We start from the raw sequence: 57,021 nt of genomic DNA on the forward strand, positions 1-57,021 counted from the left end.
TCTATGCCCTATCCCTTATGCAGCAACCTTTATAGGTAGGTTGTCACCCTCTGAGGTAATTCTTACATTACTAATCAGTAACTTTATAAAAGCAAAGCAAATCAGAAATAATTAGTATTATTAATACATGATGGCGTTGAATAAACCACACTTGCTAGAAACTAAGGAAACTAAGACAAGCTTCCCTGTGGACTTAATCTCCGTCCTTAATTCGCTATAAATTTCCGAAGTTTTGTACTAAACCGCGTCAACTTTGAAAACTTTAGTTTTTTCTTGAGCGGGTTGTGCTCCCGAATCCTATACTCTTCCCCTTTCCTTGCTTCCTTTTGAAAAACTCCAGACCTCAACTTGGACGAGGTTTAGTATGATATTACATTGTAGAAAAACAAGCTAGGAGAAGAATTCTCACATACCCTCCATGTTGAAATATTCTTCCCCTAATGCTTTTCCTCTACAGCATATTTAACAATCAGCAAACAATTTCTACCATCCGAACCACGTTCATAGACAACACGATCAGTCAAGCGTCTGAGCAGAAACCATCCATATCCTCCTACTTGGAGAGTACCTGGTTCTGGCTCGACGATCGCATCAGGATTAAAAGGTTGTCCATAATCCCAAATTCTCATTTCTAACCTGTCAATCCACAAGCAAACTTCAATGTCTATAGTTGTGTCCGGCGGTAGAGCAGAGTGAGCATGACGAACTGCGTTGGTAAAGCCTTCTGCTAATGCTAAGTTGAGCCGATAAAGTTGGGTATCTGACCAGTTAAGTTGAGCTAAATTTTGCCGACAAAATTGCTCAAACCATTGTTGCACCTGGTTTAGGAGCTTTAATTCGCTCTTCACCGTCAGACGGTCGTGCTGCACTATGCTAAGCATTGACCTTGACTTGAATATTTAGTAAGTGATGAGTAACTGACAAATATGTGTATTTGTGGTGTGGGTGGGTTTTTAGATTTTGGAAGAGGTTGTGAATCCAAAACTAAATATCCAAAATGCAACCTGGATAATGAAAATTGACGCCTGTTGATTTTTTTCACAAGCACATATTACCAGAAGTATGAGCTATGGCTTCCACGTGAGCCACCAAGAGGGTGGCTTCGTCATACATCATAAATTCGGTACATGCGATTGAAAATCACAGGCGTCAAAGTGCTTTTTCGTGACTAATTTAGAAAAGTCCCAAAGTCAAAGATTTGTCTAATGGTAAGGCAGCACCAATACCTAGCCATAGGGTTACGAGTGTCCCAAACAGGAACACTGTGGTTGCAACGGGACGGCGGAAGGGGTTTTGGAACTTGTTGACGTTCTCGATAAAAGGAACGAGGATCAGTCCCAATGGTACTGAAGCCATTGCTAACACTCCTAAGAGTTTGTTAGGAAGCGATCGCAAAATCTGGAATACAGGGTACAAGTACCACTCAGGTAAAATTTCCAACGGCGTAGCAAAAGGATTGGCTGGTTCACCGTTCATTGCTGGATCTAGAACTGCTAGAGCCACAATGCAAGCGAACGATCCCATGATTACGATTGGAAATACGTAAAGTAGGTCATTGGGCCAAGCTGGTTCGCCATAGTAATTATGGCCCATACCTTTGGCCAGTTTGGCTCTGAGAATAGGATCGCTCAGATCGGGTTTTTTCTGTGTTGACATTTTTAAATATGCTCTCCTGCTTAAGTTGAGTTAAAGCATTTGTGAAAGCCATCAGCTATCAGGCAACCCTAGCTTGCGGCCATCCGCCAGTAGGGTTTTTACAGCTTGTCAGCTTTAGATATCAAGTTTTTGTTTTTCTTCTTGTTCATCAGTTTAAAACAAACAACTCTATCTTGAAACTGGCTGCGGTTGCCTGTTCGTGTTTCGGCTTAAATTACAAAGGTCCAGAAATGCCTTGCTTGCGAATCATCAAGAAGTGGAACAGCATGAAGACCGCAATCAACCACGGCAGAACAAATGTGTGGGCGCTGTAGTAGCGAGTTAGGGTCGCTTGTCCGACGCTAGAACCACCACGCAGCAAGTCAGAGATCAGAACACCAACCACAGGAATTGCTTCTGGAACGCCGCTAACGATTTTGACAGCCCAGTAGCCTACCTGGTCCCAAGGTAGTGAGTAACCTGTAACACCAAAGGAGACAGTGATTACAGCCAGGATGACACCACTTACCCAGGTCAATTCACGTGGCTTTTTAAAACCACCTGTGAGGTAAACCCGAAAGACGTGCAAAATCATCATCAGCACCATCATGCTGGCAGACCAGCGGTGAATGGAGCGAATCAGCCAGCCGAAGTTTACTTCCGTCATGATGTACTGCACTGAGGAGTAAGCTTCAGCAACAGTTGGCCTGTAGTAGAACGTCATGGCAAATCCAGTAGCAAACTGGATAAGAAAGCAAACCAGGGTAATGCCACCCAGGCAGTAGAAGATATTGACGTGGGGAGGAACGTACTTGCTAGTAACATCTTCAGCGAGTGCTTGAATTTCCAAGCGCTCCTCAAACCAGTCGTAAACGTTGGCCATACAATCTCAAGTTCCTAAAAATCAGTTGCGGTTGATCAATCTCCCAATGAGCAATTTTGGGATTTTAGCAAAGGGGTGTTTGTTCGTTTGCTTTTAAGGCTTCAGAGTGATAAGACTTTTAATAAACTTAACACTCTGTAAACATGTTATGTATTGCGTTCTCTGGAAACCAACACCAAGAATGGTGGTCACAAAGTAGATCTTATCGTTTGTTGAGTGGGATGCAACCCAATCAGCTGACTTAACAACTTGATTAAGACCAATGCACCACTTCTATAAAAAAAGTAACATAGTCGAGAGATAGATTTCATCAAAAACAAAGCAACTGGGCAGTTCTAGGCAATTTGGGTTGAGGTGGAATTCAAGATGAGCTTGTTCATGAACAAAAAGGTTTTTCGGCTAGGATTTTCATTGCTAATGGCAGTTTGCTTGGCGCTGGGCACACTTATCCCACCAGCAGCGGCTTTGACAGAAGAGCAAAAATTGATATCAGAAGTTTGGCGAATTGTCAATCGAACTTATCTAGATGAAACATTTAATCATCAAAACTGGTCGGCGGTGCGGCAAAAGGCTCTGGAGAAGCCAATAAAAAACCAGGAAGCCGCTTATGGAGCAATTCAGAACATGCTCAAAAGCTTGGATGACCCTTTTACCCGCTTTTTAGACCCGGAACAGTACCGCAGTTTACAGGTAAATACATCTGGGGAACTGACAGGGGTAGGTTTGCAAATTGCTCTAGACCCCGAAAATGGTAAGTTGCAAGTAGTAGCACCCATAGCAGGCTCACCAGCAGATAAAGCCGGAATTAGACCGCGCGATCGCATAATTAAAATTGAAGGTGTGTCCACAGAAAATCTCACCTTAGACGAAGCTGCGGCTAAAATGCGCGGACCAATTGGCAGCCTCGTGACGCTGTTAATTGAAAGAGATGGCGGGGAAGAAAAGGAACTGAGGGTGATGCGCGATCGCATCGCTTTGAACCCTGTAATCGCTGAACTACGCGTCACCCCACAAGGTACACCCATCGGTTATCTGCGCCTGAATCAGTTTAATGCCAATGCCTCAATGGAACTGGCACATGCTATTACTAGTTTAGAAAAAAAAGGTGCTGATGCCTACATTCTAGATTTGCGCAATAATCCTGGTGGGCTATTGCAAGCCGGAATTGAAATTGCCCGGTTGTGGTTAGACTCGGGCACGATAGTTTACACTGTCAATCGCCAGGGAATTCAAGGCACTTTTGAGGCATTTGGCCCAGCATTGACGCCAGATCCATTAGTTATTTTAGTAAATCAAGGAACTGCTAGTGCTAGTGAGATTCTCGCTGGAGCATTACAAGATAATGGTCGTGCCCAGCTAGTAGGCGAAACCACCTTTGGTAAAGGCTTAATTCAGTCTTTGTTTGAATTATCAGATGGTTCGGGTTTGGCAGTGACAATTGCTAAGTATGAAACACCTCAACATCGAGATATTAACAAACTAGGTATCAAACCAGACAAAGTGATTTCTCAAGAAGGAATTACCCGCGAACAGATTGCTACAGAAGCAGATCAACAATACCAAGCAGCTGTGGAACTGTTGACGAAAAACTCAGTAGTAGCGGGATTGGGGCACGGGGCATAGGGCATGGGGCATAGGGGCATTGATTAATAAATTATTCTCCTTGTCTTTGCGTCTTTGCATCCCTATGTCCTCCTTGCCTTCCTCATTCTTCATAAAAGCACTTGCATTTGACGCAAAGCTTGTAAATCTAGAGAGGCGAGATGCTGGTAAGCTTGAGCGATCGCACCTTTGCCTCTCAGAAAACCCGTGTTCGCACCAGGACAAATGTACTGAAGAGTTTCTGGTGTAAAACGTTCTAAAAGGTACTGGAGATTCTTAATTTGTCGCGGCCAGTGAAAGGTTTTGGCTGTTCGTAATGGAACTGGTTCACCCTGTTGGTTGGGAACTAAATGGCGTCCTGAAAACAGCACTCCTCCAAGGTGACTGTAGTATAAGCAAGACGAGCCAGGAGAATGACCTGGTGTCCAAATTATTTGTGTCGCTGAATCTAAAGTGAGTTCAACAGCAAATGTAGTTACAGTTAATCCTGGTAATAAATAAGCTTCTTGCTCTTGAATTACAACCTCGCAGTCCAAGGGTTGCTGAAGTTCTGCTGTCTTGCCAATGGCACCGCGATGAGTTAGAAATAGCCAGCGTACGCCGCCATGCGATCGCAAAAAATCGAGATTAGTCTGCTCTAGAGCCGGGCAGTCTATCAGGATATTGCCTTCATTTCTTACAATAAAATAAGAGGTTCCCCCTAATGTGTCCCGATTGGGTGGAAAAGCAAAAATGCTATTCAGCGCGAAGTCCGAGCTGAGGCTTCCTCCGAACGGAACTTCGTAAGAGAGCACAACCCGTGGTGGCTTAGCTGTATGACTTGGTTGTTGGGGTAAGGGGCACATGAGAAAAACACCGAAACTGAGGAGTTGTAAACAATTTGGTTACAGAGTTCAAACTTCTGAAGGCTGGAAGCTTGAAAATTAAAAACTGCTGTTAACCGTTGGGGAAAAATTGGGGTTTTATAGTCTGGCTGGTAGTGAAAGCTGTGGTGCTAACGCTACGGGTAGGACATTTTTTCAAATTACCGAAGAGCACATGACATTTTGGTTTCTCCTCCTACTGGGACTAGCTACTTATCTAATGGTGCAGCGTGTCGTCGCTCACAGCACCCAGACACCTGTTTGGTTGTTGTGGCTGGTTTTGATGACACCAGCATTCTTGTTGAGCGGATGGACGCTACTGTATGGGGCAAAACAACCGCCGCCACCATCACTGATCCTCTGGTCGTCAATCATTTGCATTCTGTTATACTGGCTGTTATTTCAATGGGGACGGCGAACACCTACAGATAAACAGACTGAACCCCAAGCCATTGAATCACAATCGGTTATTCATCCTACCGCAGAACCAGTAAAAGTGCGTCCCATTGAGCCAACGGAAGAAACCCAGCTGCGAAATTGTTTTCCCTGGTCTACATACTATATTCAAAACATTGAGTATCGACCCCAAGCCGTGATCTGTAGGGGTCAGTTACGAACTACACCAAGCCAGGCCTACCAGCAAATTAAGTCTAATATCGAAGCACAATTTGGCGATCGCTTTTTGCTGATATTTCAAGAAGGTGTCAACAGCAAACCTTTCTTTGTACTTGTTCCTAATCCTCAAGCTGCCAAACAGATCAATTCCAGCAACAACGAACAGTTAACACGCCCAGGATTAGCACTCTTGCTTTTAGTCGCTACGTTAGTAACTACTACCATAGTGGGAACCAAAATTGCTGGTGTCGACCTCAAATCACTACAATCTCAACCCAGTGTTTTACTCCAGGGATTGCCCTATGCTTTAGGACTCATGACTATTTTGGGCATCCACGAACTTGGTCACTATTTGACAGCTAAATACTACAAAATTCGCGCCACACTGCCCTATTTCATCCCCGTGCCTTTTTTCTTAGGAACATTTGGGGCATTTATTCAAATGCGTAGTCCGATTCCTAACCGCAAAGCTTTATTTGACGTTAGTATCGCTGGACCAATTGCAGGCTTTATTATCACCTTACCTTTATTAATCTGGGGTTTAGCTCATTCTCATGTGGTTCCTCTGACTGCAACCACCGGCCCCTTAAACCCTGATGCTCTCAATCCCAAATATTCAATCTTACTAGCGCTACTCTCGAAATTAGCACTGGGGAGTTTGTTAACCGCCAAATCAGCTATTGACTTACATCCAATTGCAGTAGCAGGTTTTTTGGGACTAATTGTGACTGCATTAAATTTGATGCCTGTGGGACAACTAGACGGGGGTCATATTGTCCACGCCATCTTTGGACAGAGAACCGCGATCGCAATTGGTCAAATGGCTCGCTTGTTGCTGCTATTACTTTCTTTTATCCAGGTAGAATATTTCGTTTGGGCGATCATCTTAATGCTCATACCGTTGATCGATGAACCTGCTCTCAACGATGTTACAGAACTGGATAATAAACGCGATATTTTGGGTTTATTATCAATGGCTTTGTTGGTAATAATTATACTGCCACTACCCCAGGCGATCGCTAACTTATTGCAGATTTAAATAGTTTAGTCAGTCGGAGGATGCCAACCGCTGATTACCCAACGCCTACGAGCAGCAACGGGATTTATCAATATCCGTAATTTGATTTCGTAAACTTTCGGGAATATATGTACACACGACAACTCAAGTGGCTGCTAAATTATATCCCCTTCTGTAAGCCTTATCCAGTAAAGATTTAATAGAATTAAGTAAAATGTGTTTTTTCTGCTATGTATAGGCGATCGCTACAGCGCAACTTTAAAATTCTATCTAAAAAACAAATTACCAACTACCGTTGGTGAGTGCGATCGATCGTTCAGGCTATGTTAGTGAAGCTTTCTCCCACCAATCTCTCTTGTAAACACAAGTTGATACAGCTGACAATCTCTCCCAGGATGTGTAAAGTAGTTGAGGATTATTTAATAACTGCAATTATTTAACGCATCCTGATATGGAAAAAAAAACCAAACGCCTCTTGCTGCTTGTTGTTTTCTGTAGTCTGACAGGTGTAATTTTAGGAGGAACTGCTAGCTGGGCAGAAAGCAATATGTGCTTGGAAGCCAAGACAGTCACAAGTGATTGCTTGACCCAAGACCCAATTCAAAAAACAATTCAAGGAATGAGTACCGGCTTGGTAGCCGGTGCTGGAGCAGCTTGCGGTGTAGCTTGGCAGTTACGACAGCATGATTAGAAGCGATAATTGCGATCGCGCACCCACAAACTAATGGGTACTGCGTTACCTTGGGGATCGACTTTAACTTTTACTACTATTGGTTGGCGTCGTCCCTCTCGGCTTTCTAAAGCACGGGAGATATCTCTACTAATTCGCTCCCGTTGCTCTTCTGGGATGTAATATCTTTCCACACCATAGTTAACAATTCCATCCCGATATACGCCTTTTAAGGCTACCTGATCGTTTGCAAGGTTTGAGGGGCGTTTACCACTTACCCGCACCAGTCTCCAAGCCCGAGGAACACCACGATCAAAGGATTCTCTCTCTTGCAAAGTGACATACAAGTTGGTTCCTTGAGCCAATTGCCTGTTTCTACCGCGATTTTGTCGCAGTAACTCCTCCCAGCCTGGCAGCCTTCTCAAAGTTGAGATGCGGGATATGTTATAGTCCAAATTGAGAGCGTAGTTTTGCCGCACATCATCAGGATCTACAGCCGCACTTTGCAAAATCACCGTCTTACCTGCAACATCTGTATACAAAGCTTGAGTAGGTACAGCCATGATCAACCCTGTTTGCAGCGCTAAGGGAACCAGTAGCCGCCAAAACGGTAGAGGCTTGTTTGCTTTCTGTTCAGTTGCAATTAGATAGTCTCTAAAAGTCAGCTTGCCAGAGAATTCGGCTTCGGGGGACCAGGATTTATTGGATTTACTTGATTCAGAGGTACTGGATTTTTTTGATTCAGAATTATTCGATTTATTCGATTCAGAGGAGTTACTTTTCATGGGCGTAGTCCTAAAAGAAGGGGCGACAAAAGTCTGGTTGAGAACCCAGGATTAGGACTGACGCAGAGAGACACTAAATACTAAATATAGGAATACGCAGAGATCATAAGCAATTAAACTGAATTGAGATCATCAGTAAAAAGTCAAGAGTTACTTTTTTTACTTTTCACTTCAGATAGGCGGCGTTCAAACCATAGTCCAGAGCTAATTAGCACAGAACCGCACATCACAAACACAAGGGACTTGAACAGCAAGTCTGTATTGTATTCCCACACCCGACTGAGAACTTGTAAAGTTAACAATAGCATACCGCCCCAGAAGGAACGTCGATCATTTAACTTTAATCCTTCTTGAATTAGCCCCCAAGCTAAGATTGCTAACAAGACATTGAATACAAAAATTCCCAATTCACTAATTCTGGTAATACCTTGATGCCAGAAAGGTACTACAGCTGTGATCGCAATAAATGTGCCAACTAAAACCAGAGTGAAAACCATTTCCCGGCGTGGAGCGTTGTTTCGTTGGCGCAGCAGAAACAACCATTGTAAAACTGCCAAACCACTGAGAATTCCCAAGTCAATTATGGGAAGAGTTCTAAGGATGTTGCTGTTAGTGGTTGGTGGAGAATAACCATAATCTGGAAATTGCCATTGCCAACGGAAGGACAAGATATAAAAGGCAAAGCCAAAACATACTAAAGCTAAGGTACGCGCCAAGGGTTGAAACAACCTATAATTAACTGTGGGAAATAGTAGGTCATCGTAACTCCACAATAAAGCTGGGGGAAGTGCAAAGGCAAACGATGCTACCCACGGTGCGATATCGGAATAAGTCAGGACTTGCAACGGATTGAGGTTGAATTGCAAGGAAGTCGTAAAGGCAAAGACTGCTAGTCCAAAAATCCAGCGCGATCGGCAAACATAAGCTAAGGGTACAAACAGCAACCATGATACCAACGGCATATGTCGCACTATTAACCGTGCCCAAGTCCATTCGTTGGGAGTGTACCACCAGTCTCCCAATCCACTCCAATAGCCAATCTGAATGAGGACAATAGCCAAAATACCCAAGGAATTTAAGGACAGGCTATAAGCCATCACTAAAACACCAAATCCCCAAGCGAGAAAAAGTTCCGAAGTGGAACCAGCAATATTGAAGGCTTGAGCCATTAAAAGTATATTTGCGCCTAAAATAAAAGCGCCTAATATGAGCAATGCTTCTCCTAATATGCGTTTGCTACGTTGTGGTTTTTTACCTTCAGCTTTACGAAGTGCAGGTTCTCGCCAGGTGTAAAAACCAGTGATAGTAACGGAGAAAAACAAACTCATCATCAAGATAAACTTGACATCTCGTGACCATTCCTGCCAGCTAGCGGCGATAAAAATGATCGTACCTAAGACTAACAGAATACCGCCGATTGCGATCGCAGTCATTCGAGAGCGATCGCGCGCAGCAGCTTCTATATTGTTAAATTGATAACGGTCTGCTAGCTGTTGGTACTGTGAGGAACTAATTATGCCTTCGTCTCTCCATAGTTGTGCTTCTTTGCGTATTTTTTGCTGAAAATCATCTAATATCATGACCCTCTCCAGTGAAGTGGTGTAGTTTAGCGCGCTTGAATGCGTCCTTAAAGGCAACAACTTCCAGTTCAACGCTGGAAGCTTATGCAGGTCGCACTTTGCGATGATTAGAATGGCGGTCATTATTTTTCAGTATGCAGCCAAACCCTGGCATGGCATTGTTCTTCCATAACAGTTTGATTTTCCAATGGAAAAACCTTCAAATCTATTACTTAAACTCTCGCGACGTTTGTTTGAAAACCCTGATATTCAAGAAAAATTTATTCAGGCGCTAATTAATCCTCAACCCTTTCAATCTTGTATTCTTTGGTGTCAAGAAAGGCCAGATATTTCACCTTTTACTGTAGAAATACCAACAAATTGGCAACCACAATTTGTAGACAGATTACACCTAGGACAAAAGCCTGGTAAACATCCTCTGCATGACCAGGGAGATTTTTATTGCCTGGATTTTTCTTCTGTATTTGCCGCTACTACCTTGTTAGCAATCCCACAATCGCTGCGTTTAATTTTTGATATGTGTGCCGCACCAGGAGGAAAGAGCATCTTTGCCTGGAAAGCTTTGCAACCTGAATTACTTATTAGTAATGAAGTAATTGGCAAACGTCTGGGAATGCTAATTTCTAATTTAAAACGTTGCCAAATCAAACCTATTTTTGTGGCTAATCGAGATTCTAGTATATTTGCCGAAGCTATACCTTTATCTAGTGATTTAGTTCTAGTAGATGCTCCCTGCACTGGGCAATCTTTACTAGCTAAAAATGAAACAGCACCAGGATGTTTCCACCCAACTAATATTAATAAATGTGCCAATCGCCAAAAACGGATTATAGCTAACTCCGCTCAAATTGTTGCACCTCAAGGCTATCTTGCTTATATGACTTGTACTTACTCTCCTGAAGAAAATGAGGAAGTTTGCGCATGGTTTTTACAACGCTTTCCCCAGTTTCAGGCAATCCAAGTTAGTCATTTACAAGACTATCAGTCACATTTAACAGAAATGCCTTGTTATCGACTCTTTCCTCAAGATAGATTAGGTGCTGGTGCGTTCACGATGCTATTCAAAAATACAGAAGAGGGTGAGACTAAAGAAGTAGATGAAGTTATTTATAATAATCTCGGTTTTAGACAAATTTTCTAAAACACAAAGTTCTTAAATCTTCTCTGCGCTACTCTTCGCATCCCTCCGCGTTCCTTTGCGTTTCAATCTCTAATTCTTGATATCCCGTCTGCTCATCAAAAGTTCTCTTGAAACTAAACTCTTCAGTTGCACCAATAACTATTTCGGCAGTTGTATAAATAATGCATCCATTATCAAGATGTCCTCCAATAGTTTTACCTTGCTTATCAGCAATGGCAATATGCAAATGTACACCTGTTATTGCTACCGTACCATTAAGAGCAAGTATTTCAAACTTGTCACTAAAGACTGTACTATTTTCTTGATTAGCAAATCGAATTTTTGCTTTTTTCAGACTACCGATTGCACTTAATATAAACCCTGCTTGGATATGTTGCTGAATGGCAAACTTTTTGAGGCTTTCTCTTAAATCTTCATTGGGTTTAAGTCTGATTGCAAATATTTTCATAAATTTTTTAGCAGTAGTTTGTATATTGCTCTAATAATCAAGGTTTAGGCAAGTTTATCAGTAATTACACTGATTTATTTTAGATACAAAATTTCATAGCATATACATAAAATATGCTCAGGATACTAAATATGTCAGACTTGTCGCTTCATTCTCAAAATTTAAAAGAACAAGTTGAGTATATATTACATCTTTTAGACCAAGAACCTAGATTACGCTCTTATGACATTACACCTGTGCAAACTTCTTTAAATAAAGCGATTTCTCCTAGATTTGAAATTGTCTTTGCAGGTGCATTTAGTGCGGGTAAATCAATGCTCATTAATGCTCTCTTAGAAAGAGAACTACTATACAGTGCAGAGGGACACGCTACAGGTACAGAGTGCAAAATCGAATATGCAGAAGTAGATCAAGAACGTGTTGTTTTAACTTTTTTAAGTGAAGCAGAAATTCGAGATCAAGCAATTTCTTTATGTAAACAGCTAGGATTTAAGACAGTTGCGAATATTAATCAAACTGATGTAATCAACTTACTCAATCAAGGTTGTGAAGCTATTCTTCAGCAAGAGGGTGGTGAGAGTAAATCGGAACGTGCAAAACAAGCAAAGGCGTTAATGTTATTGCTTGAGGGTTATGTAGTAAATCATCAACACATCCACACTGTTAATAATGCCACTTATTCGATGGCACAATTTAACTTTACCAATCTCAAGGAAGCTGCTAGTTATGCGCGTCGTGGTAGTAACAGCGCTGTTTTAAAACGAATTGAATATTACTGCAACCATTCTCTATTACAAGATGGCAATGTCATCATTGATACGCCAGGAATTGATGCGCCAGTAGAGAAGGATGCACTACTGACTTATCAAAAAATTCAACACCCTGATACTTCAGCGGTAGTATGTGTGCTGAAACCTGCTTCAGCCGGCGACATGACAAAAGAAGAAACGGAACTCTTGGAAACGACGCGGGGAAATGGCGGAATCCGCGATCGCGTTTTCTATGTCTTTAACCGCATCGATGAAACTTGGTATAATGCCCAGCTAAGGCAGCGATTAGAGGATTTAATTAACGGGCAGTTTCGGGATACGAAAAGGGTTTATAAAACCAGTGGTTTATTGGGATTTTATGGGAGTCAAATTAAACAGACAAGTGAGAAAGATAGATTTGGCTTAGATTCTATCTTTGCTGCAAGTGTCAAAGCTTTAGATGGTAGAGAAGAAACGCCACAATTTGTGAATGAGTTTAATCGCTATTGTGCTAACTCGGGTAAATTGTCAGGTAGTAAGTTTCGTGTTTCTGTCAATAGCTTTGAAACTCCCAATGAAAACTTTGTCAGAATCTTATCTGAACAGGGTATGCCACTAATTAACCAGCTAATTCAAGATAGCGGAATTGAAGAGTTTAGAACTGCTATTACTCGCTATCTTACCGAAGAGAAACGCCCCCAACTTTTCCATAGTCTGGCTGAGGATTTGCAAGATATTTGTATTAAATTGAAAAAACATTATGAAGCGGTATATCGGGATCTAGATAGTCAACCGCGAGAAATTGAAACAATGAAATTGCATGAATTGCAACGCCTCAATCAGCAATTACAGCAAGTTGCTAAAGACTTTACCCAGCATATTACAGAAGAAGTAAACCAAGTCATTAATAACACTTGTAATAATTTTGAGACGGATTTTCGGCAACTACAATCGCGAATGATTCGCCGTTTGGATGAATTACTAGATACCTTTTCTGTGGCTGAGGCGTATCGGCGTGCAACACTGAGTCATCCTCGCAATGCTACTGCACCTTTAATCGCTATTTTAGTGGAGGCATTTTATTATCTAGCTAATCAGTTAGAAGATATTTTGATCTTGTCTTCCCAAGAATTAGTCGCAAATCTTTTTCAGCAGCTAATGGAAAAGATTCGTAAATCAGACTATTATCGCCAATTATATCGTCTGTTAGGCCACGATGGTGGTATTGAACAAGAGATTAAGATTGTTGAAAAGCAGGTTTCTCAAGCATTAGTCAGTGCAGCTAGTGTAGAGTGCGATCGCTTTGTCAGAGAAAGCCCTAGATTTTACGATGAAGGCACTTTTTCTATATATCAGTTTCGTCAAACATTGCAGCAAACTTCTCAAGGTTACGATTGCGAAAGTATGCTAGAAGCAGAACCAGCAATTAGGCAGTTATTGAAATTAGACTTTGAACCAAAAGTCTCTCAAACTATTCGCAAGTCTTTCCGCCAAACTATCAATCAAATATTCAAAAATAAGTTGTTAGAAATCGCAGACAAGCAAGCAGAAAATATATTGCAACAGTATCCTCATGCACGTAACTATTTAGAAACAACGCTGGAACAAGAAGCTGAGGAAAAAATTCTGAATAATCAACGTTTACTGAGCCTAGTTACACAAAAAATAGCAGCTTACAATTTAGCAATTTCTAGTATCAATACTTATTTGCAATCGATGCACTTAAATGAAAGTTTATTGCCGTTAATTAATAATTATGGCGGGGAGCTAGAAATTGTTGATAGCAGGCTTACTAGTAATGGGTTTCTTGTTTCTGATGGATTAATAGATGTTGTTGCTGAGATTTAATTGTAACTTAGCTTATTTAATTGAAATAAAAGCTCAAAAATTTGTCAAAATTGATGAATAAAACTCCCCGCATTCGTATCCCTTCAGAAGTAAGAACATATGTTTTCCAACGCGACAAATACCAATGCCAAAGCTGCGGTAAAACGACATTAGAAACTGACCTCACTATTGACCATATTATTCCCCTATCCCTTAGTGGACGGAATGACCTCAGCAATCTCCAAACTCTCTGCGCTAGCTGCAATCAGCAAAAAACAAACCATATTGACCCCCGTTTCCGATGCCATTTTGATGTTTAATAGATAAAAAAACCATGTCTTATACAGGAAGACATGGTAAAACTAGTATGATTTACCTATTCTATTAGGTAATTTATAACTGCTAACTGGCTCTATCTATTGGTGTTTAGATTCGTCCCAAGCCTTGATTGCAGCCCTTAATTCCTTGAGAAATTTACCCGTTTCCAAAAATTGTGGATCTTTTGAGAGTTTCTGGAGAGTTTCTGGACTGCTTTCTAGCACAATTTTGTTGTAAGCATTGATAGCAGCATTCAGCTGAACTATATTCACATATGGTGTTTCACTGTTGTTCTGCTCTTTTGGTGTTTCGCTGTTCTGAGCAATAGCAGTACCTTTTATTAATTCTTTATTAGTTGCTACTGACTGCATTGGGCTTAAACTACCGACAGAAAGGCATGGTGTAGTTGATGAAGGCGAGACATAGAGAATAGATAGCGCATTAATGAGTGCTTTTACTGATGTTGAAGAAGCACCTAAATTTTCAAAAGCGGTTTGTAACTGAACTCCTGCTGCACAGGCATCTGTACCCCTAATTAGGAGTATGGCAAGAAGGCCAGTTGGGGTATTGGGGGATGCAGCGTTAGTATTTAGCTTTCTCGCAATGTTATTAAGATGTTCCTGAACTTCTTGTGGGGCAATAAGTTGGTTAATTGGACCATTAGGCGATCTATTATTTCGAGGAACGAAACTACCTCCAGATGAACTGGATGAATCAACGCTACTTCCTTGATTAACAAATTGACCTGCATTTGCTCTAATAGGTAAAACTACTAGAGAACTTAATAACATGAATACCAGACCAAGACTTAGAGAAAATTTTGACTTTTTCATGGCTTTTATCTCCAATTTAATTAGTGAGAAAATGCAGAACTTAGAACTCGAAAATATATCCCACATTTAAAGCAAAGCCAAGACCATTCGCAAAATTGCTAGTCACATCTGTAAAAATAGTGTTGACCACTATAGGTGTCTTTCTCAAAGGGGCAAAGGATGCACCCATATTCAAAGCATTCCCGGTCCAGCTACTTACTAGAGATACTTGAGGTGCAACTCGTAAACCTACACTACCGAAAACATTTACAGAATTATCCCCTCTTCTGAGTGCGCCTAAAGAACTGAAATCGCCACTCCCAATACCCACCGATAAAGTTAGAGGTAACTTATTACCTTGATTGTTTGGTTGTAGGTCAAATGCCTTACTAACTACTCCGTAAATTGTTTCTTTATCTTTGCCAGCATCTCCCCATTTAATCGGGTTGAACCAACCAACTGCTACGGCTGTACCATCAGCAAAGTACTTGTGTAGTTTCAGCCCAACAGCGCCACTGTCGCCAAAGTCACCACCTATGCTTTGTCCCCCAGTACTAATAATGTTGAAGTCAAATTCTAAACCTACAGATTTAACAGCATCACCAACACCAAAACCGAAAATTAGCGAACCATCAAGGTCACCTTTATCCAGCGGAAAATAGACTCCACCACCAACAAAGGCTTGACGCCAACTCGCACCATATCCTGTGGGAGTACCTGCACTAGAACCTGGTGCAACTGTTAGAGGTTCCTGTAGCGTGGCGATAGGTTCAATTAAAAGCTGTTGGCGTAATCTATTAGTTTCTCCTAAGGTGTCTCCTACCACGCCAGAAGAATCTGCCTGAGCAACTAATTTTGGTTGCTTAAGAGAGTTTTCGGCTTTTCGGGAAGTGATAATTTCTGGCTCTAAACTTACACCTTGATTTGCCACATTTAAGGTGTCTCCTACCACGCCAACGCCAGAAGAATCTGCCTGAGTGACTAATTTTGGTTGTGTGACAGTGGTTTCAGCCGTTTGAGAAATGACAACTGCTTGTCCTAAGTCTGCATTTTGGTTTGCTACTTTTGCAATAGGAGCAAAATTCTCTTGTGGTATTTGCAAAGAACTGAATTCCAGGTTGGGCTGATCATCTTCTATAGCTATCTTTCCCCAGCTTAAATCTTGTGCTGTCACTATTTCAGAAGCCAGCGAATCCTTTTGTGGGATTTCAGCAAAACTTACTTTACTGCTCAGATTGTCAGCTACTAATCTATCTTCAGCAGATGCAGAATGTGTAGAAATAGCCGTAGTCAGCAACAGACCAGTTACTAGGGTTCTTGCTAAATTGAAGAAAATATACTGTACTCTTTGGAGTACTAATATACTTAATTGATTTCCTTTTATCACAGTAAATTCCTCACACTTAACAAAATATAACGTTACACTAGGGTTGATTCATCCTATATCAAAGTATTTATAAATACAAGGTAAACGAACTAATAGTTTGATGTGTGGATACACGGAAACTGCTCACTCCTCCCTATAGATGAGTTTCTGAGATTTAACATTGATGATCGCTAGCCTTTGCTACTTAGAAAATTAATGTTATGAAATATTCACTACTGTCCATGTTTCATCGTACTATTCTTAATAAAAACTAGCGTTTTCATGTAAGTAAACAAGTAGTTCGTACTGGAGTACTTTGTGACACGCTCAGGTTGAATGTAACTTTCTAACGGGTGAAGAGTTTGACCAACCCGTAGCTTTGAGTAGATGATCTGTCCCTATTCATGAACGCAGCTTATGGACAGCGTAAATTCACTATTCAGTTATAATCGCAAAATTCTATAACGCCAAATGATATTCAAAATAGCTGAAATACCTACGCATACGTGGTAAATAGTGGCGTATATCAAGAGTTCATCAAGTGTGGGGCTTTGGCTTTTGCCCTGGTCATTCGCTAAAATGTTTCTGTAGACGGCCGCAAGACGACTTTTTTTAGAGTTTGGTAAAAATAGACAAACAGCATTATATAGGCGCAATGTTATTCGCGCCTGTCACAAAAAAATTTTAATTTTTAGTAACCTACTGATCTATCGCATTAATTTTGCGGGTTAAATGCTGTGTAGTCGGGATTTAAGGGACTTAAGTCCCAAATGCGCTGACTAAAAACCGAGCAAATGTCTTGTGTTTCAGATGGTAGCAGTTACTTCCAGAAGAATTGCTTGATTAGGGCAGAATAAAGCCAAATTTTTGAAGTACAGCCTTGGCTTGAGTACTAGTTAAATACTGAGCAAACTCTTTGGCAGCACCAGCGTTTTTACTACCTTTGAGCACTGCTAGCGGATAAACGATCGCAGAATGGTATTTTTCATCAGCCGCAACCACGACTTTTACTTTGTCAGAGATTTTGGCATCAGTAATGTAAACTAGTCCTGCATCGGCATTGCCACTTTCTACAGCAGCTAAAACTTGACGTACATTGTTAGCGTAGACTAATTTCGACTTGACTTGTGGCAAAATTTTCAACTTCTCAAGCACTTGTTCGCCATACTGTCCTGCGGGTACACTCCTAGGTTCGCCGATCGCAATTTTTTTAATTTTGGGGTCTTTGAGATTGTAGAAACTAGTTACACCTACACTATTCTTAGGTACAACCAAGACCAGGCGGTTCTTGGCCAGAATAGTACGGGTACCTGTAAGCAAAAGTCCTTTCGCTTCTAAAGCATCAACCTGCTTTTTGCCAGCAGAAACAAATATATCTGCGGGTGCACCTTGCTCAATTTGTTGCTGTAAAGCACCAGAAGCCCCAAAATTATAACTAATATTGACGTTTGGTTGACTTTGTTGGTACAGAAGCTTAATTTCTGCCAATGCATCTTTCAAGCTAGCAGCAGCAGACACTAGAAGGTTGGTATTAGACTGGGCTACTACAGGCGAGGGTGCAAACGCCGGCAAGCTAATTGCCAATACCAAGCTAGCAATTGCTGTACCAATCAAGGCTAGAATTCGTCTTCTGTTCATAGTCAAAGTGCGATCGCGGTTTTTTTCAAAAGTTAATGGTTGGTAAAATCCTACCAGGATCGCTGCAAAACTACCAAGTAAATTGGTAAAAGTTTGCTAACAAAAAACAATCTGCACTTTTTTTGTGAAGACCACACAAATGACTAATGCACGTCCCTAGAACTGAATGGGTAACAGTAGACCAACACCTATTGTCGTTTCATTGTCAGCTTTGACTCTCAAGCTATCAAAAGGGCTAGAACCAAGCCGATTAGTGAGATACGCTTCTAATTGCAGTCCTGAAAACAAACCAGGATGCCAACGCAAACCTACAGTCCAAGGAATAATTGTTTGGCGCTGATCGTTAATAAAGCCATTACCTTTACCTGCTAAGTCTAAACCCAACTCTGCGATCGCCTGCAAGTTGTTCAATAAAGGAAACGATCCGCCAATATTAAACCCCGCAATTTCTAATCCTCTGCGTTGTACAAATCCCAAAATCGGAGTTAGCCAAGTTGCACTTCCGCCTGGAAATTGGTAATGCATAGGAGTAGAAATAGTAACGACAAATAATTCGCCTTGTTCATCCTTTTCGTTACTCAAGGCAAATCCCGCCTTTTGCAATCCTAGTTGTTGGAATTTATTACGATTGTTTTCAGTAAAGTTCACAAAAGGGTTATTCGCCCTTGCTATTGTTCCTGTAATGCTTAAAGTGAATGGATCGCCGTCAGCTTGATGCAAATAGCGAATCTTTCCACTCAACCCTAATAAAGACTCATCTATAGTCCCTGGAACATAATCAAGAAAAGCACCAATTTCTAAATCATCTAGTAATCCGTAGCGAATTCCAGATAATATTCCCTGCCCTCCCCCTTGTAAAGTTAGTAATAATTGATTATGGGGAACTGTACCCCCATCTAAAAAGCTAAATCCAGCGTATGTAGTTGGCTGTGGTTGCTGGGTTGGTTCAAAATGTTCTGGGTAGCGGCGGTTGGCGCTGGTGATACCTGGTAACACAGTCACACCAAACCCTATGGCAGTGTACTCTCTATCTGCCACTATAGACAAAGGTCCTGTATTACCTAAAGTATTAGAAACAAATAAATCTGTAGATAATCGAGGATTAACTATGTACCTTAAACCTGCATTGTAAGCAACTGTGCGACTAGGTAAGCCTGTATCACGGTTAATTGTGTTATTGCCTGTAAATGGTACAAAGGCATCACCCCATAATATTAAACGTGAATTGAGCTTATAACTTACACCTCCTGCCAGCCCAAATGTAGTACCAAAAGACCCAGAGTTTGGCAAAGGAAGTTTAGTTAAATATAAGGCATTATCTTCAGGTAAAAAGGCTATCTTAGGCGATAAAGTAAATTGCCAATTTTCATCAGGTGTAATGGTATATGGCAGTTCAAGAGAAAAAACTGTTTGTTGATTTTTTCCTGTTGCTACAATATTAGCATCATTAAAAAATTGGAAAGGACGACCACCATTTCCTACAGAAACAGCAATTACACCTCCTAGAGCCTGCGTTGCATTTTCACTTTGCCAAAGTCTTTGTTTTGCTTGTAAAGTGAACTCTTGAAAAAAGTTAGTACCGTTATTTCTATTAGTGTCTCTATTGCGATTAACGCGTTGAGCATTAAAACCACCTTGTTTGATGGGACCAGAATTATCAATTGTCTGTGCGTCTAAGGTAAGTTCTAGGTTATTGGTAACACCCCAGCTAAACCCAACAGTAGGTTGATCGGTAAGTCCGCTACGACGTTCTCCTCCAGGTACTAAAAAGCGGCGTTGTCGGATAGTTGTTAAAATTTCTCCTTGTCGCAACTGCTCTGCTGTTGTTAGTACAAGACGACGGCTAGGAATAACTAAACTACTCTTTGGTAATTCTTCAATTTCTGCTTGTGCTTTACTAGGTAATGCGCTGGCTTCACCTAAGCCATTAGCGCTAAGAATCGGTGTAGCCTCAACCATTGAATTTACTATTGCTAACAGCTTTTGCTGAGACTTTGTTCTAAAACTAACTTGATAAAACTGGTTATCTTGCTGCCATATCAAATGAGATAAATCTGTCGGATTATTTTGTTTTTGTGCTTCTAAAAAATATCCTTTTAAATTTTGATTTAGAATAACAGATTTAGCTATATTTTGATATTGCTTGAATTCGGTTTCAATATCTTTATTTATCTGAGATGCACTAATAATGCCAACTAAGCAAAAAACTTCTTGTCGTTTGCAAGAAAAAATATTAACTGTAAGGCTAGGTTTAGAGCTTGAGGTAGCAACTTTAATACTATATTTGCTAGCTTCCCCTGCTAAGTTTTCATCGAGTAATATATGAGATGGTAAGCGCATTACCCAGCTGGGTGATAAACTAGCTGCAATCTCCTTGAGATAAGGTGTAAAAATATCAGCAGTAGGCGTAGAATCTGTAACTTCACTATTGATAACCTGACCAGGCTGGTTGGCAGCTTGTCGCAAATTTTGAAAACTACTTGCTGTGGTTGTATTGGCTTGCCAATCTAGATTTTCAATTAATTGAGAAGACTGTTTGATCAACCCTGTCTGTTTAGGAGATGCTTGAGCTTCATAGCTAACTTCCTGTAAAGTAAAAGCCGCAACAGTAAAAATCGCAGTAATTAATATACGCATGTGATTAAAACAAGTTAATTATTTCATAACTTGGTCTTAAAAATTACCCAAGAATGATATTTATAATTAAAGATATCTGTGCTACACCCTTACTCAGGGTGTTTCAGTATTCAAATAAGTTTACGTTCTTTTGTGCAAGAAGTAAACTATCGTATGGTAATTTACACACTTTTATTTTGCTGGCTCATTTTTGCTCATAACTACATGCTCAAGCTTTAAGGCTTGAGCACAAAGGAGTGGGTAAAAGATGAATATTACAGTAAAATTGCCATTGAAATTCACTAATATTGTATATTTATACAGCCCTAATAAAAGCCGAGAAGGCTGGTTTCTTTAAAAGTCGATATTATTGAAAGCAATAATTTTAACTATATTTAATTACTTATATAGGACTCATATTTGATTTTTGAAATATACTTAGTGGCTTGACCAGGCTAAAATAGTGCATTAGAAAGCGTTCGTAGTTGCGCTTTAGCGCTAAATAAACTTCAAAATCTATTACAACATTTTAGTCTTGACACGCTAGTAGTGGACTGACACGACTAATTTTGTGCAATAGATTTTTAAATGGTTTATCGCATTAATCTTGCTGGGCTGCAAGATCCCCGACTTCTCTAAGAAGTCGGGGATCTTATCCCTCACAACTCGTCATAACTTTTGCGATGAACCACTGTTTAAAAGGCGAAGACAGCGCAAATACGAACATTTCTATTACATCATTTTAGCTGTGTCAGTCCACTACAGATACTTAAATTTTTTCATCAAACAAATCGGATTCATATAGCAATCCTAAATAAGTTGCGAAATTACTCGTTGAGTCAGGGAACAGGGAAAAGGAAAGAAGGATCTACAAATGTACCTTGTTTTTTTCACCAATGAAATAAGACTACTATAATTCTCCGAATTAAGATTATTAGCAACTCAAAGATGATTTTTAATTAATAATAAAATACACGACTTAGGTCTTATTTATTCTGTCTTACTAGCATCAGCGGTGCTTTATATGTAAATTCCTGACCTCGGTATCCAAACCTAGAGCGCTACTAACTAATGATGAAAATAAACACAAATTAAAATAACATCCCTAACGCGAACTGTACGAAAAATTTCGACAAAAGTCTAATTAACTCAGATGGTGAGTACAGATAGTCTAGATACATCTGGATTAGCTACCAGCACAACACCTTCATGCTTATCTTCGTTCTTCAAACCTTAGCAGAAATTCTAGCTGGAGGAACCTCACTCACCAGTACAGAGCAAATTGACTTTAGTCATCCTAGTAATCGTCGCGAAGAGGGTGCAGGGCCAACTCTCAATTTGTATGTTTATGACATTCGTGAGAGTAAGCAGTTTCAACAATCCGGTAGGCAAGTTGAACGTAAACCGTCACGGGGTCTGCAACCGACATCTGTGAGTTGGTCACCTAATTGGTTTGATGTCTCAATGCTAATAACAGCCTGGGATCGAACAGCTTTAGGTGAACATCACCTTCTCAGCGAAGCATTAACTGTACTGCTGCGCCATCGGTCTTTGCAAGAAGACTATTTGGTTCCGGAGTTGCGAGGTTATGGCAATTTATCTTTAACAGTTGCCTTAGATCCGGCGATTGAGATTGGTTCATTATGGAGCGCGCTAAATGTACCTTTGCGTTCCGCTTTGTATGTGACTGCAATGATACCCGTTGAGCCGCAATCTACTCTCGTACCTTTAGTTTGGGAACGAATTTTCAATTTGCAAAATCAATTGAGTGAGAATGGCAACAGCACAGTTGTCACCAGGCGGGTAGCGATCGCAGGTATGGTCAAAAGTGCAGTCACCAATCTGCCACTGCTGTCGGCAGAAGTAACTGTGCAAAGAACTAAAAAATCAGCGGTAAGCAATAAAGAAGGACTGTTCTTTTTTGAAGACATTCGTATAGGTAATTATGTTTTGACAGTTAATTGTCCTGGCTATTTACCCCAGAATGTCAATGTCTTGGTGGATAGCCAAAGTTATAGCTTCAAAGAAATCTTACTAACTCCTGAATAATTACTTTTTAACTGACTTGGAGAGAATTTCATGGCTAGACTTGATTACTTTGCACCTGGTGTCTATGTCGAAGAAATTGACCGAGGTAGCCGACCGATAGAAGGTGTCAGCACTGCGGTTGGTGGTTTTGTCGGCTTTACAGAAGATATTCGCGATGGGGCTGAACTATTAAAGCCCATGCTGGTGACCAATTGGACGCAATATCTCAACTACTTTGCCCGTCCCAACTCCGACGGTTTCACCGATTTCAACGCCTATTTACCCTTTGCCGTCTATGGCTACTTTATGAATGGTGGCGGTCGCTGCTGGGTAACCAGTATTGGTACGCAGTTACCAGGCGCACCCAAGCCCCCAAGCCAAGAACCTGCCACTCTCCGAATTAGCGGTCGTGGTAATCGTCCAACGCTGCGCTTTAGTTTGCGCCCAGAACAAGCAGCAGGCGGAGCCATCGATATTTTGATCACTGATAGTGGCCCTCGTGCCCTACCTGAAGGAACTGAAGGAGAAGCACCTCCCAATACAGGCGAATACTTTACAGTGCAAATTCGTCGGGGAGATGAAGTTCTAGAGCAATATGAGAACTTAACCATGAACCGCGAAGTTCCGGCTCAGGTAGCAACTTACGCGTTAACAGCTTTGAGAAATTCTATGTATATTAACGTAGAAGATATTTCTCAAACTGGACAGCCTTTATCTCGTCGTCCGACCAATGGTCAATATGAACTAGCGCCGCCAATTGTTGCCCAGACAGTTGATAGATTTTCACGGGATTTTGAAGGGGTACGTGATGACCGAACAGGGGTAAGAGGGATTTTTGAAATTGATGAAATCACCATGCTAGCTTGTCCCGATTTAATGCGGGCTTATCAAGCGCAAGTGATGAACTTGGATCAAATCCACGGCATCATGGAACTGATGATTAGCATGTGTGAGGGTTCTGCTAGTGGTGATATTCCCAACCCACCCAACCGCATGGTTTTAATCGACCCACCACCAGAACAGACTAAACCCCAACAGGTAGTGGAGTGGTTGAACAGATTTAACCGCCGTTCTATGTTTGCGGCCCTCTATTATCCCTGGATCAAAGTTCCTAATCCCCGCGATCGCGGTAATCCCATTCTCATACCTCCTTGCGGTCACGTCATGGGTGTTTGGGCACGCACCGACGAAACCAGAGGCGTTTATAAAGCACCAGCCAACGAAGTCCCCAGAGGTGTAATTGGTTTGGGTTATGAAACTAATTTCCGCGAACAAGAACTTTTGAACCCCTTGGGAATTAACTGCATTCGCAGCTTCCCCAATCGCGGTATCCGCATATGGGGCGCAAGAACTCTCGTTGAGCCAGATAAAACTGAGTGGCGTTATATCAGTGTGCGGCGGTTAATTAGTTATATAGAAAAATCAATTGAACTAGGTACGCAGTGGGTCGTTTTTGAACCCAACGATGAAGATTTGTGGGCTAGGGTAAAACGCACTGTCAGTAACTTTTTAGAGCGAATTTGGCGTGAAGGAGCTTTATTTGGTGCTTCACCAGAACAAGCATTTTATGTCAAGTGCGATGAGGAATTAAACCCACCAGAAACGAGAATTTTGGGGCGTTTATATATCGAAGTTGGTGTTTGTCCAGTCAGACCAGCCGAGTTTGTCATCTTCCGAATTAGCCAATGGAATGGCATCGAAGACGAAGAATAAATAGCATTTCTTTGTTTACTGTTTACTAATTATTAATTCATAAGGAGTTTAGTCATGCCGGGTCAACCTGAGTTATTATCTGCTTGTCTGTTTTATTTTGAAGCCGACGGAATTACAGAGAAGTCTATTAAAGAAATCAGCGGTTTAGGTGTAGAAAATACCCCTGCTCAAGAAGTACACGGATCTACTAAAGGCGGTAAAATTTGGCGGCAAGCAACTCCTACCGTTACCAAGTTCACGAATATCACACTTAAGGTAATTGCCACTGCTGATGTAGACCTTTACCAATGGTACAAAAAGTGTAACGAGGATATGGGAAAACCTCGCCAGTGGGATCAAAATCGTAAATCAGCTTCGGTAGTTGCTTACAATCAACAACTCAAAGAAGTAGCTCGTTGGAATATTATTAATTGCTACCCTGTTAAATATACAGGCCCAACATTAACAGCTTCTAGTGGTGATATGGCAAACGAAACAGTCGAATTAGTTCATGAGGGTGTTGAACGCGTTAACTAAAATTAAACCTGTAAACAAAAATGGTTCAACCAACTGAAAAGCTACCAGAAATTTTAGCAGCCCATCGTTTTTATTTAGGGCTGACACTAGACGGTCAAAAAGATAATAGCGATTGCTACTTTTTAGAGTGTCAAGGTTTTAAAAGAACACAAGATGCAATTGAAATCTGTGAAGTTACTCCTAATAAGTGGGGTGCGGCGGTTAAAGGTCAGGTGGTTAGAACCAAGCTTCCAGGAAATGTTAAAAGTGGCAACATAACTTTACGTAGAGGTACGATCGCTAACTCTATGGTTTTTTGGAAATGGTTTGAAGAAGTTCAAAATGGTAAATGGGCGAAGCAACGAAAACTCATGGCTTTGTCTATTTACAGTCAAGCAAATCAAGAAGAAGCTAGATTTGAATTAGCAGGTGCTTGGCCTGCTAGTTATAAAATGGCTGATTTCAACGCCCGTAGTACCGACTTACATATAGAAGAACTGGAGATTGCTTTCGAGGAATTTAAACGCGTGAAGTAATCAGGAGGATTATGTTTCCGACAGAGTTTGAATTTACACTGCCAAAGGGGTATCTAGACTCGGAAGGCAACCTCCACCGCAAGGGTGTAATGCGGCTATCAACAGCAATAGACGAAATTGCACCTTTGCGTGACCCACGAGTTAAAGCTAATGAAGCTTATGCCACGATTATTATTTTGTCACGCGTAATTACTCGCTTGGGTGCTCTATCGGAAGTAACTCCTGCGATCGTGGAAAACTTTTTCTCCCAAGATTTAAATTATCTCCAAGATTTTTACCGTCAAATCAACGGCTTGGAGAGTACAATTTCTCAATTAGAAGATACAGTCAACGTCTTGCAAAATTCAGCTTCTTAAAAAGAGAACCACAGATGAACACAGATAAACACAGACTTTTGTCTGTATTCATCTGTGGTTCTATATATATATTCAAAAATTTAGACAAATTATGGGTCGCAAGCAAGATACTCTCAGCACTGAATTTGCCTTCATTCTTCCCCGAGGGTTGATTGATAGCCAAAACCGAGTCCATCGTCATGGCGTGATGCGTTTAGCTACCGCCAAAGATGAAATTTTGGTACAACAAGAACGCAAAGTTCAGGAAAACCCTGCTTATGGTGTCTTGGTAATGCTGGCACGGGTTATTACCCGCTTAGGTAGTTTAAATTCTGTTAGCCCCGATTTATTAGAAGGACTGCTCCTTCATGATATTGCCTATCTCAGAGAATTTTATAATCGTATTAATCAGCAAGGAAATGTACAAATACCCACACAATGTCCCCATTGCAATACTCAATATTCAGTGGAGTTAAAACTAGCGGGGGAGTCGTAAGCTACCCCTCTAACAAGCTATATGAGGAGGTAGCTTTTATTGCTTACCATTTCCACTGGTCACAAAATGATATTTTAAATTTAGAGCATAAAACCCGTCAGCGCTGGGTTACAGAAATTAATAAAATTAACGAAAAATTATTATGAAAATAAAAGTTAACTACTCACCAACCCTAAATGAAGTTAACGAACTTGATTTAGCATTAGCAACTACACCAAAAGGAGAGTGTATTATTGGTCGTGCTCCGGAATCCGATTTAGTGTTGGACAGTCCTGATGTTAGTAGGGTACACGGCAAATTCTTTCTTCAAAATGGGAATTATTACTTCTGCGATCTTGGTAGTAGAAATGGCTCAATAATTAATGGCAAACTGGCTGAAAAAAATAAATCAGTTTTGTTGAAAGATAAAGACGTTATCCGTATTGGTGATTACGTTATGACAGTGGAAGACATGGTTCCTTTGTCTGAACAATTGCCAGAGACAGTATTTAGAACTATAGATCCGGCACTGTTTTCCGGGTGGCGAGGAAATGAAAATTTAAACAATATTAATGTTGTCAATCACCCCTTAGAAGTAATTAGCGAAGTACCACAACAGGTTAATTCAGTATCTAATAATGAACTTATTCAACCTCAAAGTGAAGTACAAATCTCAGAACTAGAAGAGGCAATAAACGCACTCGACAACATTATCGAAACTCCTGAGGAAGTCAGTGAAGTTCCCGCAGATCTTGATGATGCAGATGTGAATGTAGGTAGATCGGTTCCAGAAGAACCTACCTTCATACAACCCCAGGATTTAATTAGCCATGTACCGGAGGCGGTGAATGAAGTGCCCGCAGATCTCGATGATGCAGGTGTGAATCTGGGTACACCAGTTGCACAAGAAGCCACCTTCATACAACCCCAGGATTTAATTAGCCATGTACCGGAGGCGGTGAATGAAGTGCCCGCAGATCTCGATGATGCAGGTGTGAATCTGGGTACACCAGTTGCAGAAGAAGCCACCTTTATACAACCCCAGGATTTAATTAGTCCTGAGACGGAAGGGGTAAGTGAAGTTCCAGTAGATATCAACGATCAGGATATTGATTGGGATGCAGAAATTCCGCAAGAATTCACCATTGTACAACCACGTACTATAGTTATCCAACCATCTCAGGCGGTGAGTGAGGTTCGCGCAGATATCAACGATCAAGATATTGATTGGGATGCAGAAATTCTCCAAGAATTTACTAATGTGCAACCACGTGATATTCTCAGCCAACAACCAGAGGCACTGAGCGAAGTTCCCGCAGATGTCGTGGAAATTCTCCAAGAATTCACCAATGTGCAACCACGCGATATTGCGAGCCAACCACCAGAGGCGGGCACTGAAATAAGTGAAGTTACCACTAATGAAGATGTTGTAGATGAGTTTAGAGTAGATGTTGCAGCAGTAGAAGCTCCAGAATTTGTCAATAGCTTTACTCCAGAGTTTAGCCATGAAGATATTACACTCACAGAAGATATAGTTATTGAGGCAGATGATGGAGTTAAGGAACCATCAGAAATAGTGCATGAAGTGCCGGAAGCTGTTAGTAATCAAGTTGCTGACATTAGTACTGATGATGCAGCAATAGTTGAATCAGTTTCAGAGACTGTTATTGAACTGTCGCCAGTTGAAACACCTGTAGAACTCAGCGAAGTTAGCGAATTAGAGGTATTAAATAACCAAAACGTTAATCTGAGTGCGACAGATACCAAAGAAGCGATCGCAGAAGCTAGGAATTTAGAAACTCCAGAAGCTTTTGGCTTTGTACCTTCAACATTTAATGAAATATCAGACTCAACTAATATTGACTTTTTGGAGAAAACAGAAGAACTAAATGTTATATCTACCCCAGCGAATGAAGAACTAGAAGATGAAACTATGCCCGAATTAACTAGTTCAACATCTGAGTCAATTAGTCAAACTCTTGAAGAAATTTTTGGAGCAGAAAAAGCACAATCTGATGAAATTGCTAAAGAAATACCCGTCAGTAAGCCTCAACAAATGATCGCTCAAAAAAACATAGTTCTTATCGCTCACGAAAGCAAAAAATTAGAACTTGCTGATTTTGTGAATCAGCATCAAGAATTTTTCTCACAGAGTCTTACTGTTGCTTGGCCATCCATTAGTGAAGTCTTACATCAACAAGCAGGTATAGCTATCAGTCAACAAATCCCAGCAGCCACATCTGGAGGTTATCAAACAATTAATTCATTAGTGAACTCAGGAAACATTTTAGCAGTAATTTTCCTCAGAGATTTTCTTATACCTCAGCCTGGTCAAGCAAATGAAGAAGCACTGTTGAGAAGCTGCAATATTAACCAAGTTCTACTTGCAACTAATCTACCAACAGCAGAGGCGATCGTGCATTATATTAAACATTTATTGGAGCATCAATAAAAGCATATACTCTACTGCCATTGTTCTTTGAAGCAAGTGGTTGATGAATTTGACCGAACACTAATGAAGCTGCACCGCACTTATATAACGGGATAATCCCTCTTTTATTCCTCTGGATAAATAAAAGAGGGCAATCATTACCATTGGGAAAAAGGATGCTTGACTAAATTGCTGTTGAAATATTTGGGGTTGTCTGAAACTTCCTCGCCAATCCAGATTGGCAGTTCAATTTTTTGTTGTTCGTGACTAAGTTCAACTTCTGCTAATATCAGCCCTTTATTGACACCATCAAACTCATCTATTTCCCAAATCAAATTACCGTACTCTATCCTATATCGAATTTTTTCTATTAAAGGGCGATCGCACAAAGTATCGAGCATTTCCTGAGCATCTGCAAGCGGAATCGGATACTCAAATTCTGACCTGCTATATTTGACGCTAATTCCTTTAATTGTTAAGTAACCTTGGTTTCCTACTATACGGACACGTACAGTAGCTTGTTTTGCCGTAGAAATATATCCCTGAACAAACAGGGTACCCTCAGCTAGCTTTCTCCAGCTATCTCCGTTGACTAAAAATTTTCGCTCTATTTCTTTCGCCATTGTACTTTATATTGACTATAATTTGTATTTAAATTTATCACTTAACCTAAATTAAACCTTAATTTAATTATAATTAAACCAATATGGTAGTAAAAAATTAGCTTTGTTTATTCGCAATACAAAAATCAAAGATAGCTGATTTAAAAGAACTAGCCCATGTTATCTTAAGGGAAAAATAATTCTGATTAAATCATTTTAATTTGCTAAAAAGAACTATGGGTAAAGCGAAAAAGGCTAGCAAAGATATTAATCTGAATGCTCCTCAGCATTATTTTAATCGCGAACTAAGCTGGTTAGAATTTAATCGGCGAGTGTTACATGAGGCACTAGACCGCCGCACTCCATTACTAGAAAGATTGAAATTTACTGCTATCTTCAGTTCTAACCTAGATGAATTTTTCATGGTTCGTGTTGCACTTCTTAAAGAACAAGTTCAAGCACAACTTAGCCAGCAAAGTATCGATGGACTAACCCCACAACAACAATTAGAAGCAATCTATCAATGCCTACATCCAATGGTGATTGAACAGCATCGTTACTTTGAGGAGGTGCTTCGTCCAGAAATGGCATCGTATGGTATTCATCTTCTTAATTACATTGATATTAATCCAGAACAACGTAGTTACTTACAACAACTATTTCAAAAAAAGATTTTTCCAGTTCTTACACCTCTAGCAGTAGATCCCAGTCATCCTTTCCCCTTGATGGCGAATCTTAGCCTCAATTTAGCAGTGGTAGTCAAAGCTCCAAATACAGGAGAAGAAAAGTTTGCTAGAGTTAAAGTTCCAAATATTCTACCTCGGTTTATTTCCTTACCTCAGGAATTACAAATACAGAATGGAAAGTTAAATTACTGGACAAGTATTCCCATAGAGCAGGTTATTGCTCACAACTTAGAAGCTTTATTTCCAGGGATGATTATTAAAGAATATCATCTGTTTCGCTTAACTCGTGATGCCGATTTAGAAGTAGCAGAAGAAGAAGCTGATGACTTATTATTAGCAATTCAACAGGAATTACGTAAGCGTCACTTTGGTGGCTCTGTAGTGCGATTAGAAATACAACCATCAATGCCTCATTCAGTACGACAGATGCTGACAGCAGAAATGGAATTGGCTGAGAGTGATATTTATGAGATAGACGGCTTACTAAATTTGAACGATTTGATGTCGTTGATGAAATTGCCTTTGCCCGATTTAAAAGATCCAACTTGGAAACCAGTTACTCCACCTCGGCTGCGCCATTTCCATCAAGCTAGGAAAATTACCAACATAGATGGCCACGAAAGCAGCATTTTTTCGGTGATTCAACACAAGGATTTGCTAGTGCATCATCCCTATGAATCGTTTAGTTGCTCTGTAGAGACATTTATCGCGCAAGCTGCCCGCGATCCTAATGTATTAGCAATTAAGATGACGCTTTATCGCACTTCCGGAGATTCTGATATCATCAGTTCTTTGATTACTGCTGCTGAAAGTGGTAAACAAGTAGCTGTTATTGTAGAACTCAAAGCTCGATTTGATGAAGAAAATAATATTACTTGGGCTACTAAGTTAGAAAAATCTGGTGTTCATGTAATTTATGGATTGGTAGGACTAAAAACTCACACTAAGATTGTACTGGTAGTGCGTCAGGAGGGAGAAGATATACGTCGATATGTGCATATTGGTACTGGAAATTATAATGCTAAAACAGCGAATTTATATACTGATGTCGGGCTAATAAGTTGTCGAGAAGATTTAGGAGCAGATTTAACCGATTTATTTAATTATTTGACAGGCTATTCCTGCCAAGAATCTTACCGCAAATTGCTAGTATCTCCCGTTAATATGCGCGATCGCATTATTGCCTTAATTCACAGAGAAATCGAACAGTGTAAAAACGGCAACAGAGGTCATATTATCGCCAAAATGAATTCTTTGGTTGATGCTCAGATTATTGCTACTTTATACGAAGCTTCGCAAGCTGGGGTAAAAATTGACTTGATTATCCGAGGTATTTGTTGTTTGCGTCCTGGAATTCCCGAAGTCAGTGAAAATATTCGCGTTATTAGTATTATCGGTCGTTTTTTAGAACATTCACGGATATTTTACTTCTGTAATAATGAACAAAATGAAGTATACATTGGTAGTGCTGATTGGATGCCTCGTAACTTAGATCGCCGCGTGGAAGCAGTTACACCAGTTGAAGATATTGATATTGTACAAAACTTACAAAATATCTTAGCAATCATGCTGGCAGATAATCGCCAAGCGTGGGAACTCCAGTCTGATGGTTTTTATATTCAACGTCGTCCTGAGCAGGATGAGCCAGAACGTAGTGCCCAAAATATTCTGATGGAAAAGACGCAACAATTATCAAATAATAAATTGTTTGTCACATTATGAATGCTATAACCAACGTTGTTTTTTAACATACAAAATACTGCTAATCACAATTAACACCATGATGGTGATAACTGTAGGATAAGCCCAAGGTTGATCTAATTCTGGCATATATTTAAAGTTCATCCCATAAAAACCAGAAATGAAAGTGATTGGTAAGAATACAGTCGAGAGGATAGTCAAACGATTAATTCGTTCACTGGTTTTGCTAGCAATATTGTCGCGTTGAATTTCCATTAATTCTGACATCCAGACTCTTAGTGATTGATATTCTTGCGAGAGTTTATCGATGTGATGAACCAATTCTTGATTGAATAGTTCCTTTACTGGCTGACTGAGCCATTGGAAATCTTCGTAATTCATCATCGCTAGAAGTGACTTGATATTTTGAAAATTCCGGCGTCCGAAGCGAGTAGATTGCCTCATGGCGGCAATTTTTTGGTACGTTGATTCATCACCAGAATTTTCTAAAACTTCATCTTCTAAATCATCAAGTTGTATAGAAATATAGTCAAATACAGTATAGTAATTATTCAAAATATCTTTAAAAATTAGATAAAAAAGATAGTCTGTTCCTAAATGTTGAATATCTATTGTTCGTTTTTGAATATTGCTACTTAGCGTGCTTAAGATTTTGACTTCAGGAATTTCAAATGTGATGATAAACTTGCTGCCAACTACAATACTGCCACGTGCGACCTCGAACTCGCGATTTTGTTTTTGATGAGTCAGAATTTCATAATTGTCAAATAGGCAATCTTCGATGTCTTCATCAATTCCCATATGACAATGATTAAAAATCATGTCAACACGAGATGGCTTGAGTCCAAAATGCTGGATAATTTTGGCAATTGCAGTGCGATCGCGGAATTGAATACAGCGCAACCAGATATTATCAGAACTACTAATCCTTTCCAGTACCGCATTGACATCCCAACTGGTAAATACTTCCAGATGGTTCTGAGAAAAGGTGAGAAGAATTAGCATATAGCAATCCCAGTTGACTTATGAGAAAACACGGTAACTCAAAGTAGTTATTAGACATCTTGCAAAAATATATTTTTGCAAGAGGGGGGAAAGGGAAAAGGTAAAAGGGAAAGGGTTTTGAGTTCCTTTCCCCTTTTCCCCTTTCCCTTTAACCGACTTCTGCAAGAAGTCTATTGATTAGCATATAGTTATCCTAGTTTGATTTGTAAACTTATACTCGATAAAGGCAGGGAGCAGGGAAAGAAGGGAGATAAATGTACTCGCTAGTTAAAGGTTACTTATATTTTCAACCAGTAAAATGATAAGTGGGTAAGCCAGAGATGGTGCTTGGTAAACTAAATAAGTCGCCAGAGTAGAAGCTGTTTTGAATTTCTGCCTCACTTAACCCTACTGATGCTGTAGTAATGAAAAGCGTCATCAAATCTGCATTACCAAAAGTGCAGGAAGTCGGGCGCTGAACTGGTATTTTCACTCGCATCATCTCTTGGCCAGAGGAGTCAAACCGGATAATACACCAGCCGTCCCACATAGCTGACCAGATACAACCTTCGCTATCCACTGTCAAACCATCGGGATAGAAGGATTCAGCAGTTAAATCAATGAATACTTGCCGATTACTGATACTGCCACTTTCAAAATCGAAATTAAAGGCATAGATAGTTTTGAGGGGCGAATCAGTGAGATAAAAGGTTTTATTGTCTGGACTCCACCCCAACCCATTGGATATTGTTAGTCCAGTTTCTAGTACGTGTAAAGAACCATTGGGATCGTAACGGTACAGACAACCCTTTGGCCCGTTTGTACTCATTGAGCCAAACCAAAAACGCCCGGCTGCGTCACACTTACCATCGTTGCAGCGGGTGTCTGCCTGGTTATCTTCTATGGTTAAAATTGGCGTGACTTTACCGTTACTAGTGTCCAAGAAAGCTAGTCGGTTGCGTTGAGCCATAATCAGTCGATTAGTTCCCGCTGGGGCAATACAACCTACAACTTCACCGACATCAAAAAATTGATGGGCAGCAGTAGCCGGATTGAACTGGTGGACTCGATGATTGTAAATATCAAGCCAGTACAGCAGTTGCTCATCTTGGTGCCAACAAGGCCCTTCTCCTAGACGTGCCCTTGTTTGTTGAATATTTTTCGGTGAGTACTGTGTAGCGTTCATTAGTTTTGTTGAATAGATCTATCTATTTTGAAGATAAAGAGTTGTGTAAAAATAAGTTGAACAATTTAATATTTGTAGTGTCGGCATCTTGCCCGCGCGAGCAAGATGCTCGCATTACTGACTTTTGCTTGATGCCTAAGGCAGGAGGCATTTACAAGAGTTTTTAAACGCACAGGGGCGCAGAGTATTTACTAAGAGAATTCACTACTTAATAATGAGTGTACTAAGCTAGAGAGTTGTGCATTTTGAAAGTTTAGGCTGACCAGGCTTCTCGAAAGTCGGCATACAGTGTTAGTCCGCCATCGATAAATAGAGTTTGTCCTGTGATGTAAGCGGCTTCGTCAGAGGCGAGAAATGCGACGGCTGCTGCCATTTCTTCTGCTGTTCCAGCGCGACCCATTGGGATATGGCTTTCGACGATCGCTTTTTTTTCTGGGTCGTCTGTCCAAGCTTTATTGATTGGTGTAATCGTTGCTCCTGGCGCGATCGCATTGACGCGAATTCCTTGTTCTGCATATTCTAGGGCCAGTGTTTTCGTCAGATTTTCCATTCCCCCTTTGCTAATCGAATAGCTAACGTACAAAGGTCGAGGAATGATTTCGTGAACGCTAGAGATATTGATAATAATCCCAGAGCGCTTTTCAGAGAGAAAATGCTTAATTGCCTCTCGCGCACAGAGAAAAGCACCGCGCAGATTTACAGATAAGATGTTATCAAAATCTTTGGTAGCAATTTCATGGGATGGACATTCTTTCTGAATTCCGGCATTGTTGATGAGAATATCTAAGCTGCCAAATTTCTCAACAACTGTATTCACCATATCAATGATGTCTGCTTCTTGGGAAACGTCACCTTTAACAAGTAGAGATTTCACACCGCATTCTTCAACTTGCCCACAAGCTTTTTCCATTACCAGGTCTTCTGTCTCCTCGGCATCCTCCGGACTTCTGCGGTAGTTGATGGCAATATTGCAACCTTCCTCAGCCAGTCGAATGGCGATCGCTTGTCCAATACCCGAAGTAGCTCCAGTAATCAGCGCATTTTTTCCCTTTAATCCCTTCATTGCAAGTTTTCCTCGCTTTTAGGTAGGACTGTGTCAAATTAATCCTATTCATTTCACGCAAACCTATTAATCTACCTTGAGTAGTAGCTGTGAATCTCGTTCTTCAGCTACGCTCAATAAGAAAGTTATGCCATCTAATTAGCATGTCCACTTGAACACTTATCCTAGCTGTTGCGATCGCAGTGGCAATATCAAGCGAATATCTATACTTGATATTATAATTCGGATACTTTAACCCTTTTAATATTAGTAAATACGGCTTCGATAGCAATCCGAAATCATTCGTGAGACAATGCTGAGATAAAAAGCCTTTATTCATTACTTACGTATCATTTCGGATTGCTACATCATTGATTTTGACACTGCAACCTTTGGGTGCACCTGGTTATTAAGGAGTTTTTTTTGGAGTATTTAAACGCCACATCTTTTCTAGATGAGCAATGCGTTTGCGAAGAATTTTAACTTTAAACTTGCGATAGCCAATAATTGTTAGCACCAAAATTATTGGTACTGAAATTATAGTACATGCTATAAGGGTGTCTGTTGCAACATCATTTTGCTTGCTTGGATGAACTTGCGCTTGAACAGCCAATGGTACATACATCATCTTAAAAATCTTAAATTGTTTCAATCCATACTGTATATACAGCAATTTCATGCTGCATTATGCAGAGAAATTGTAAAAATTTAAGATTTACCTTTATAAATTCTTTATTAAGCAAATAAAACAGCGTTTTAAGCAAAAAATCACACATTTTGCTGATGCGAACACAAACGACGCTGTTTTTCAAAAAAAAATTGTTAAGCAATATTTTGCCCACAGTGTCCACTGCTACGCTGTCGTAACGCTGCGCGTAGCTACGGGTATCTAGAACTTGGAGAACTAGATTTTCAACGGTTATTCGTTCCGGGTAAAAATACAGGCGGAACTGGGCTAGCTTGTGGAACTGGAGTAATTACAGTTGGTGTGGGAGTAGGTACAACTTTTTTGATAACTGCGATCGCAAATCCTCTTTGCTGCGGTTGCTGCTTACCAGATTTGTCAATTACTTGCAATGCAATTTGCGGTGGAAATTCTGAAATCACCGGCAGTTGTAGCGAACCTACTGGTTTAAGATCGTTGCCGTATGGTAGCAGCTTTATCTGAATATCTTCTCCCTCTACCCTCCAAGTTAAAGTAGCGGTTTCTCCTTCTTTGAGTGACTGATTTGGTTGCTCGTTACCATTAATTGTGAAAGAAACAATCTTAATTGGTTTGGGTAAAACTTCTATTTTGCCTTCGGTCTTTTTAGCACTAATTTTATCGCTACCATTATTTGATAAAGCTTTTAATTCAAAGGCATATTTTCCAGCTTTCAATGGTGGTATGGGTATATTTGTACATTGCAGTTGGCGATTTACTTCTTTACAGGAATTCTTTAGTTTAGAGTTGCCGATAATACCTTGATTGAATTTATAAATTATGGGATTGCTTGTTGATGTTCCTTCCTCTGTACTGCCAGTAAGCTGAGTTTCTGCCAGCAGTAAGGGATTGGTAATTGTCCAATTGACGAGAATATTTTCTCCTGTTTTGTACTGTGGTTTATTGACTTTAAAATCAACAATTTCTGCTATTGGTTTCTCTGTGATGACTACTTGGGTTGTTTGGGTATCTGTTTTAGCGGGTTCCGAAAATAATGCATTACCTTGGCGATACAAGCCTTGTAACTCAAAAGTGTAATTACCTTTGCTGTTAATCCCAGTTTTAATATTGTTACAAATCAAATCTATTTGTTTTTGGACGATACAAGGTGATATTTCATTAGCATTTTGCTTACCTAGCGACTCAGGAATACCATTCCGAAAATCGTAGGTAATTGGCTTAATGGGTTGTGGCCCTTTAACGATTAGAATTAAATTTTCTAACTGTTTATAGTTATGAATGTCCCATCTCAAAGCTACCTCATCTTCGCCTTCAGTAAGTTGAGGGCTATTGGCGCTAAAATTTTCTATTTTCAACTGCGGGGGATTTAAAATTTTCCAGATAATAAATCCTATCCCACCCAAGAAACCTAAAATCAGTAATATTAATAATATAAACTGCCATAAGGGGCGGGGTTTCCAAAGTAAAGTTCCCTGCGGTAATGAGTCAGGTAGAAGGAAATTTTGTTTATCATAGATGTTGACTTGAAAGTTGATAATTTGCCCTGCACCAAACCAAGGTTTTCGCCACCAAGGCCGAGGTTTTAATGTCAGATTAGTTTCAGAAGTTTTGCTGGGCAATAATCTTAACTCAGCCGGATCAAATTTGTAGGTAAAGAGTCTTTCTTCATCACGACTTTCAACACCAAATATCAGTTCTCGGACAATGTTACCCTGGTTAACCAAGGATAATTCATACTTGCCAGGACTACGGCTAACTTGCCCCAGAATGGTATTTAGTTGTACATCTAAGTCATAACTTATAGGAATTTGGATATACACCAAATCCAGCAATACTAAATCGGGAAATTTTTCCGAATATAAACGCAGGGTGGGTGAATAGTTCCCCGCTAAAGTATCGGCTGGCGGATGAAATTTTAACAATATTTTACCGGAATCACCAGGGTTGAGCGCTAGGGCATTAATATCAGACAATAACCCCGGCCCTTCTACTCCCGTTGTAGGATAACTGATTGTAAACCAATCATCGTCTAAATCGAGGCAAGTTAGGCGGAATCGGTCTACATACTGAGAACGATTTTCTACTGTTACCTCTAATAGCAAAGGTTCATGAAGTTTGCAAATTAGCGGCTTATTAGTATTACTGCTGGGTTTAATGGAAAAAGTTGAATCATTTGCGCGAATTACGGTGTGTTCTTTGGGTACAATTTTCAGCTGGCGTGGGAAGTTAATCGGAGTGTCTTGAGGATAATGTTGAGGCGCGTCTACAACTAAGGTATAGTCGTAAGTTCCAGGATTAGCATCAATGGGAATTTCAAATGTAAATGTTATTTCGTCACTACTTTGTTGAGTTGCGATCGCGCAACTTTCTCTAGGAACGCTAGATAATCCAGTGATATTTTTAAATTGTTCATCAAAATTTAAATATAAATCAATAATCGCATTCTGTTCTCCTATGTTGGTGACAACAGCATGGAGTGCGATCGTATCTCCTGGCATAGCATCTTGAATACCAGGTGGACTAATAAATACTTCCAGGGGACTAGGTTTAGCTTGCATGTTACCAACTCCCTTATTTAATAGGATGTGAATGTAGTTGTACCTGAAAATCTTCGCTACCACTCACGATCGCATTTGTTTGATTAATTGTTTTCAGATCAATAGTGTTGATTCTCTTGGTACTTTGATAAATTATTTCACCTGTGGCTGCTTTAAGTTTATCAAGCTTGTGTTCGGGGGTTAAATACCACATCATTATTCGTCCATCATCGCCAGCACTTACTAACAGGCGACCATCTTCATTAAATACCAAACTCCGCACTGAAGTTTTCGCTGCTGACCAGCGGTCTAAGATTGGACAATTTAATTCAGCGATTGGATTTTGGGGATTTGGAATTTGACATTGATTTAAATTCCAAATTGTAATGTATCCCGCCGAGTCAGAAGTTGCGAGGATTTTTTCTGAAGAGTTAGGCACAAAAGCTAATCCCCAAACATAGTCTTCGCGTCCTGTTCTTGGATCTAGCTTTTCGAGTTTTTGTACTGCTAAAGTTTTAATTTGATTTTTTGTTTGAGGTAGATGCCATTGCCACAATAAGAAACGTTTAAAGTTGCCTGCCATCACTAGAGTTTGATCATCTGGACTCAGAGTTAAAGCCCGAATTTGGAAACCTGATAACTTCTGTTGAGTTTGCAGGTCAATTGCTTTTGGTTCTGGCTGGAAATCATCGTTGGTCGATGTTCTCGACCATAGTCTTACCTTACCACTACCATAACCGCTGAATAAATCCAAAGAATTTTTAGTAAATACTAAGTCAAATACTCTGTCACCTTTAGCTTTGGGATCTTTTTGGTCTTGCAGTTCGTTTCTTTTTCTACCTGTGGGGACATCCCTAAGTTCAATTACACCATTATCTAAACCAACCGCAACGCGATCGTTTTCTACAGGCATAAAACGCGCGACTTCTACAGCATCATCGGTAATTGCCAACAAACCTTTGGGTTTGTGCTGTCTACCACACGCAACAGGCTGACCATCATAGGTAATGCTTGCAGGTTCTAAGTGCTTGTTATTAATATTCCAAAGTCTCAATGTGCAATCATCTGAACCACTGACAACAGACAAACCAATGCCACTAAAACCGATTGAGTTCACAGAACGAGTATGCATAATTGGCTCTGGTCTTAACAAGAATGCTAGCAATGCAAGTATGAATGCCAGAATAACCAACTGTAACCATAAAGGTAAAATCGGTAAAACTTTTAATTCTAAATTTTGGGTAGCGGGGTCTGTACTACCTAAACGTTGATCTGATAATTCCGATTTAGCTTCTAAAAGTAAAGTTTTGCCTATTCCTAACCAAGGACGTTTTATTTTGATATCTAAAATTAGTTTGCTAGTTTCTCCTAAATTAAGATTGGCCGTTGTTGGTAACGTCTTGTAAGTACATTTGCGCCAATCGCGTCCCTGAAGCTGTACATTAATTTCTTGAAACAGATTGCTAGCATTTCTAAATAGCAATTCAAAAAAAGCTGTATCAGATTTCCAGTTAGGTAACCAACTAAGTTTTTGCGGAATTCTTTGGGACTTTTGGGTAGTAGTAAACTCGATAAAACCTACAGGTAAAACTTCCAGATTACCTTCAGTGCTAGCCGGATAACCATTATTGCTGATGGCTTCAATAGTAAAAGGGTAAATGTCACTAGGCGCTTGGATTACAGATAAAGGTTGGCATTGAAATATGACTTCTATTTGACCGCCTGGATCTAGGGAAAAGCGCCGTTCTGCACTGCTGACAAGCCAAGAAAAATCCACACCTATAAACCGCAGCGTTACATTCACAATTTGCTGACCCAAATTGCGGACTCGTACTGGTATATCTACAGTGTTACGCGGATATACTTGGAACTCTCGTACAGGCAATTCCACACTCAAAAGTGCTGGTTGATTATCTGCCTCGATTTTTAACCGCAGTAAAAGTCTACGTTCTTGTCCTAACTGCGGAGAGAAAATTTTCACAGTCAAGTTGACTGTACCCACAAATCCAGGAATGGGTGTATTAAAAACGAAGGCCTGAAAAGTGGTAGTACTACCGGGAGGCTTGGCCGCTGCTACTTCTGGTTCCAGCTTATACCAGCGATATTCAGGATTGCGATTTTCTCCCGCAGCGGTAATTTCTATTTGAAAATTGGCAAATCGATCGCTGTCATTATTGACAGTCACCTCAAATAAAACTGGAGTTCCACCAGGACGGAAGGTTAAATTTTGAGTAGAAAGACTGGCATTTATAACATTATTTTGCATGAAATTTTATAATCTTAATTCTGCGAAGTCAGCAGTATTAGAAAATTAGTAGTAACACAAATTTTGGTAATAGCACCTTGAGTTAACTTTATAAATATATTGTGCAAATAAATCTGTCAATCTAGATAAAATCTATAAATAAAATTAATATATTAAACAAATTTATCTTTTACTGAAAAATCATAGGTATAGCTAGCAATGCCTATCATATTTGGGTTTTGATAAGCATTGCCCAGTCTAAAATATTTAAATTTTTATGCACTATTTTAGCCGTGTCATTCCACTACATTATCTGGAAACCCTTCATTTTAATTGGCAATGAATTATAAAATGATGCTGTTGATGAACCCTAATTTCTCAACCGGAAGCGTACTGGCATTTTATCAGAGGGATAAATTAATAGGTTTTGCTGTAAATCTTCCAGAGAAGAACGACCGTTGACTAACTCCCAATCGAAATAGCGGAGTAATAATGCCAGCATCACAGTTGCTTCCAGCATTGAAAGATGCTCTCCCAAGCAACGATGCAGCCCTGAGCCAAAGCCTATTATTGGCAGTGAACTTGTTTCCTTACTCTTGTCTAACCAACGCTCTGGCAGAAATTCTTCGGGATTAGCATAAACTTCTGGATCTCTTCCAGCCGCAAGTATTGACCAGAATACTCTCGTACCACGAGGAATTACTTGACCCTCAATTACAGTGTCGCGTTGAGTTTCCAATGAAGTCGAGCCTGTGGCAACTGGATAAAGGCGCAAAATTTCTTTGAAAATTGCGCGAATATAAGCTAATTCTTTGAGGCTTTCTATATTAAAACCGCTTTGACTTTGCCAAGCTTGGTCAACGATGACCCTTGCTTGCTGAAAAACCCTTTGATTTAAGGCCAATGCTCCTACTGCAAAGGATAAACTATGGGCAGTTGTGTCAGTACCAGCTATTAAGAGTTCTACAGATTCTGCTATTAAAGTTTCCCGATTGTATTTTGGTTCTTTGGCAGCGATTTTAACTAACATTGATTCCCGGAACAAAGGACTTACCTGTGGTAAATCGGTGTGATTTTGTTCTCGCATCTGTAAAGCTAAGTCTACACGGGGAGTGAGAAATTCCTCTAAATATCGTCTTGCTGCCCAATAATCTCGTGAGTTTTTAGTTGGCAGATATTTCATCCATCGTTTCTCGCCAGTTGCTTGGCGTAGGAACCGATAGCCGACAATAGACATTGCTTCGTATACTTTGGCAACTTCTAGGGGTGGCCCTTCCTGACTAACACTTTTTCTATTTACAGGAATGCCTAGTACTAGAGAAGAAATCACCCTCATTGTCAGTTCTACAAACAGAGGATCTACCTCAACTTCTTTTGGTGGTGCAGCTTTCTTCAGTGTCTCAATTACTTGTTCGCAGGCTTGGTTAATAATTTCCACATATTTGGAGAGACTGCTAGAACTGAATTCCGGGTTCCAAGCCTTGCGTCGCCATTGCCATTCAGCCCCGGTTTCACCCAAAAGAATGGGGCCGCTGATATCGTTCCAAGCTTTGCGCGATCGCTCAGATCTAATTAAGCTACCATCTCTCATACCATTGATAATGGTGTCTTCGATAACTTTTGGCTTACTCAAAACCACAACTGGATAGCTATTAGTCCAGACAACATACATCGGCCCTAACTGCTGGCTCCAATCAAATATTAATTTGAAGTATTTTTTCTGTTTTACGGCTGCTAATACTTGTGGAAGATTTCCTAACAGCCAATGTTTGGGCGGAGAAGGAAGCGATTGTAGCGATTTGTATGTGTTTTTTTGCTTCCACCAACGCCACCCAAGTGTTCCCGCTATGCTAGTAACGCCGATAGCTAAATATGGAAATGAAGAGGAATAAGCAATCTGAGCAGTAATCTCTTGGAACATGATTCCGCCTTGTCAACCAAAAACTTCAGATTACCCAGATACTATCGTATTGTTTCCAGATTCGCAGAGCTTGTTTTCATCGAGCGATCGCTCTCACTTTTAACGGTAGTGTTGTTGTGCTGCGCAATGCTTCTAAGGTTGATTAAACACTTAATCTTTCTATGCCTGCAACTACCTTCCCATGTCTAAGCTACACCACAGCAAAACCTGTATGTTGCCGTATTTTAGGATGACGAAAACCAAGAACTATATCTTCTTTAGGAACTCCAACTTCTAGCAAATCACTTGCTACACCTTCTTCAGTGTCATCCCATTGAATCCAAATCTTTTCAGCAATTAAACTTAAATGGATGGGTGTGGCATGAAGATATTTGTCACCACTCCAACCTATATCTAAAACTAAGTATTGCCCACGTTCATCATCAAATAAAACTTGAGAAGCATAACCATCACCTAGCGCAGTTCGATAATCGGCATGATTTCGGAGTACGCTTTTAATAATGTGTTGGTATTTTAATCGGGTATCCATTGCACGATTGCCTCATTTTCATCATCAAAGACAATATTTGTTCAAACAATCACTCCGCAAATATAAATGTTTGCTTGACCTGTCGCTCATTCCAATTCAAGAAAATCATGAGACATATATATTGTTAGTAGGGGTTTAGCAATGCTAAACCCTTACCCACGTATCTGTTTTATTATTAAAAAGCAATGGTATCATCTACTTTTATACCCTGTTCTTTTAGCAATATTTTCCAACTCCTTACCAAGGCTTTTGTGATCGAGCGCATCCAAATATCTCTTTCCTCTTTCGGTAATAACGAAATGAGATCTAACGTTTATTGGTCTGTTACTTTTATCATTAAAAATTGAATTGCCACCTATTTCATCAATTAACCCTCTATTTCTTAATCTTTCCAATAAATCTTGACCTTTCGGATAATTAAATTGATAGCTATCATTTTTTTCGTCACCTGTAATTTTTCTAAGAGTGATATACTCATACGCATCTAAAACCGTTGAAATTAAGAGTTCATTAATATCTTCTCCTAGCTGACTGACTTTATCCTTAACTTCTTCTTTGATGCTATTCAGCTTTGCTTCTAATCCATCTTTACTAAGAGATACTCCACTTAAATCTTCAATACGAAGAGTTAGGATTAGTAGAATCGCAACTACTCCGATGGCAAGAAGTAGCTCTATTGTTGCTTGGCTGGTTAATACTTTTATAAGTAAAATTACTTCAACAGTAACAACTGCTAAAAAAACTGCCCACCATCTAGATGATGCCATATTTGTTTTGATTCCTCATTTTTGTATTGACTAAGCTTGCCATTCAGTGTTTTTCAAGTAAATAACCTACACAAATAAGAAACATTGTTCCCTACGCTTAACTATCATTTTTACCTCACTCCTTTGCAATTTGTTTTATCAGTCTAAATAACTGCGATCGCACTTCTGTAAGCGATCGGAATAATCTTGCCTTAATTTACTAAAGAATTTAAATGTAGGGTGTGTTGTCGCGCAGCGCAACGCACCGACCCACCATCAACAATTTAAGGTGTGTTAGCCTACGGCATAACACACCCTACTGGCGTGTGTAGGCTAAAGCAGTGCATTATATTTCTAATTTATAGGGCGCTAAAGCGCAACTACAAACATTTTTTATTGCAACATTTTAGTCTTGTCACGCCACTACAGACTGTTAAAATACTTGCTATTTTAGAGGCTTACTCAAGGCTACAACAAGATCATCTTTTTTCATCTTACTGATGCCAGAGATTCCTCGTTTCTTTGCCATCACTTTTAGTTCAGCCGTTGACATTGTTTTGAGAATATCAGCGTCGGTAATTGTATCTGGCATTGGTTGAGGAGTAAGATAAAAAACTTGATTTAAAGCATCAAGTTTTTTGCCTTTGGTAATTCCACATTTCAGATTAAGGATTGGCTCTAATGTTTTCCAATATTGACGGGGAGCTTCATCAATACGGTTTGTAGCTATAGCAGATTTAACTGCTTTGAGAGCACCATCTGGTTGCTTGACTAAATACTCTAATGCTGCTTTAATTTCCTCCCTAGATGCCTTAGAGAGATTGATTTTTGGAATTTTTTCGCCTGCAAGTATTTTTGTTACTTCAACTGTCTCATCACTACCATCGGTGATAATGCACCAAACCCGATCCAAGCCAGCTTCTTCTGCAATCGCATAAATGAAAGAGTTAGCAATTACTTGATACTTATCTTTGCCAGTTTCTTTGACAATCACTGGAATCCAATTGCGTCCGCCTTTTTGGTTAAGCAAATGGGCTGAAGCTTTGATTAAAAATTCAGGCGCATCAGTTCCTTCACCTGGGTCAATTTCATCCAGATATAAATGCATTAAATTTCCAATATCGCTGAGACTATTCATTGTAAAAAATACTCCTGTGCTAAATCTTTGTAATATTCATGAGCAGAGCGATCTCGATAAACCGCAGGAATACGCGAGAAAGCTGCACCAGCTATGTTAGCGTAGCTTGGAACCTCATGAATATGAAGGTCTTTTTTAGCATTGCTATACTTGGGATAGAAGTAAGACAGTAAATCAAAGCCTTCCTTTTTAGCAGTTTTAATAATATTACTAATTTCTTGTTGAGCAACTGCTAATTGAGGTGGTGTCATCTTTTCACCATTGAAAAAAATTGGCAATGGAATAGGGCTACCATCAGCTTTTTGAGATTGTACTTCTGGAATAAACTTCTTCATTGCCATTGCTGCATTTTCTAAAGAGAAAAGATTATTATGCTTTGTGGGAATAAGAATGACATCAGCCGCATAAACAGCCAGTTGACTAAATACTCGCCAGTTAGGTGGCGCGTCTATCAAAATATAGTCATATTCTTGCCTTGACAATTCTAGCTTGCGATAAAGAGTGTGAAGCTTTAGAAGATTACGTAAGCGATTTTCAGGTTCATCTATCAATTTTTGATCGGCGGGTATAACATCAAACCTGAGTTCGCTACTAAGCTTTTTTAGAGGAATTTTATAAGGATGTAAAGTACTTTGAAGTTCTACATCTCTTTCTGTAAGAGCTTCAAATACACTTCCTTTACTTAATGGAAGACCTAAAGAACTCGTTAAATCTTGTTGGTTAGGATCAAAATCAATTGCTAAAACTTTTTTACCCAAAAAAGTTAATATTGCGGCTAAATTAACGGTAGTTGTAGTTTTTCCAACTCCTCCCTTATTGTTATAAACTGCAATGGTTAATGCTTTAGCCGGATTTTCAATTTTTTGCCGAATTGAAGCAATTACACTATCAATATTATTTGCATCAATTGGAAGACATTTTGTCGCAGGATGGATCACTTTTCCATGCTTACGAAACAGTTGAATATGGCAAGAATTAGTAATTATCCCCCACTGTACTGTTTTGCAATTAGGTGCAAGTAGATAACGCTTTATTTGCTTAACAGTTGTTTGATATTGTGCAGCATCTTCAGATAGATTAATATCTCTACCCTTTAATTCAAGTAGAAGGTATGGATTAGATTTTGTGTGTAAAAAGGCATCATCATCAATAGTTTTCCTCGCTGCTTTATCAACAGCGCCGTCGCCAGTATTATATTCGGGATAAATTTCTTCAGATTGAAACCCTAATGCCCTCAACAAGTGAGAAGCGAAAAAGTCGTTTACAACAGGTTCTTGTGCATTTTCGGGAAGGCTTTGCAGGGCTTCTCGAAGGCTAATAATTGTGACGCTCATAGTATGAGTTGACTTCCAGCAAGGTCTTGGTCTAGTGTTCCCATTTGAGGACAATTATTAATTAAATAAGGTGATTATGTAGAGAAAATATATTTCAATAAGTAAAAGACTAGATTGTGCATTTAAGTAGGTCAACTTTGAAAAACGTAAAATAGATTTCTTGCGATTACTTCGCTACACTGCGTTTCGCTCGTAATGACATTTGACGTTTAATTATGTTGAGCTACTTATTTTGATATTTTATGCAAACAAAAAGGCAAATTATTTTCTCAATTTACCTCTTTGCTGGCTAATTCCACTAACTAATGTCAAATTTTAAATAATTATTCCGCAGATATGACTGTTTGGTTTACCGCCGGACGTGCTTTCCTTCGGGTTGACCTGCGTGTTCCACCAGCCATCCCATACTCGTCACTAGTTTTGCCATAGCGAGATGCAATACTCAGCAGCATTTTCTCAGAAAGAGTATTCAACTCACTTTCTGCTTGTGATAATGCATTCTGTGTCTTTTCCACCATTGCTCGCGCTTGATTGTAAGCGGTTAGCTTATCTCGGATCTCCAGAATTTTATTGTTGTAACTAGCGATTGATAACCCATCACCAAAGTCTAACTGAGGATTAATCATCTGCATTCCTTCAATCCGTCGTTCAGCTTTGGTGAGTGCGGTCGAATTGCGTTTGCGTGGCGACATAAAATTTTTCTGTTTGAATTTTGATATGGAAAACCCCGATAGTTTTTTCTACGGTGTTTTTTATATACAATCACAATACGCAATGGGCGGAGGCACTAGCCACAGTGAAGCTACAGAAGTTTGCAAGCATTAGGATTAGCAAACTAGATCGCTAAGGGTATATTTGCTGAAATTAGTCACAAAAGCTAGTTTGAAAGTTGCAAACGCTAGTTTAAAAGTTACAAACGCTAGTCTAAAAGTTACAAACGCTAGTCTAAAAGTTGCAAACGCTAGTCTAAAAGTTACAAACGCTAGTTTAAAAGTTGCAAACGCTAGTCTAAAAGTTACAAACGTTAGTCTAAAAGTTACAAACGCTAGTCTAAAAGTTACAAACGCTAGTCTAAGAGTTGCAAACGCTAGTCTAAGAGTTACAAAAGTTGATTCACGGAGCGATCGCACTGTTAAAATACCACCATTCTAAAGTGCGATCGCTCATTCTACTGAACCACTAACTCTCACTACTCGGTTATCAATTTTGAGAGAATTTCCTGGTACATAATTGTCTGGATCGTTTTGCCAAAATCATGAGACCAGGATACTGCTAACTCTGCCATCACTTGATTTGTGGAAGTGAGTGTGACACCGTGATTTTCCATTCTCCGCAAAGCAGTTTCATCAGCTAGCGTTGTTGGCGAGCCGCCTGCGTCAACTACAACTTGCACTTCATACCCATCTTCCACAGCACTGATTGCTGGATATACAATGCAAACATCATTGGTTAATCCTGCCATAATCAGCTTCTTTTTACCCGTCGCCTCAACGGCTTGTTTGTATTCTTCATATTCCCAACAATCCACAACGCCGGGACGTTTGACTCTCTGCGCGTATTCTTCTGGCGCAATGTTTTGTAAATCTTCCAGCAATAAGCCTTGAAACTCGGTTTCCATACTGCTAGTTAAAACAAGTGGCATACCTGTTTCTTTAGCAGTGCGAGCCAGAGCGCGGGTGTTTTGCACGATCTCTTCTCGTGGCAAATTTCGAGCTAGTTTAATTGTGCCTTGCTGATGGTCAATCAACAGCATTGCTGAATCATGAACCGTAAATTTACTTTTCATTTTCAGTTCCATGAAGTTACGGGTAGATTATGGTGTATGTTTCTTTCAATCAGCAAGTAGGAACAAAATAGTGCTATACGCACAAAAATGTATGCATAAACCTGAAACACCTAGTTCTAACGTGCTTGATTCCCACCCATATCTGCGGCAAACTCTCGATCTCGTTGCTGATAAATGGGTTGTAGCAGCTTTATATGTTCTCTCACGTGGAACAAAACGTTATGGTGAATTGCAGCGAGAAATTGGCGATATTTCTCAACGAATGCTCACTCGTACTCTGCGCGACTTGGAACGGAATGGACTGATTGAGCGCAAAGTCTATCCTGTTATACCGCCAATGGTTGAGTATTCGTTAACCCCTTTAGGGCAAACTTTAAATCAAGTTTTGAAAAGCCTTTGTGAATGGTCAACAGTCAACTTTCAAAATGTAGAGGCTGCCAGAAATAAATATGACAATGCTGAACATTAATCGGCAGTTGTGAATGCGATCGCTAGCACTATTAAAATATCAGCATTAGCGCGATCGCTCTTGGTAATTTGGGTAACCCTGAAGCTCTGAATGCCCTTGGGCAAGCATTAGATGACCCAGATCGGGAAGTTTGCATCTATGCACAAAGGGCTATTCAGAAGATTCAAGAGTGTTAATAAATACGCAATAGCAATCAAATTTGTTTATACTTTCAATTGCTTAGAACGAGATTATCTAGGATGAATGTGCCGTCTAGGGCCCCATCCTGGATTAACAATAGCGGCTAAATCTTCTTCAGACAATCTGTCGATTTCAGCCTCCAGTTCTTCAACTGTGAAGTCATAGCCACGCTCTTTAGCAATTTGGATAAAGGCGTCTGGATTGGCTGTGGCTTTAAGTCTTTCCTTTAATGCTTGGTCTTGTTTTACAGCTTTAAAAAGTTGGGCAGCATTTTTTTGTGGCATAACAATCCATCTCCTGTTTAAAACATTAGATTGGAATTTAGTAACTAGACTCCTGTTGTGTTACCAAGTCTAGTAGAGAATACCCTAAATCAGGTTATAGACCTTGATCTTAAAACTAATAGAGAAAATAAAATGATTTTGACAAAAAAATATAACTTTCGGCTAATACAACTATCTTGGTTACGAGATTCAGTCTGATTTTTGCAAGTTCGTAGTACTTGCGCAGTATTAAAAGGCGATCGCTTTTAGTAATTTAGAGGAAACCCAAAGCTCTCAAACCCTTTCAGCAAGCACTAAATAGCCCAAATGGGCAGATTTGTATCTACGTCCAACGGCAATTCACAAGATTCAGGAGCGATCGCTCCTCTAAGGTTGATTGGTAGAAACTTCATTCACTCTTGAGTTTGTCTGTTGTGAAATATACCTCTGTTTGAGTACCGAGACTATCCCGATAATTACTACCAGTATTGACAATTACAGTATATGGATTAATTGTTGGTAGTGGAGATGAATGCGAAATATAAATTTTATTATTAATGATGATCTTTCCTGAAGAAATTTGTTTCAGCTTTTTGATAAACTCAACATCAACATCGCCATTGCGATAACAGAGTCTTCCAAAAGCTAAACCTGTTGCTTGTGGAGGAACTGTGAGCAAATAAAAATAGTCGGGACGCAACCATTCCTGCCAACTATCATCGCCACCTTCGCCAATATATTGAATCGATGATTGAGGCACTTTTGACCAAGTTTGAGGAGAAAGCGCTTTTGGAAAGATAATTACTTTTAGTTGTTTTTTCCCAGCCAGAGAAACTTTTATAATGTACGTTCCATCACGCAACTTAACTCCAGAATCATCATAATTTTTAACTGCGATTTGTGTAAGAGTTTTGGTACTATCACACAATTTAGTCCGCTGATTGCCAGGTAATTGAAAAGCTGCACAAACTATAATGCAGATCAATATTAAACAAATGGGGATACAAGTAAACAGAAGTCGATGAAATTTCATCACTCTACTAAGCAGAGAAAATATTGTATCCTTTATAACAATGGTGAAGTAGAGTTGTAATTGAGATTTAGTGGCTTTGAGAGCATAAACTATCTGCTAAATAGAACGGTGTGGAAAAACAAAACTATGTTTTGAAAAATCAAATAGGCTTAAACCCTCTTCCCTCCTGCCTCCTGCCTCATCCCAACGATAAATATTCACGCCGACCTACTTAAATCGCTACAAAACTGCTCGTTGTAACTCCGGGAATACCTTAGATACCTTACTCAATACATAATCACCATAGGTTCCGCGAAAGTCGTGAACGCTAGCTTTATCCCAACGTTCTTCTCGATCGTCATTGATCACCAACCCATCTAGTGGAATCGGCTTAACCTCTACATTAAAATTAGGATCGAAAAAGAAAGGGAATGAAAGGCGATCGCATCCCGACACATTTTGAACTCGATGAGGTGTAGAACGATACAAACCTCCAGTCATGCGATCGAGCATATCGCCAATATTGCAAACAAAGGAACCAGCAAGAGGAGGCGCAGCAACCCAGCGTGACTTAGATTTCACCTGTAATCCGCCTGAATTATCCTGTTTGAGAATAGTCAAAACACCGTAGTCAGTATGTTCTCCTACTCCCCACCTCTGTTTCTCCTCAGGCGGTGATAAATCTGGGGGATAATTAAAAATCCGAAATAAAGTTAACGGATCTGATGTATAACGTTGAGCAAAATACGATTCTTCCAGTCCTAAGCTAAAAGCAATACCAGCCATTAGCGTATGTCCAAGTTGCGTCATCGCCTCCATATATTCCAGCACCGTTTCGCGGAATAGAGGGATGTTGGCGGGGAAGAGGTTGGAACCATGCAAAGGTGTCTCAGCTTTTACCAGCGGGTGATCCTCTCCTAGTTCCGCACCAAAATAAATCCCTTCTTTGAGATCGGGTTTACCAGATGTAAGTTCGCTCCCAACTGGAAAGTATCCCCGCCATGCTTTCCCAGCCAAAGCCATGCGGATTTCCAGTTTAGTTTCCAAATCTTGGGCGAAAAACTTTCGGCTGAGTTGTTCCAACCTTTGCTGCAACTCTTCATCTACGCCATGTCCGACAATATAGAAAAACCCGCACTCACGACATGCTTGTCCAATTTGAGATGCAACTATTAAGCGATCGCCTTTTCCAGAAACCAACGCGCTGATATCAATTACTGGAACTTGCGCAAATCCTTCGTCCACAACTTGCGAGATTTTCATGTTACTATCATCCTCATTTTGTGCAGTGTATAACACTCACATAAAAAGAATTATGGCGCACATATCGGTCGAACTGGTGAGAGCTTTGATCAGAATATTTTGTTGAATTTCTTGATATTTAGTTAGGAATTGCCATTTTATTACTCATAGGATAAGGTGCAAACAGATTTCTGCTACGCTTACCACGAATGTAGCGATCGCTAAATCTATGATCAATTTAACTTCACCGAATTTTAGATTTTAAATAATAAAATTGGAAATTTAAAATTTAAAAAGATCTGATACCAATTCCAGGAAAAAATGAGACAGATGCGTAGGTTGGGGAGCCACTCACGTGGGCGGGTTTCCCGACTTGAGTGAAGTGGCGTTTGAACTGAGTGAAACCCAACAATTAAAAGACTTTGGAATGTTGGGTTTCGTTCCTCAACCCAACCTACATCTACATCATATTTTTTGTGAAATGGTATGAGAGCAAGTAAATTTATTTTTGGAACAAATCCAAAATCTACAATTCTTTACTCAAACCCCTAGCTTCAGGTAGGGAGTCAATTCAAAATCTAAAATTGTTTGACATTGTAAAATGATGCTTGTTATCGGGCATCACTTTAATAACTTATATTTATCAGTATAAACAGAAAAAGTATTTGTTGTTACCTAAATAGCAGAATACATTAAAATTATCAACTAAAAAATGTAAAAAAATTATGGATTCACATGTTACTGCTAAAAAGATTGACTGGAATCCTATTCTTTGTCAAATTAAGTATACAAAAGGTCATAACTTGCCTACATATACTGGCGATTTAAAAACAGCATTGCTCAATCATGCAGGACTAACAAATCATTCTAAAGGTGAAGAAGCGTATCAGCTAGCTCGAGAAATCGCTCGACTAACAACATACAGCGATCCAGAAATTGTCTACTGGTTCTCTCGTCTTATATCTCTAATAAATGATTAAACATATATCATAATCATGTGTTTTGAGAGATTACTTTAGATAGTTGACAATGAATGCATCTATATACAAGCTTTTTTTGCGATCGCCTAATCATAAATAGATTTCTGGCAAAAAATCTAAATCAGACTCCAATAACAGTTGTACACAGTGAAAACTCTGGGCAAAGGCTTTCTCTGCTCATAACTTTTCAAGACAGATCTACAATGATATTTCTCTGTGTACATTTTTATGTTTATCGGTGGTTCTATATTTAAAACCTCGAAAGAAGTTAATTTGCAACACTTTTTCTTTGAATTTTTATTCTTTGCTTTTGTCTATTGGCGCAGCTAGCGAACCTTCAGAAAGACCAGCTTCACGCAGACGAAAAGCACCAATATTTCGGCTGAGTACCGCCAACCCTGCGAGGTGTGCTTGTAAGCCTGCTGTACTAGCGCAGCAATCAGTTAAGACGATAGGTTCAATGCCAATATCAAAAAAATCCATTGCTATTTTCAACACACACATATCAGTGTCAATCCCTGCAATGAAAACCCGTTCAAAACAGTGTTTACGAAAGTAGCCTGTCATGTCATCGGGTATCCCGCACAGCCCCAATTTAGAAAAAACTACTTCTGGTTTAATCCAAGGTTGTAGTTCTGAGGCAATATTAGTTTCTGGTTCATGAGTACAGCTGTGCCAATCAAGGAATTTCTGATACGGTCCATCAGGGGTGTTAATAAACCTAGTAAATAAAACTGGTGCATAATCATTTTGCTCGATTAAACGGGCAACTCGCTGCGGGATGTGATGAGTAAATTCATTGATAAAACCCGATTGAACATCAACGACGATTAATGGATTGGACATGAGAAAAGTAATAAACAATGATAATGTAGTTTTTTTGATTCCGTATTCTTAAGATGAGATTTTGGGCGTTACTGATTGATGGAATGAATTTTGTTTCGCGCAAAGGCGCGTTCGCTCTCAAGCGTTCCCGTACCCCTACGCTTAAGCAAGCTACGTGTAGCGTCTCCGACAGGAGAAAGGTAGAATCAATCTTTAGCTTTGGTCAAAAATTTTAATTCATACCACATTTATGCAACGCCGGATTTTGATATTTCTGACTCTGGATCACCCTTAACTGATATTTATCTGCGTAGCGATTGATGGACAATTAAATGATTCCCAGGCATTACTACCCCTAAGGAAAACTTCCATCCAGCGTGTCTGTTCACCTTGTGCATTAGTCCAACCACTGCTACCAGGCGCAAAAGCTAACTGTCCCGATTCAACGGCAAAGCTGCCATCGCTTCTCGTCGCTTTCCGTTCTATGTCACCAATTTGCAAAAGCACAGTATCATCTTGGTGTGTAGAACTAGACTCATGCTTAATAGTGGTTTTCAAATTACCGTAGCCATCAATATAGGCAATACAGTTAGGCGGCACATCAGGTATATCAGAACGGGGAATCTCTTCACCTAAAGCATCAGGTTGACCTAAGGCGATCGCTCCTGCTGCTTCGGGAAACAAATCGCGAGAACGAAACTGTGAACCTTCCGCCGCAACAGCAGCCCAGCGCAACTCCACTGCTAAATCGCGCACAAATGAGAAGGCATAACCAGCATTGACGCCAATTACGCGCACACCCGTTGGTAAGCGTGCGAAAGCCAGACGCTCACCTGCATTACTAGCACGTGCCTGTCCGTCATCTTCACGGGGTGCAACGTTGTGGTAAATTATTGTCCCGGCGGGGGCTTGATTTAAACCTAACTGCGCAATACAGAATCCTGCCGCAAGTGTAGCAAAAGCTGGCACAGGTGTAAGTATTGGTTCAGCATCTGGTAGATAGAGTTTGAGTCGCTGCACGACTTCTGCAAAAGCAAGGTCGCCGAAGCCATAATCAGCGATGATGTGAACTAGCATAAAGTCCTGTCTCCTATACTGACGCTATCCCTTTTGCTGTGTCCCGGACAATTAAATCAACAACATCCTCCAAGCTTCCTGTTTGCTTGTAAACTTCACGCTGCCGTGTTGCGCCGTTTCCTTGCTGCATAGTTTCTTGTACAAGAGAAGAGACTTCATCCCATTCTCCATACTCCTCAAGCGATGGACGCACAAAGTTAAGAAAGCTCTCAACCAGATTCCGCGCTGGAACGGCTTTCATCTCACTAAAGTCGATTAAATCCTCATCTAATCCGTAGCGTGCGGCGCGCCAGTGAGCAACACGTATAAGTTCGTGGCGCACTCTGGGAAAGGGTTTATCCTGTATAGCTTGTTCATAACAAGTTCGTGCCAATGCCCGTACAAGCCCAGCTACCATTACCGCTTCGTCTACCGTTTGGCAGACATCTGTGATCCGAAATTCTATTGTGGGGAAGCGCTCTGACAAACGTATATCCCAGTAAATCTTCGTCCCATCCTCTACGCTTTTTGTTGCCACCAAAGCTTGTACAAGCTTTTCGTACTCGGCTAATGACTCAAAAATCAGTGGTGCTCCAGATATGGGCCATTGGCTCCAAATCTCAGTACGATAGCTGGCATAACCTGTATCTGTACCTAACCAGAAGGGTGAAGATGCTGCCAGTGCCAACAGCGGCGCTAACCAAACACGGGCACGATTAACTACGTTAATAGCATAAGAGCGATCGCTTATTCCCACATGGACATGACAGCCAAAAATAACGAGCTCGCGGGTAAGTTGTTGATAATCTCGCATCAGCCCTTGATAACGTTCTTTGGGCGTGAGTTTTTGGTCTTCCCAGTGCGAGAACAGGTGTGTCCCAGCGGCGGCAATTTGCTTACCGTCCTTGGCTGCTGCTGCAATTACTTCGCGCCGCAAACGCACCAGTTCAGAACGCACATCAGCTAGCGTACGACAGATAGGTGTACCAATTTCTATCTGCGATCGCTGCGCTTCTGGCTGCACCTCCTCCCCAAGAACTTTCTGGGCTTGCGGGAGAATGCGTTCTACACGCGAACTCAACTCCCGTGTTACAGGATGAATAATTTGATATTCCTCTTCGACACCAATAGTAAATTCTTCAGTCTCGGATGGCATACCTAGTGTCTCCTGTAGTTGTTCACAAACTTTGTTAGCAGGAACGGCAACTTTTAATCTTAATCAGTTTAAGAGCTCCTATCCTTTTAAGGGCTAGGTGTACTTAGTGCTATTTGGTTAGACCCAAAATAGAGATTTTTCAATTCTTCCAAAGAGATATCGGTCTGTGGTTGTGGATTACGGAAGTAAGGATGAATTGGAAGAATATTAGTTGCACGGTGTGCCTCAGGCGAGGACAAAATCTGCTCTATTAAGGTCAAATAGTTTTGGGCAGTAGTTTCCCAAGTGTATGTATTCAGTACCCTTTGCTGACCAGCATCAGCAAAATACTCCCACTCATGAGCATCGCATAGTAAGCGCTCCAAGCCCTGCCCAATATCAGCAGAATCTTCTGGATCAACAAGTACGCCATATTCTTGATCTCCATCTCTCAGGCTCTCGCTGGGGCCTCCATTCTTCGTTGCTACCACAGGCAATCCTGTAGCCGCAGCTTCTAAGGGAGCCAAGCCAAAGGGTTCATAAAGCGCAGTTAAGGCAAACACCGAGCGCCGTTTAGCCAGAAACCGATAGGCCGCAGCCAGTGACTCTTGTTCTTGGCTTGGCAAGCCGAAGGCAGTGATTTTACCCCATAAGCTGTTTTCTTCGACAATCTCTCGGATAGGAGCTAATACCTCTTCGGTTATATCGTCGCTAGCCTCCTCTCGCAGCGGATCGTCTAGCCCTCCTGTTAGCAGCAATAAGTTAGCTCGTTCCTGAAGCTTTTGGCTGTTTGCGAAGGCTTGCACCAGTCCTAACAAGTTTTTTTTCAGTTCTAATCGGCTGGATGATACAATCACTGGCAAATCCCGACGTGATTCTGGAATATCTCGTGCCAATCGCTCCTGAAGAAACTGATAGATAGCTTCCTCGTTGTGGGAACGTGCCTGGCTACTGAAGATAGAAAAATCTGCTCCTGGTGGAATCACTGCAAAGCAGTTGTCGTTGTCTACTTCCACCGCCCCATGATAGAGTCGATGAGAGTACTGTTCAAAGCGTTCCTGTTGTGTACTGGTGATATTCATAGCCGAGCGATTAATGCTTAAGCGTTCGGCTAGTATGCGGTATCTAAAATGGAATTGCTTCTCTATTTCTGCTAAATTCTCCGGATTTACCTCCAATTTGTCCATTTTTTGGGCACCGAGAGAATGAGCAGTAAAGGTGAAAGGTATGCCTGTCTTCTCCTCAATCAAAACGCCACACAGTCCACCATCGCCATAATGAGCAGTCATAGCATCGGGTAACCCACCCTGCTGTTGATAAAATTTGAGGATGTTGGGTACCCAATCGGTAACCAGATGAGACCACAACAACTCTTTAGGCAGAAATTCTTTTGGCCCTGCTGGTAATCGAATAATCCGGACGTTATCTAAACCAGGATAACTATCAAACACTTCAGCAAACTCTGGCCACTCTGGGTCGATGATTTGGCGGGTGAGAATATCAATTGTGTGACCCTTTTGAGCTATTGCTGTGACGACTTGCTTGACGTAGATTAGTTGACCTCCAAAATCTGGATGTTTAGTAATGTGACTGTTACCTGAATCGAAGTTGCCTTGAGGGTTAAGAAATCCAATGTGCATGGCTCACTTCCTAATACAGGTTGATTTCTCTGTTAAAATTTATGCCTGAAGATGGCACTATTCAGACCTCCAAGAATAAAAAGTGCAAGCACTAAGGCTATACATGAGCGCCATCAAAAAGTCAGCCAAAAGACTTTCAAGGGTTTCTTTGGCTTATACCCAGAGGATTCGCGCATTTCTCTAATGCTTTCTACTACTTAAGTTAATCGCTACTGTGGCTTGCTCACATATATCGGATGACATAAAATGCTAACCAGTGCCTATCCTTGAGTCTTATCTGGGAAGCTTCCAAGTACTTTTGAGAAATGTGCTGTGCGATCGCAAATCGATTAATGCATCATCATCTAAATCTAATAACAAAAGCCTCCTAGCTATTATCCAAGCTAGGAGGCTTTGTGCGTAATTAAGAGACCTGGCATCGAGCTATTGTGGCGGGAGGCAACCCTCCAACTATCGTGGCCGCAGCAGCGTTTCACCTCTGAGTTCGGGATGGGGTCAGTGTGGTTCCACCGCGCAATAGACACCAGGAAAACTTTGAG

51 protein-coding genes and 1 rRNA gene are annotated in these 57,021 nt (G+C 40.3%); 19 read left to right on the top strand and 33 right to left on the bottom strand.

From position 1 onward, the window contains the following. Nucleotides 1-437: 437 nt before the first annotated feature. The 3 genes from BV375_RS30865 to petB all read right to left on the bottom strand — a co-directional run bounded on the left by BV375_RS30865 (nucleotide 438) and on the right by petB (nucleotide 2,518). Complete coding sequence (locus BV375_RS30865; RefSeq protein WP_086767642.1) at nucleotides 438-881, bottom strand: anti-sigma regulatory factor; 444 nt, start codon at nucleotides 879-881, stop codon at nucleotides 438-440. A gap of 292 nt (nucleotides 882-1,173) precedes the next feature. Further along, nucleotides 1,174-1,656 (bottom strand): cytochrome b6-f complex subunit IV, encoded by a 483-nt coding sequence (petD, locus tag BV375_RS30870; protein WP_086767644.1) that lies wholly within the window; start codon nucleotides 1,654-1,656, stop codon nucleotides 1,174-1,176. Nucleotides 1,657-1,870: 214 nt separating this feature from the next. Further along, entirely contained in the window at nucleotides 1,871-2,518 is a 648-nt protein-coding gene (gene petB, locus BV375_RS30875; RefSeq protein WP_086684453.1) for a cytochrome b6, read from the bottom strand. A gap of 366 nt (nucleotides 2,519-2,884) precedes the next feature. Here petB and ctpA point away from each other — a divergent pair, with 366 nt between their 5' ends. After that, nucleotides 2,885-4,141 (top strand): carboxyl-terminal processing protease CtpA, encoded by a 1,257-nt coding sequence (ctpA, locus tag BV375_RS30880; RefSeq protein ID WP_086767646.1) that lies wholly within the window; start codon nucleotides 2,885-2,887, stop codon nucleotides 4,139-4,141. An 89-nt stretch (nucleotides 4,142-4,230) separates the two neighbouring features. Here ctpA and BV375_RS30885 read toward each other — a convergent pair whose 3' ends face one another. Then, a complete protein-coding gene (locus BV375_RS30885; RefSeq protein ID WP_086767648.1) occupies nucleotides 4,231-4,965 on the bottom strand; it encodes an MBL fold metallo-hydrolase in 735 nt (244 codons plus the stop codon). A gap of 193 nt (nucleotides 4,966-5,158) precedes the next feature. Between BV375_RS30885 and BV375_RS30890 the strand changes: the two genes are divergently transcribed. Both BV375_RS30890 and BV375_RS30895 read left to right on the top strand, forming a co-directional pair. Then, on the top strand, nucleotides 5,159-6,637 hold the full coding sequence (locus BV375_RS30890) for a site-2 protease family protein (RefSeq protein WP_086767730.1): 1,479 nt from the start codon (nucleotides 5,159-5,161) through the stop codon (nucleotides 6,635-6,637). Nucleotides 6,638-7,067: 430 nt separating this feature from the next. Continuing rightward, nucleotides 7,068-7,307, top strand: coding sequence for a hypothetical protein (locus BV375_RS30895; protein ID WP_086767650.1), 240 nt, complete (start codon nucleotides 7,068-7,070; stop codon nucleotides 7,305-7,307). Here BV375_RS30895 and BV375_RS30900 read toward each other — a convergent pair. Beyond that, nucleotides 7,304-8,071, bottom strand: coding sequence for a GDYXXLXY domain-containing protein (locus tag BV375_RS30900; RefSeq protein ID WP_086767652.1), 768 nt, complete (start codon nucleotides 8,069-8,071; stop codon nucleotides 7,304-7,306). The genes BV375_RS30895 and BV375_RS30900 overlap by 4 nt on opposite strands. Before the next feature lie 143 nt (nucleotides 8,072-8,214). Beyond that, nucleotides 8,215-9,651 carry a DUF2157 domain-containing protein gene (locus BV375_RS30905; protein ID WP_086767654.1) on the bottom strand — a complete coding sequence of 479 codons (1,437 nt, stop codon included), beginning with the start codon at nucleotides 9,649-9,651 and terminating at the stop codon, nucleotides 8,215-8,217. A 187-nt stretch (nucleotides 9,652-9,838) separates the two neighbouring features. Here BV375_RS30905 and BV375_RS30910 point away from each other — a divergent pair, with 187 nt between their 5' ends. Beyond that, on the top strand, nucleotides 9,839-10,792 hold the full coding sequence (locus tag BV375_RS30910; protein WP_086767656.1) for an RsmB/NOP family class I SAM-dependent RNA methyltransferase: 954 nt from the start codon (nucleotides 9,839-9,841) through the stop codon (nucleotides 10,790-10,792). 28 nt (nucleotides 10,793-10,820) lie between these two features. Here the strand turns inward: BV375_RS30910 and BV375_RS30915 are convergent, their stop codons facing one another. Beyond that, the gene (locus BV375_RS30915) at nucleotides 10,821-11,240 is read right to left on the bottom strand and encodes a PPC domain-containing DNA-binding protein (RefSeq protein ID WP_086767658.1); all 420 of its coding nucleotides are present in this window, start codon (nucleotides 11,238-11,240) and stop codon (nucleotides 10,821-10,823) included. Between the two features lie 131 nt (nucleotides 11,241-11,371). On the opposite strand from BV375_RS30915, the gene BV375_RS30920 reads away from it, so the two are divergent. After that, on the top strand, nucleotides 11,372-13,837 hold the full coding sequence (locus tag BV375_RS30920; protein WP_086767660.1) for a dynamin-like GTPase family protein: 2,466 nt from the start codon (nucleotides 11,372-11,374) through the stop codon (nucleotides 13,835-13,837). Between the two features lie 53 nt (nucleotides 13,838-13,890). Then, a complete protein-coding gene (locus BV375_RS30925; RefSeq protein WP_086767662.1) occupies nucleotides 13,891-14,136 on the top strand; it encodes an HNH endonuclease in 246 nt (81 codons plus the stop codon). Nucleotides 14,137-14,232: 96 nt separating this feature from the next. Here BV375_RS30925 and BV375_RS30930 read toward each other — a convergent pair whose 3' ends face one another. The 4 genes from BV375_RS30930 to BV375_RS30945 all read right to left on the bottom strand — a co-directional run bounded on the left by BV375_RS30930 (nucleotide 14,233) and on the right by BV375_RS30945 (nucleotide 20,587). Beyond that, on the bottom strand, nucleotides 14,233-14,967 hold the full coding sequence (locus tag BV375_RS30930) for a hypothetical protein (RefSeq protein WP_143842265.1): 735 nt from the start codon (nucleotides 14,965-14,967) through the stop codon (nucleotides 14,233-14,235). Nucleotides 14,968-15,007: 40 nt separating this feature from the next. Then, nucleotides 15,008-16,333, bottom strand: coding sequence for a hypothetical protein (locus BV375_RS30935; protein WP_086767666.1), 1,326 nt, complete (start codon nucleotides 16,331-16,333; stop codon nucleotides 15,008-15,010). Nucleotides 16,334-17,155: 822 nt separating this feature from the next. Then, nucleotides 17,156-17,950 carry a molybdate ABC transporter substrate-binding protein gene (gene modA, locus BV375_RS30940; protein ID WP_086767668.1) on the bottom strand — a complete coding sequence of 265 codons (795 nt, stop codon included), beginning with the start codon at nucleotides 17,948-17,950 and terminating at the stop codon, nucleotides 17,156-17,158. A gap of 156 nt (nucleotides 17,951-18,106) precedes the next feature. Then, the gene (locus tag BV375_RS30945) at nucleotides 18,107-20,587 is read right to left on the bottom strand and encodes a hypothetical protein (protein ID WP_086767670.1); all 2,481 of its coding nucleotides are present in this window, start codon (nucleotides 20,585-20,587) and stop codon (nucleotides 18,107-18,109) included. A 1,188-nt stretch (nucleotides 20,588-21,775) separates the two neighbouring features. Here BV375_RS30945 and BV375_RS30950 point away from each other — a divergent pair. The 8 genes from BV375_RS30950 (at nucleotide 21,776) to BV375_RS30985 (ending at nucleotide 28,600) form a co-directional block, all read left to right on the top strand. Continuing rightward, nucleotides 21,776-22,615, top strand: a complete 840-nt coding sequence (locus BV375_RS30950; RefSeq protein ID WP_086767672.1) for a Pvc16 family protein — start codon at nucleotides 21,776-21,778, stop codon at nucleotides 22,613-22,615. A gap of 30 nt (nucleotides 22,616-22,645) precedes the next feature. Then, nucleotides 22,646-24,307: a phage tail sheath C-terminal domain-containing protein gene (locus tag BV375_RS30955; RefSeq protein WP_086683821.1), complete on the top strand. Its 1,662-nt coding sequence runs from the start codon at nucleotides 22,646-22,648 to the stop codon at nucleotides 24,305-24,307. Nucleotides 24,308-24,361: 54 nt separating this feature from the next. Beyond that, nucleotides 24,362-24,823 carry a phage tail protein gene (locus tag BV375_RS30960; protein WP_086683818.1) on the top strand — a complete coding sequence of 154 codons (462 nt, stop codon included), beginning with the start codon at nucleotides 24,362-24,364 and terminating at the stop codon, nucleotides 24,821-24,823. Nucleotides 24,824-24,843: 20 nt separating this feature from the next. Further along, on the top strand, nucleotides 24,844-25,338 hold the full coding sequence (locus tag BV375_RS30965; protein WP_086767674.1) for a phage tail protein: 495 nt from the start codon (nucleotides 24,844-24,846) through the stop codon (nucleotides 25,336-25,338). A gap of 11 nt (nucleotides 25,339-25,349) precedes the next feature. Next, nucleotides 25,350-25,694, top strand: coding sequence for a hypothetical protein (locus BV375_RS30970; RefSeq protein WP_086767676.1), 345 nt, complete (start codon nucleotides 25,350-25,352; stop codon nucleotides 25,692-25,694). A 91-nt stretch (nucleotides 25,695-25,785) separates the two neighbouring features. Continuing rightward, nucleotides 25,786-26,169 carry a hypothetical protein gene (locus BV375_RS30975; protein WP_086767678.1) on the top strand — a complete coding sequence of 128 codons (384 nt, stop codon included), beginning with the start codon at nucleotides 25,786-25,788 and terminating at the stop codon, nucleotides 26,167-26,169. After that, nucleotides 26,112-26,315, top strand: a complete 204-nt coding sequence (locus tag BV375_RS39055) for a DUF6760 family protein (protein ID WP_086767733.1) — start codon at nucleotides 26,112-26,114, stop codon at nucleotides 26,313-26,315. The genes BV375_RS30975 and BV375_RS39055 overlap by 58 nt, the downstream gene beginning before the upstream one ends. Continuing rightward, nucleotides 26,312-28,600: an FHA domain-containing protein gene (locus BV375_RS30985; protein WP_086767680.1), complete on the top strand. Its 2,289-nt coding sequence runs from the start codon at nucleotides 26,312-26,314 to the stop codon at nucleotides 28,598-28,600. The genes BV375_RS39055 and BV375_RS30985 overlap by 4 nt, the downstream gene beginning before the upstream one ends. Before the next feature lie 137 nt (nucleotides 28,601-28,737). Here BV375_RS30985 and BV375_RS30990 read toward each other — a convergent pair whose 3' ends face one another. Beyond that, nucleotides 28,738-29,202, bottom strand: a complete 465-nt coding sequence (locus tag BV375_RS30990) for a CYTH domain-containing protein (RefSeq protein WP_086767682.1) — start codon at nucleotides 29,200-29,202, stop codon at nucleotides 28,738-28,740. Between the two features lie 215 nt (nucleotides 29,203-29,417). Between BV375_RS30990 and ppk1 the strand changes: the two genes are divergently transcribed. Next, entirely contained in the window at nucleotides 29,418-31,589 is a 2,172-nt protein-coding gene (gene ppk1, locus BV375_RS30995; protein WP_086767684.1) for a polyphosphate kinase 1, read from the top strand. A 3-nt stretch (nucleotides 31,590-31,592) separates the two neighbouring features. Here ppk1 and BV375_RS31000 read toward each other — a convergent pair whose 3' ends face one another. The 13 genes from BV375_RS31000 to BV375_RS31065 form a co-directional block, all read right to left on the bottom strand. After that, nucleotides 31,593-32,573, bottom strand: coding sequence for a CorA family divalent cation transporter (locus BV375_RS31000; protein WP_086767686.1), 981 nt, complete (start codon nucleotides 32,571-32,573; stop codon nucleotides 31,593-31,595). A 286-nt stretch (nucleotides 32,574-32,859) separates the two neighbouring features. Next, on the bottom strand, nucleotides 32,860-33,738 hold the full coding sequence (locus tag BV375_RS31005) for an SMP-30/gluconolactonase/LRE family protein (RefSeq protein ID WP_086767688.1): 879 nt from the start codon (nucleotides 33,736-33,738) through the stop codon (nucleotides 32,860-32,862). A 253-nt stretch (nucleotides 33,739-33,991) separates the two neighbouring features. After that, nucleotides 33,992-34,801 (bottom strand): SDR family oxidoreductase, encoded by an 810-nt coding sequence (locus tag BV375_RS31010; protein WP_086767690.1) that lies wholly within the window; start codon nucleotides 34,799-34,801, stop codon nucleotides 33,992-33,994. Between the two features lie 388 nt (nucleotides 34,802-35,189). Further along, the gene (locus BV375_RS31015; protein ID WP_086767692.1) at nucleotides 35,190-35,459 is read right to left on the bottom strand and encodes a hypothetical protein; all 270 of its coding nucleotides are present in this window, start codon (nucleotides 35,457-35,459) and stop codon (nucleotides 35,190-35,192) included. Between the two features lie 233 nt (nucleotides 35,460-35,692). Then, a complete protein-coding gene (locus BV375_RS31020; RefSeq protein WP_086767695.1) occupies nucleotides 35,693-38,002 on the bottom strand; it encodes a hypothetical protein in 2,310 nt (769 codons plus the stop codon). Between the two features lie 13 nt (nucleotides 38,003-38,015). Then, nucleotides 38,016-40,247: a hypothetical protein gene (locus BV375_RS31025; RefSeq protein WP_086767697.1), complete on the bottom strand. Its 2,232-nt coding sequence runs from the start codon at nucleotides 40,245-40,247 to the stop codon at nucleotides 38,016-38,018. A 349-nt stretch (nucleotides 40,248-40,596) separates the two neighbouring features. After that, nucleotides 40,597-42,147 (bottom strand): cytochrome P450, encoded by a 1,551-nt coding sequence (locus tag BV375_RS31030; RefSeq protein WP_086767699.1) that lies wholly within the window; start codon nucleotides 42,145-42,147, stop codon nucleotides 40,597-40,599. A 190-nt stretch (nucleotides 42,148-42,337) separates the two neighbouring features. Beyond that, nucleotides 42,338-42,676 carry a XisI protein gene (locus BV375_RS31035; RefSeq protein WP_086767701.1) on the bottom strand — a complete coding sequence of 113 codons (339 nt, stop codon included), beginning with the start codon at nucleotides 42,674-42,676 and terminating at the stop codon, nucleotides 42,338-42,340. 191 nt (nucleotides 42,677-42,867) lie between these two features. Continuing rightward, nucleotides 42,868-43,443: a hypothetical protein gene (locus BV375_RS31040; RefSeq protein ID WP_086767703.1), complete on the bottom strand. Its 576-nt coding sequence runs from the start codon at nucleotides 43,441-43,443 to the stop codon at nucleotides 42,868-42,870. Between the two features lie 424 nt (nucleotides 43,444-43,867). Next, the gene (locus BV375_RS31045; RefSeq protein WP_086767705.1) at nucleotides 43,868-44,560 is read right to left on the bottom strand and encodes a Rho termination factor N-terminal domain-containing protein; all 693 of its coding nucleotides are present in this window, start codon (nucleotides 44,558-44,560) and stop codon (nucleotides 43,868-43,870) included. After that, nucleotides 44,557-45,894: a ParA family protein gene (locus BV375_RS31050; protein WP_086767707.1), complete on the bottom strand. Its 1,338-nt coding sequence runs from the start codon at nucleotides 45,892-45,894 to the stop codon at nucleotides 44,557-44,559. The genes BV375_RS31045 and BV375_RS31050 overlap by 4 nt, the downstream gene beginning before the upstream one ends. Nucleotides 45,895-46,217: 323 nt before the next feature. Beyond that, the gene (locus tag BV375_RS31055; RefSeq protein ID WP_086767709.1) at nucleotides 46,218-46,586 is read right to left on the bottom strand and encodes a hypothetical protein; all 369 of its coding nucleotides are present in this window, start codon (nucleotides 46,584-46,586) and stop codon (nucleotides 46,218-46,220) included. 497 nt (nucleotides 46,587-47,083) lie between these two features. After that, nucleotides 47,084-47,680, bottom strand: a complete 597-nt coding sequence (locus BV375_RS31065) for an isochorismatase family protein (RefSeq protein ID WP_086767735.1) — start codon at nucleotides 47,678-47,680, stop codon at nucleotides 47,084-47,086. Between the two features lie 91 nt (nucleotides 47,681-47,771). On the opposite strand from BV375_RS31065, the gene BV375_RS31070 reads away from it, so the two are divergent. Together BV375_RS31070 and BV375_RS31075 are read left to right on the top strand one after the other, a co-directional pair. Then, nucleotides 47,772-48,149, top strand: a complete 378-nt coding sequence (locus tag BV375_RS31070) for a helix-turn-helix domain-containing protein (protein WP_086767713.1) — start codon at nucleotides 47,772-47,774, stop codon at nucleotides 48,147-48,149. Nucleotides 48,150-48,217: 68 nt separating this feature from the next. Further along, nucleotides 48,218-48,325 carry a hypothetical protein gene (locus tag BV375_RS31075; protein ID WP_243714107.1) on the top strand — a complete coding sequence of 36 codons (108 nt, stop codon included), beginning with the start codon at nucleotides 48,218-48,220 and terminating at the stop codon, nucleotides 48,323-48,325. A 54-nt stretch (nucleotides 48,326-48,379) separates the two neighbouring features. Here BV375_RS31075 and BV375_RS31080 read toward each other — a convergent pair whose 3' ends face one another. From BV375_RS31080 to BV375_RS31090, 3 genes are all read right to left on the bottom strand, one after another. Further along, nucleotides 48,380-48,613, bottom strand: a complete 234-nt coding sequence (locus tag BV375_RS31080) for a Nif11-like leader peptide family natural product precursor (RefSeq protein ID WP_086767715.1) — start codon at nucleotides 48,611-48,613, stop codon at nucleotides 48,380-48,382. Between the two features lie 388 nt (nucleotides 48,614-49,001). After that, a complete protein-coding gene (locus BV375_RS31085; protein ID WP_243714108.1) occupies nucleotides 49,002-49,520 on the bottom strand; it encodes a hypothetical protein in 519 nt (172 codons plus the stop codon). A 324-nt stretch (nucleotides 49,521-49,844) separates the two neighbouring features. Next, a complete protein-coding gene (locus BV375_RS31090; RefSeq protein ID WP_086767719.1) occupies nucleotides 49,845-50,867 on the bottom strand; it encodes a 2-oxoglutarate and iron-dependent oxygenase domain-containing protein in 1,023 nt (340 codons plus the stop codon). Nucleotides 50,868-51,201: 334 nt separating this feature from the next. Here BV375_RS31090 and BV375_RS38925 point away from each other — a divergent pair, with 334 nt between their 5' ends. Beyond that, nucleotides 51,202-51,336, top strand: coding sequence for a hypothetical protein (locus tag BV375_RS38925; RefSeq protein ID WP_279432927.1), 135 nt, complete (start codon nucleotides 51,202-51,204; stop codon nucleotides 51,334-51,336). A gap of 235 nt (nucleotides 51,337-51,571) precedes the next feature. After that, nucleotides 51,572-51,826 (top strand): hypothetical protein, encoded by a 255-nt coding sequence (locus tag BV375_RS31095; RefSeq protein ID WP_086767721.1) that lies wholly within the window; start codon nucleotides 51,572-51,574, stop codon nucleotides 51,824-51,826. A 297-nt stretch (nucleotides 51,827-52,123) separates the two neighbouring features. Here the strand turns inward: BV375_RS31095 and BV375_RS31100 are convergent, their stop codons facing one another. The 5 genes from BV375_RS31100 to rrf all read right to left on the bottom strand — a co-directional run bounded on the left by BV375_RS31100 (nucleotide 52,124) and on the right by rrf (nucleotide 57,010). Next, nucleotides 52,124-52,672: an isochorismatase family cysteine hydrolase gene (locus BV375_RS31100; protein ID WP_086767723.1), complete on the bottom strand. Its 549-nt coding sequence runs from the start codon at nucleotides 52,670-52,672 to the stop codon at nucleotides 52,124-52,126. A 270-nt stretch (nucleotides 52,673-52,942) separates the two neighbouring features. After that, on the bottom strand, nucleotides 52,943-53,728 hold the full coding sequence (locus tag BV375_RS31105; RefSeq protein WP_086767725.1) for an SAM-dependent chlorinase/fluorinase: 786 nt from the start codon (nucleotides 53,726-53,728) through the stop codon (nucleotides 52,943-52,945). Between the two features lie 13 nt (nucleotides 53,729-53,741). Continuing rightward, nucleotides 53,742-54,863 (bottom strand): carboxylate-amine ligase, encoded by a 1,122-nt coding sequence (locus tag BV375_RS31110; protein ID WP_086767727.1) that lies wholly within the window; start codon nucleotides 54,861-54,863, stop codon nucleotides 53,742-53,744. Nucleotides 54,864-54,949: 86 nt separating this feature from the next. Beyond that, nucleotides 54,950-56,482 carry a glycosyltransferase gene (locus BV375_RS31115; protein WP_086767728.1) on the bottom strand — a complete coding sequence of 511 codons (1,533 nt, stop codon included), beginning with the start codon at nucleotides 56,480-56,482 and terminating at the stop codon, nucleotides 54,950-54,952. A gap of 410 nt (nucleotides 56,483-56,892) precedes the next feature. Next, a 5S ribosomal RNA gene (gene rrf / locus BV375_RS31120) occupies nucleotides 56,893-57,010 on the bottom strand. Nucleotides 57,011-57,021 lie beyond the last annotated feature (11 nt).

The organism is Nostoc sp. 106C, from assembly GCF_002154725.1.
Classification (GTDB): domain Bacteria; phylum Cyanobacteriota; class Cyanobacteriia; order Cyanobacteriales; family Nostocaceae; genus Aulosira.

Bases quoted from the DNA above. Each gene is read 5' to 3' on its own strand.
- BV375_RS31005 (WP_086767688.1), bottom strand. From the start codon at position 33,738: ATGAACGCTACACAGTACTCACCGAAAAATATTCAACAAACAAGGGCA.
- BV375_RS31065 (WP_086767735.1), bottom strand. From the start codon at position 47,680: ATGAAAAGTAAATTTACGGTTCATGATTCAGCAATGCTGTTGATTGAC.
- ppk1 (WP_086767684.1), top strand. From the start codon at position 29,418: ATGGGTAAAGCGAAAAAGGCTAGCAAAGATATTAATCTGAATGCTCCT.
- BV375_RS30970 (WP_086767676.1), top strand. From the start codon at position 25,350: ATGTTTCCGACAGAGTTTGAATTTACACTGCCAAAGGGGTATCTAGAC.
- BV375_RS30895 (WP_086767650.1), top strand. From the start codon at position 7,068: ATGGAAAAAAAAACCAAACGCCTCTTGCTGCTTGTTGTTTTCTGTAGT.
- BV375_RS31020 (WP_086767695.1), bottom strand. From the start codon at position 38,002: ATGCAAGCTAAACCTAGTCCCCTGGAAGTATTTATTAGTCCACCTGGT.
- BV375_RS30930 (WP_143842265.1), bottom strand. From the start codon at position 14,967: ATGAAAAAGTCAAAATTTTCTCTAAGTCTTGGTCTGGTATTCATGTTA.
- BV375_RS31010 (WP_086767690.1), bottom strand. From the start codon at position 34,801: ATGAAGGGATTAAAGGGAAAAAATGCGCTGATTACTGGAGCTACTTCG.
- BV375_RS31040 (WP_086767703.1), bottom strand. From the start codon at position 43,443: ATGGCATCATCTAGATGGTGGGCAGTTTTTTTAGCAGTTGTTACTGTT.
- BV375_RS30865 (WP_086767642.1), bottom strand. From the start codon at position 881: ATGCTTAGCATAGTGCAGCACGACCGTCTGACGGTGAAGAGCGAATTA.
- BV375_RS31070 (WP_086767713.1), top strand. From the start codon at position 47,772: ATGCATAAACCTGAAACACCTAGTTCTAACGTGCTTGATTCCCACCCA.
- BV375_RS30975 (WP_086767678.1), top strand. From the start codon at position 25,786: ATGGGTCGCAAGCAAGATACTCTCAGCACTGAATTTGCCTTCATTCTT.
- BV375_RS31115 (WP_086767728.1), bottom strand. From the start codon at position 56,482: ATGCACATTGGATTTCTTAACCCTCAAGGCAACTTCGATTCAGGTAAC.
- BV375_RS30890 (WP_086767730.1), top strand. From the start codon at position 5,159: ATGACATTTTGGTTTCTCCTCCTACTGGGACTAGCTACTTATCTAATG.
- BV375_RS31035 (WP_086767701.1), bottom strand. From the start codon at position 42,676: ATGGATACCCGATTAAAATACCAACACATTATTAAAAGCGTACTCCGA.
- BV375_RS31055 (WP_086767709.1), bottom strand. From the start codon at position 46,586: ATGTCGCCACGCAAACGCAATTCGACCGCACTCACCAAAGCTGAACGA.
- BV375_RS30960 (WP_086683818.1), top strand. From the start codon at position 24,362: ATGCCGGGTCAACCTGAGTTATTATCTGCTTGTCTGTTTTATTTTGAA.
- BV375_RS31015 (WP_086767692.1), bottom strand. From the start codon at position 35,459: ATGAAATTGCTGTATATACAGTATGGATTGAAACAATTTAAGATTTTT.
- BV375_RS31050 (WP_086767707.1), bottom strand. From the start codon at position 45,894: ATGAGCGTCACAATTATTAGCCTTCGAGAAGCCCTGCAAAGCCTTCCC.
- BV375_RS30945 (WP_086767670.1), bottom strand. From the start codon at position 20,587: ATGCGTATATTAATTACTGCGATTTTTACTGTTGCGGCTTTTACTTTA.
- BV375_RS31100 (WP_086767723.1), bottom strand. From the start codon at position 52,672: ATGTCCAATCCATTAATCGTCGTTGATGTTCAATCGGGTTTTATCAAT.
- BV375_RS31110 (WP_086767727.1), bottom strand. From the start codon at position 54,863: ATGCCATCCGAGACTGAAGAATTTACTATTGGTGTCGAAGAGGAATAT.
- BV375_RS30905 (WP_086767654.1), bottom strand. From the start codon at position 9,651: ATGATATTAGATGATTTTCAGCAAAAAATACGCAAAGAAGCACAACTA.
- BV375_RS30955 (WP_086683821.1), top strand. From the start codon at position 22,646: ATGGCTAGACTTGATTACTTTGCACCTGGTGTCTATGTCGAAGAAATT.
- BV375_RS31090 (WP_086767719.1), bottom strand. From the start codon at position 50,867: ATGAAAATCTCGCAAGTTGTGGACGAAGGATTTGCGCAAGTTCCAGTA.
- BV375_RS30910 (WP_086767656.1), top strand. From the start codon at position 9,839: ATGGAAAAACCTTCAAATCTATTACTTAAACTCTCGCGACGTTTGTTT.
- BV375_RS30965 (WP_086767674.1), top strand. From the start codon at position 24,844: ATGGTTCAACCAACTGAAAAGCTACCAGAAATTTTAGCAGCCCATCGT.
- BV375_RS30900 (WP_086767652.1), bottom strand. From the start codon at position 8,071: ATGAAAAGTAACTCCTCTGAATCGAATAAATCGAATAATTCTGAATCA.
- petB (WP_086684453.1), bottom strand. From the start codon at position 2,518: ATGGCCAACGTTTACGACTGGTTTGAGGAGCGCTTGGAAATTCAAGCA.
- BV375_RS31000 (WP_086767686.1), bottom strand. From the start codon at position 32,573: ATGCTAATTCTTCTCACCTTTTCTCAGAACCATCTGGAAGTATTTACC.
- BV375_RS30915 (WP_086767658.1), bottom strand. From the start codon at position 11,240: ATGAAAATATTTGCAATCAGACTTAAACCCAATGAAGATTTAAGAGAA.
- BV375_RS31025 (WP_086767697.1), bottom strand. From the start codon at position 40,247: ATGCAAAATAATGTTATAAATGCCAGTCTTTCTACTCAAAATTTAACC.
- BV375_RS30920 (WP_086767660.1), top strand. From the start codon at position 11,372: ATGTCAGACTTGTCGCTTCATTCTCAAAATTTAAAAGAACAAGTTGAG.
- BV375_RS30950 (WP_086767672.1), top strand. From the start codon at position 21,776: ATGCTTATCTTCGTTCTTCAAACCTTAGCAGAAATTCTAGCTGGAGGA.
- BV375_RS31105 (WP_086767725.1), bottom strand. From the start codon at position 53,728: ATGCTAGTTCACATCATCGCTGATTATGGCTTCGGCGACCTTGCTTTT.
- BV375_RS30885 (WP_086767648.1), bottom strand. From the start codon at position 4,965: ATGTGCCCCTTACCCCAACAACCAAGTCATACAGCTAAGCCACCACGG.
- BV375_RS31045 (WP_086767705.1), bottom strand. From the start codon at position 44,560: ATGAATAGTCTCAGCGATATTGGAAATTTAATGCATTTATATCTGGAT.
- BV375_RS39055 (WP_086767733.1), top strand. From the start codon at position 26,112: ATGTCCCCATTGCAATACTCAATATTCAGTGGAGTTAAAACTAGCGGG.
- modA (WP_086767668.1), bottom strand. From the start codon at position 17,950: ATGAACAGAAGACGAATTCTAGCCTTGATTGGTACAGCAATTGCTAGC.
- petD (WP_086767644.1), bottom strand. From the start codon at position 1,656: ATGTCAACACAGAAAAAACCCGATCTGAGCGATCCTATTCTCAGAGCC.
- BV375_RS31030 (WP_086767699.1), bottom strand. From the start codon at position 42,147: ATGTTCCAAGAGATTACTGCTCAGATTGCTTATTCCTCTTCATTTCCA.
- ctpA (WP_086767646.1), top strand. From the start codon at position 2,885: ATGAGCTTGTTCATGAACAAAAAGGTTTTTCGGCTAGGATTTTCATTG.
- BV375_RS31080 (WP_086767715.1), bottom strand. From the start codon at position 48,613: ATGCCACAAAAAAATGCTGCCCAACTTTTTAAAGCTGTAAAACAAGAC.
- BV375_RS30925 (WP_086767662.1), top strand. From the start codon at position 13,891: ATGAATAAAACTCCCCGCATTCGTATCCCTTCAGAAGTAAGAACATAT.
- BV375_RS31095 (WP_086767721.1), top strand. From the start codon at position 51,572: ATGGATTCACATGTTACTGCTAAAAAGATTGACTGGAATCCTATTCTT.
- BV375_RS30990 (WP_086767682.1), bottom strand. From the start codon at position 29,202: ATGGCGAAAGAAATAGAGCGAAAATTTTTAGTCAACGGAGATAGCTGG.
- BV375_RS30985 (WP_086767680.1), top strand. From the start codon at position 26,312: ATGAAAATAAAAGTTAACTACTCACCAACCCTAAATGAAGTTAACGAA.